Origin of the sequence: Kitasatospora sp. MBT66 (genome assembly GCF_000710405.2) — a bacterium.
Lineage (GTDB): Bacteria > Actinomycetota > Actinomycetes > Streptomycetales > Streptomycetaceae > Kitasatospora > Kitasatospora purpeofusca.
Genome location: NZ_JAIY01000006.1, coordinates 50,968 through 108,638 on the forward strand (window position 1 = coordinate 50,968; position 57,671 = coordinate 108,638).

Below are 57,671 nucleotides of genomic sequence, written 5' to 3' on the forward strand. Positions count from 1 at the left end.
GCCGTCAGCCTCTGGGCGGGCGCGGTCTGGCGGATCTCCGTCGACGCCGGGGTGGGCGGGGCGGTGTCCCCCGACGGCGCGTTCGGCGGCCCGCTGCGGACGGCGGGGGAGGCCGCGGCGCGCGCGACGGCCGGTCAGCTCGGCGCCGCCCTGGTCGCCGCTGCGGCGGTGGCCGCGTTCCCGGCCCGGATCGGGCGCCGGATCCTGTTCCTCGCCGCGGCCGCCTCCTTCGCCGTCGGCTATCTGCACCTCGGGCCGCCGATGACCGTGCTCAGGCCGCCGCAGGCGGTGATCGACCGGGTGGTCGTGTTCGAGGGCGGGACGGCGAGTTGGGCCGGCTTCGTCGCGACGGCGACGCCCGTGCTGGTGCTGCTCGTCAACGGCCGCTCGGTGCGCTGGCTGCTCACCCCGGCGCACGAGGCCGCGCAGCGGGCGGCCGGCGACCGCCGCAACCTCGCCACCCGCCGCCGCGCCCGGGTCAACGGCACCGGCGCGGCCCGGGGTTGGCGCCCCGGCCGCGACGGCTACCGGGACCGGTTGCTGTTCTGGCTCGGTGGGACGCTGGTGCTGACCCTGGTCCTCTGGGCGGCGGTCGAGGTCCGGCTGGCGGTGGTCCACCGCGACCACCACCCGACCCCGGAGTCCTGGGGCACCGGCCAGGTCGGCGCGGCCTACCAGGCCGACTACCTGCTGCTGCTGGCCTTCCTGACCCTGGTCGCCTCGGCCACCGTCCCGCGCGCGGCCCGCCGCCTGCTGGCCGCCGCCGCGCTCGGCACGGCGGTGCTCGGCGCCTGGCCCCCGCCGCTGGGCCCGCTGGAGGCGCTGCGGATCCCCGTCCTGGGCCCGTGGTTCCGCGCGCTCGCCGAGATCTGGGGCCATGCCGCCTTCTGGGCGGCGGTCCTGGTGATGCTGCCGCTCGCGTGCTACCTGGCCGTCTGGACCTCCCGGCGGATCGGCGAGTAGGAAGTCGGCCGGTCCGGCTTCCCGCGCCGACAACCACGTGCCCGCCCGGACCCGCTGTCCGGGCGGGCACGCACAGTAACGGGTTACGGGCAGACACGGCCGGGGCGGCACTCGGGGTCGGCGTCGGCGGGACGGTAGTTGGACCACCACAGCGCCCGCTGGCCGTAGTAGACGACCAGGTTTCCGCCGTTCTGGACGGCGAGGTAGGCGCCGGGGTGGCCGGCCGTGCGGCTCTCCCACAGGGGGCGCCAGGCGGCGTCGTAGGCGGTGAGGTTGCCGTCGGCCTGGACGTAGAAGGACGAGCCGAGTCCGTAGGTGCCGACGGCCGTCCAGATGGCGACGCCGTTCTTGTACAGGACCACATGGCCGTCGTACTGCTGGAACAGTACGGTGCTGCCGTCCGGTGAGGACCAGCTCTCGCCGCGGTTCAGGGCGGCGGTGGCCCGGACGACGGTCTGGTCGGCGTTGGACACCGTCGACACTGCCGACACCGCGGCTGCGCCTCCGGCGGGGCCGCTCGCGGCCGGGGCGCCGCCGGCGGCCTGGGCGGTCCCGCCCAGCAGGCCGGCCGCCATCAGCACGGCACCGGCCGCGACACCGGCGCGGGGGACGAGGGATCTCGCGATTCTCATGACGGACACACTCCCGAAGTCGTTTCTGCCTGGGTGCGGCCAGTCTCACGGCGCCCGCCGCGCCCGGGCAAAGCCCTTCGACGCCCCTCGAATCCGGGCGCACGGCGGCGGGGCGGGTGAGCGCTCCGAGGCGGCGCCCGGCGCGGCTCAGTGCGGGCGCAGTCCGGTGAACACCACGTCCAGGACACGCCCGTGGGCCTCCGGATCGGGGCCGAGCTGCTCCAGGGTGGCTCCGGTGCCGACGATCAGCGCGACCAGTTCGGGCAGGGTCAGGTCGGCGCGGACGGCCCCGGCCCGCTGGGCGCGGTCCAGCAGTTCCGCCAGCCGGGTGCGGATGACGTCGGAGGACGCGCGCAGCGCGGAGTGCACGTCGATGCCGGCCGCGGCGAGGGCCCGGGCGAACTCGTTCTTGCCGGCGGACAGTTCGACGATCAGCCGGAAGCAGCCGAAGAAGGCCTCGGCGGGTTCGGCCCCGGCGGCCAGTTCGGCCGTCCGGGCCGCGATCGTCTCCAGCCGGCGCACCACCACCGCCTCCAGCAGGGCTTCCTTGGTGGGGAAGTGCCGGAACAGCGTGCCGACGCCGACACCGGCGGCGCGGGCGATCTCCTCCGTCGGCACACCGACGCCGCAGGTGGTGAACACCTCGGTGGCGGCGTCCAGCAACTTGGCCCGGTTGCGGGCCGCGTCCGCCCGGAGCGGTCGCTCCTGCGTGTCGCTCATCCTCTCAACTCCCTTTCGTCCGAAGGCCGGAACGCCGGGCGGCCGACCCTGGACAACCGGACTGTCCAGTCCGTATCGTCGTACCGGAGTCGCTGGTCCGGTTACGGCGGCCACATTCCTGTCCTTGTCGCTCCGTCCCTAGTCGTTCCGGGGGTTGATCATGTCCGAAACGCGGTCACCGCGCGAGACCTTCCACGCACTGCTCGACGGCATCACGGCCGGCCGCTTCACCGAGCTCGCCGCGCTCTACGCCGAGGACATCGTGGTGGAGACGCCCCTCGAACCCGGCGGGCCGGGCCGGTTCGAGGGGCGGAAGGTGCTCGCCGAACGGTTCGCCCAGCTCGGCGAGCAGTCCCCGCTGGAGCTGAGCTCCCGGAACGTGGTGGTCCGCGAGACCGACGACCCCGAGGTGATCGTCGCCGAGTGGGACTACGAGGTGCACCACCGCACCACCGGGCGGAGGCTCACCGCCGCCAACATCCAGGTCCTGCGGGTGCGGGACGGACTCATCGTGCACAGCCGCGACTTCCACGACCACCTGGCGCTCGCCGCGCTCACCGGCACCCTGCCGCGACTGGTCGCGGCCCTGGAATCCGAGTAGCCGCCCGTCGGACCGGCCACCCCCGGATCAGCTCCGGAGGACGCGCCGCAGCCAACGCAGCCGGGCGTCCCGGGCGTCGCGGCTGACGGCGGCCTCCGGGGCGTAGGTGTCGAAACCGTGGCACGCGCCCGGCCAGACGTGCAGCTCGGCGGCGCCGCCGGCCCGCCAGATCGCGTCCGCGTACGCCACCGCCTCGTCCCGGAAGGTCTCGGCGGAGCCGACCTCCAGATAGGCCGGCGGCAGCCCCGTCAGGTCCGTGGCCCGGGCGGGCGCCGCGTAGGGCGGCAGGTCGGCGGCGCCGTAGCGCTCGCCCAGCACGGCCCGCCAGGCGGTCGCGTTCGAGGTCCGGTCCCAGGTGTCGTGGCCGGCCAGCTGACGGGTGGAGAAGGTGCGGTCCCGGTCGTCCAGCATCGGACTCAGCAACAGCTGGCCGACCGGGACCGGACCGCCCCGGTCCCGCGCCAGCAGGGCGAGCGCCGCCGCCAGACCGCCGCCCGCGCTCTTGCCGCCGACGACGATCCGCCCGGGGTCCGCGCCCAGCTCCGCCGCGCGCCCCGCCACCGCGAGCAGCCCGGCATAGCAGTCCTCCACCGCCGCCGGGTACGGCGCCGCCGGAGCCAGCCGGTACTCCGCCGACACCACGGCCAGGCCCAGCGGCTCGGCCAGTTCGCGCAGCAGACGCGGCAGCACCGACCACGCGTTGCCCATCACCATGCCGCCGCCGTGCAGGTAGTAGAGGAGCGGCAGCGGCCCGCCCGCCCCGGCGGGCCGCGCGCTCACCAACCGCACCTCCGGCCCGCCGCCGGGCCCCGGCGCCACCAGCTCGGCGACCTCGAACCGGCCGCCGTCCCGCAGCTCCGCCACCCCGGGCCTCGGCCGCGCCGCCGCGTCCCGGGCCTGCCGGTCGGCGAGGTTCTCCGGCGTGAGCGGGTCCCCGGCCGCCACCCCGGCGGCCCGCACCTCCGCGTCCACCGCCGGTGGGACCGCCCGCCCGCCGCCGTCATCGTTCACGCCCGCCCGCCCGCCGCCGTCACCGTTCACGACCCGCCCCTCCGTCCGGCCGGGGTGGGGGACCGGCCCGGCCACCCACCCCTCGTCGCCTCCCCGAGGCTACTTGCCGGGCGGGATGTCGTAGACGTGATCGGGCGTCACGATGCTGGTGACCGCCTTGCCGACCAGCGTGCTGGGCTCCGAATTCTGGGCGGTGATGTCGGAGTTGAGCAGCAGCACCAGGGTCGCGCACTCCTCCGGCAGATAGATCGTCAGGCTCTCGTAGCCGGGCAGCGAGCCGTTGTGGCCGATCCAGCCGCCGATGTTGAAGATCCCGAGCCCGTAGTCCGCTCCGGGGATCCCGGTCGGCAGCATCTTCAGCCGCTCCGCCTGGGTGGCGGGGGACAGCAGGGTGCCGGTGGCGAGGTCCTTCGCCCAGTGCTTCAGGTCGCGCAGATCGGAGACCATCGCGCCCGCCGACCATGCCCAGGAGGGGTTCCAGTGGGTGGAGTCGGCGATCTCCCCGGACAGCGTCTGGTCGGTGTAGCCGTGCGCGTACGGCACCGGGAGTTCGGTGCCCTCCGGGTAGAGGGTGTGCCCCAGGCCGCTCGGCGCGGTGATCCGGTCATGGACGAACTGCTCGATGCTCTGCCCGCTCAGCTTCTCCACCAGCAGGCCGAGCAGGATGTAGTTGCTGTTCGAGTACTGGTAGCGGGTGCCCGGCGGGAACACGTTGTCGTGCTTGTACCCGTACGCGAGCAGCTCCTGCGGGGTGAAGACGCGCTGCGGGTCGCCCAGGAAGTCGTTCCCGAAGTCCGCGTCCGCGCTGTACGGGAACAGCCCGCTGCGCATCTCCAGCAGCTCGCGCACGGTGATGACCTCCCCGCACGGGACGCCGTCGAGGTAGGTGGCGATCGGCTCGTCCAGGCCGACCAGGCCCTGGTCCACCAACTGCAGCACGGCGGTGGCGGTGAAGGTCTTGGTCTCGCTGCCGATCCGCTGGTTCAGCCGGTCCGTCATCGGCGCGCCGGTCTCCTTGTCGGCGACACCGAACGAGCGCACGTACCGCCCCCGCCCCGGCAGCCACAGCCCGACCTGCACCCCGGGGATGCCCGCCTCCCGCATCACCCGCTGCACGGCCTCGTCGAGCTTCGCCCGCAACTCCGGGTCGAGCTCCCGCGCCTCCTCGTCCTCCACGCCGCTGTACACGGCCGGAACGGCGGAGGGCACGGCAGCGGTCGCGAGCGTGGGCGCACCGGCTGCCGTCAGCGGCAGCAGTCCGGCGACGGCGAGTGCCGCCACGACGAGCGTACGGACCGGCGAACGTCTTCTCATGATCCAGGGCCTCCCTGCGATTCGGGGCATCCGCTCCGCCGATCGTCGGCGAGGAGCCCCCGCGAACTACCCCGTTCATCTGTACGAACCATCACGAACCGCCCCGATCCACCCGATCGGCGGACCCGAAAGGTAAGACCGGTCCCGGTCCCTCGCGTCTCGGACCTGTGATGAGCGACCCGAGCATCATGTCGGCTCAACTGCCTTGCAGTATGTTCAAGTTACCTCTTGACTCGGCGTCTCTGCGAGGCTGGCCGACGCTGTGGCCGGGGGCCGGTGGGACCTTTTCCGGCGCTTTTTCCCGGGGGCATGGGTCACCGCCGCTGATCTCTTCGAGTCCTGGAGGTGTCCGGGCTCGCTCAATTTCCCGCTCGCCGGCAGAAATTCTCGCAGCAGGTCGCGAACAGCTCGAATATGGATCGTAACAACATGCTGCGATCCATTGGCCGGCGCTTGAGTCGAGACTTCGGGGTCGGCGAAGTCCTGGATGGTCACGTGTTGGTCTCGGAGTTTCGGTCGACAGGTTCTCTGGGGGCGCCTATGCGGAACTTTTGATTCCGATTTGACGGAATGCTGCGAGCGCCTGAAGATGGCTGACGCGTGTGCATGAGGTTCACCATCGAAGTGGATACCCGCCTTTGATTCCCGGGCGGCTGGAGAGCCCCTGATCTGTGCCGGTGCCCAGATCAATGGTCGGCGTACTCTGGTTACTCCACATGAGAAGTGATGGTCCTCCTCATGTGCGGGCGCTGCACAGCTTCAACGTGCTGGCAGCAGGGCTGCGGAAGATCGCGCCCAGTTCGAGATTTCTGCACCGGCAGTGTCTCGATTCGACATATCGCTGTGTGCGGTGGGTCGGGTCGAGTCTGCCGCCGTCAGAATTCACCCGGCCTCCGCTCCGAGAGGAGCTGTGAGAGTGCCTGACTGGGTGGTAGCCGTTTCCGTGGGTGTTGGTGGCGTCTTCTGGTTGCTGCATTTCGTGCTGCGGAAGATACCCTCACTCAGCAAGGATGCGATCGCGAGTATCAAGGCCCTCCGCGCCGTACAGGCGGAGTTCCGGAGGAGCCGTCTGCCCGGCACCTCGAACGAGGAACCATCTGCCGTTTTCCTGGCCGAGGGCATCAACGAGCAGAAGCAGGCGAATTGAGCCCCCAGCAGCAGACCCGCAGACAGGGCGTGGCCCGCGCTGCCTGCCGAGCCGGGGAGGGTCGGGCAAGCGCGGGCCGCCTGCACGCTGCCGGAGATCCTCCGGCAGCGTGCTCCTCGGGATGGGAGGCGCCCCCCGGGTTCATGGGCCGGACGGTTCGGCGGCCCAGTCGGCCAGGGTGGTGAAGTCGGCCGCCGTCAGGCCCACCCGGGGGTCGATGCGGTGGAGCAGGGCCGGGCCCGGGTGGTGGGTGGCGACCCAGGTGCGGTCGGCGTCCGTGATCTCGTCGTCCACCCAGGCGAACGGGCGGCCCCGGGCCTGGGCGACGACGGCGGGGGTCTTCCAGAACACGCCGCCCCCGGGCTCCGGCCGGGGGTCGGGCCAGGTGATGACGGGGAGTTCGGGCAGGCCCAGCAGCGGGGCGACGAACTCGTTGGCCTCGGCCTTCCAGGTGGTTGCCCAGGCCAGGTCGAAGGGCAGCGCGGCGAGGGCCGGGTCGTGGTCGGGGCTGAGCCACACCCGGAAGGGCTTGACCGGCTTGTTCGGCAGGCCGTGGGCACGGAGGCGGGCCCGTTCGGCGGCGTGCCAGCGGGGTGTCAGCAGGCGATGGGTCCGGTAGCCCTCGGGGCGCCGGTGCGGCTTGGCCGCGTACGGGTTCAGGGGGCCGTCGACGTCCAGCAGGAGCAGGGGTTGCACCGGTTCACCTCCGGGGAGCGTGCCCCGCACCGTAGCGTGTGGGCGGTGTGCGGGGCACCGGGATTGTTGCGGCGGAGGGGAGCTCCGGGTGGTGGGGGACGACGAGGTCGGCGGGCTGGTCGGGCGGGGGCGGCGGCTGCTGGACGAGCACGACGCGGCGACGGATCCGCGGCAGGCCGCGATGGCGCTGTCCGGCGCGCTGACCGCGTTCACGGCGGCGCGCACGCTGCTGGAGGACGCGGGGCCGGCCGCGCCGCGCGGGGCGCTCGCGGAGGTGCGGCGCCTGCTCGGGCTGACGCTCGCGGTCCGGTACTGGAACGCCGTCGAGCGGCCGGAGTTCGCCGAGGACGAGGACATCCGGGCCGCGGTGTGGGCCGAACGGGACGATGCCGTCGGGCTGTTGACGCTCGGCGCGGCGGTGCTCGACCCGGCCGCGCCGGAGCGGGCGGTGGTCGCGGCGAAACTCGGGCTGCTGCTGTACGCGCGCTTCGAGGACGGGGAGGAGGACGGGCGGGCGCGCCCGGAGGACCTCGACCGGGCGGTGGAGGCGCTGCGGCTGGCCTGCCCCGTGCCGGTGCCGCTCGGCCCCTGGCAGGTGCTCGGCCCCGGCGGACCGGACCGCGGCAGGGACGGGCAGGACCGGCGCGACAACTATGACTCCTACGACTCCTACGACGCCTACGACGACCAGGACCCCGGCCACCTGATGGCCCTCGGCTGCGCGCTCGCCGACCGCCACGACCGCGACGGCGCCCCCGCCGACCGTGCCGCCGCCGACGCCGTCCTGACAGGCCTGCTCGACCGGCTGCGCCCGCAGCCGTGGCACGAACCGGGCACCGCCCCGCCGCGCCCCGACCCGGCCGCCGATCCGGGACCGGCCGACCTCGCCGACCAGGTCGAGCTGCTCGCCCGCCAACGCCTGGCCCGGCTGCTGCTCGACCAGGAGGAGGACGGCGGCGGGGACCTCGGCACGGCCGACCGGGCCGTCGCCCACCTTGAGCTGGTAGCGGCCACCACCGAGCCCGACGCGCCGGCCCGACTGTGGGCCGGCCTGGTCCTGGTGGGCCAGTACGAGGTTCGCGGCGGTGGCACCGTCCGCCCCGAGGACGCCGACCACCGGCTCGCCCGGCTGCGCGACCTGCGCCGGCTGGTCCCGCCCGCGAGCCCGGAGGGCGGCACCGTCCGCTGGCTGCTGGGAACCGCGCTCGGCGCCCTCTCCCGGCTCGACCACTACCTCCTGACCGCCGAGGCGGGGGAGGCCGTCGAGGTGCTGCGCGAGGGCCTCGCCGGGATGGCCGAGGACGACCCGGTCCGGCCTCCCTCGCACGCGGTACTCGGCACGATGGTCAACGCGCTGCGCGAGCACGAGCCGGACTCCTACCGCCTGGAGGAGGCGCTCCACCACCTCGAACGGGCTGCCGGCACCATGGCGGAGGAGGACCACGGCATCCGCCGCAGCGACATCCTCCAGCAGCTCGCCCACGCCTCCATCGCGCGGGACGAGTTCTCCACCGACCGGGCCGCGCTGGACCGGGTGATCGGCCTGCTCGACGACGCCCGGGCCCGGCCCTCCGGCAGCCTGGGCGCGGAGGAGCACCTGGACGGCTCGCTGGCGGCCGTGATGAGCAAGCGGTTCGCGTTCACCAACGCCGCCGCCGACCTGGACGCGGCGATCCGGCACGAACGCGCCGCGTTCCGCCGGACCGCGCCCGACGACGTCAACCGCGTCGTCCACCTGGAGAACCTCTCCGTCAGCCTCTACCGGCGCTACCTCCTCGGCGGCGACCACCAGGACCTCGAAGCCTCCCGCCGCTACACCGACGAGGCGGTGGCCTTCCTCGCCACCAGCGACCACCCGGGCGTCGGGCGGCTGCTCGGTGGGCAGCGGCCGATGCTCGAACGGACCCGGCTGATGCTGGAGTTCCAGGCCGCCTTGGTGGTCCTGGACGTCGAGGCGATGGGGCGGGTGGTGGCCGAGCTGGAACCGCTGGTCGCGGCGGTGCCCGAGGACGACCCGCTCCGGCCGATGGCACGCGGCGACCTCGGCGTGGCGATGTTCTTCCACGCGGCGCACGTGGGCCCGGTGGCCCGCCTGATGGACGCGGTCGGTCTGATGGTGGAGGCGGCGGAGGAGACGCCGCCCGGGCACCTGCACAAGGCCGTACTGAGCCTGCGGGCCGCCGGCGCGCTCGTCATGCTCGCCATGAGGCGGCCGTTCAACGAGACCCTCGCGGGGGACGCGCTCCGCTGTGTCGACGCCTTCCTCGCGGAGACCGACCCGACCGGCCTGGAGGGCTCCCGGGGCCTGCTGCTGCGGGCCGTCCTGCTGCTGGAGCGCTACCGCCACGCCCGCCGGCCCGCCGACGCCGCCGAGGCGCTGGCCGCCGCCGGGGCGGTGCGCGAGCGGATGCGGCAGGGGACGCCGACCCGGCTGCTGGCGAAGGTCAGCGGGATCCTGGCCGCCGTCCACCGGGCCCGGCTCGGGCCGGAGGACCGCCGGCCCGGCCGGGAGTTCGGGCTGGCCGGGCTGCGCGAACTCGCCGCCGCGACCCTGCTCCAGGCCTCGGCCGAACCTGCCCTGATGCTGGCCAGGGACGCCGCGTCCGAGGCGTTGACGATCGCCGGGTGGTACATCGCCGACCGGGAGCACGAGGCGGTCCCGGACGGCGACGCACCGCCCGGCGAAGAGCCCCACCTGCGGGCCGCCGTCGAGACACTGGAACTCGGCCGCGGCCTGGTGCTGCACGCCTCCACCGCCACCACCGACGTCCCCGACCTGCTGCGGATCGCCGGGCACCATGACCTCGCCGACGCCTGGCTCGGCGGCGGCTCCGACTCCGGATCCGGCTCCGGGCCCGAAGGCGGATCCGACGGCGGGCCCGCCGACCCCTTCGACTTCGACGCGCTGCTCGGCCTGCCCGGCACCCTGCTCGAATCCCTCCCCGGCGGCGCCGACATCCCCATGCCCGACGACCTCCGCCGCCGCGCGCTCACCGCCCTCGCCGCCTCCCCGGGGACGGCACTCATGTCCGCACCCCCGGTCGAGGAGATCGCCCGGAGCCTGCGTACGGCCGACGCGGACGCCCTGGTCTACCTGCTGCCGCCCGCCGACGGACGCAGCGGCCAGGCCCTGCTGATCACCGCCGGCGACGAAGGCGGCGCCGTCGACCTGCTGCCGCTCACCCTGGTCAGCAGCTCCGCACTCGGGATGCTGCACACCTACCGGCGGGCGCACCGCGAACGCCAGGCCACCCTGGACGAGCTGCCGCCCCGTCACCCGGAGCGGGTCGCCGCCCGGCGCCGCTGGCAGGGCACCCTCGGCGAACTCTGCGACTGGGCCGGCACCGCCGTGATGCGCCCACTGCTGCGCCACCCGGCCCTGCGCTCGGCCGCCGCCCGCCGGGCGCCCGGTGCGCCGCCCCGGCTGGTGCTGGTGCCGTTCGGCGCGCTCGGAGGCGTGCCCTGGCACGCGGGGCTGCTCAGCAGCGGGCTGCGCGACGGCGGCCGGCCGGTGCGCGCCGTGGAACGCGCGGTGGTCTCCTACGCCGCCTCCGCCCGGCAGTTCTGCGAGGTGGTCCGGCGTCCCCGGCTGCCGCTCGCCGAACGGCCGGTGGTCGTCGGCGACCCCACCAGGGACCTGATGTTCGCCGAGGTCGAGGCCGAGTACCTGCACGCCGACCACTACCCGCACGGCACCCTGCTCGGCTATGTCGAGGACGCCGTGGGCGCGGGCACCCCGGCCGAGGTGCTGGCCGCGCTGCCCGCGCCCGGACGGGCCGGGGCCTCCGTGCTCCACCTGGCCTGCCACGCCCTGCCGTCCGGGCGCTCGCCGCTCGACGCCCACCTCGCCCTCGCCCCCGACCCGGACACCGGGGACCGGTACGGCCGCCTTCCCGTCGGCGACATCCTCCGCCAGGCCCTGGGCCGCCCGCCGGGCTCCCCGGGCGGGCTGGTCGTGCTCGACGCCTGCGTCAGCGACCACACCGGTGAGGACCTCGACGAGGCACTCACCCTCTCCAGCGCCTTCCTCGCCGCCGGCGCGACGGGCGCGATCGGCTCGCGCTGGGAGGTGTCCGACGAGATGGTCTGCGTCCTGATGTACGTCCTCCACGCCCGCCTCACCGCCGGCGACCCACCCGCCGACGCCCTGCGCCACGCCCAACTGTGGGCCCTCGACCCCGACCGCCGCCTCCCACCGGACGCCCCACCCGAACTCCACTCCCTGGCCCGCCGCGCCCCGGACGCCCTGGAGGTCTGGGCGGCCTTCTCCCACCAGGGCTACTGACCGGCGCGGGGCACGCGACCCGGCCCCGTCCTACGGGAGCGCGAGTTCCTTGCGGGCCTCGGTGATCTGGTTCAGCACGCCGTGCGCCTCGGCGGTCCCGGCCAGTTCGGTGGCCTCGGCGAGCAGGGCGGCGGCGTCCTCGCGGCGGTCCTGCTGGGCGGCGAGGTGGGCCAGGCCGACCAGGTTGGCCGCGACGCCGGGCAGGAAGCCGAGTTCCCACCGCAGCCGGGTGGACTCCTCCAGCCGTTCGCGGGCTGTCGGCAGGTCCCCGGCGATGTGGGCGGCGATGCCGAGGTGGCGCAGCGCGTAGCTCGCGGTGAGGAGGTCACCGGTGCGGGTGGCGAGGGCGAGCGCGCGCTCCAGGGCGGGGAGGGCGGCGGCCGCGTCGCCCCGGACGACCTGGTGGAACGTGCCGGTCCAGAACAGCGCCTCGCCCTCGCCCCGGGCGTCGCCGAGTTCCCGGTAGCGGGCGGCGGCCCGCTCGAACAGCGCCAGCTCGCGCGGGTCCTCGACCCGGTCCGCCAGGAACCGGGCGTGCAGCACCCGCCCCCGGGCCAGCGCGAGGTCCGCCTCGACCCCGTCCAACCCCCGCTCCGCCGCCGCGAGTCCACTCGCGTCGCCGCCGAACACGGCTGTCTCGTAGTGGAGTCCGGCCTGTTCGATCCGTATGTCCCTGGTCATGCGCCGATCCTAGGCGGTCCGTTCGCGGCTCCGACGCCTCGTCACCCCCGAAGGGAACCGCCGGTCGGGGTCCGTGCGTGATCGGGGGTGTCCCGGTACTTCCCGTCCTCGCACACGCTTGGAGTCCCATGACCGACTACCGGACCGTCGGCCTCGTCCATCTGTTCATCGCCGCCGTCTCGGTCCTCGTCCCGTTGATCGGCGCCGTGGTGGCGGGCACGTACATCCGCCGCCGGGGGCGCAACGCCCGGCTGGCGATGATCGGTTGCCTGGTCGCGGCCCTGGGGCCGATCGTCCTCGTCCTGGGGACGGGTTTCGGCCTCGACACCCTGTTCGGGAGTGTGGGGCCGCTCGTGGCACTGAGCGTCGTCTCGGCGGTCTCGGCCCTGTTCCACCTGGCCGGTCTCCTCCTGATCCTGGCCGGGGCCCTCACCGTTCCGGCCCGGCCCGCCGCTCACCAGGCTCCCCATCCCTACGCTGCGCCGTTCTACGTCTACCCGACCGACGCGCCCCCGGGGCACTGACGCGGGGGAGACGTGCCGGTGCCCGCCCCGCGAACGTTGCGGGGCGGGCACCGGATCGGTCGAGGAAGCGTCAGAAGAGCGGGAGGCGGCGGCTGAAGGCGTCGGTGACGGTGTTGGTGTCACCGGGGACGAGGGTGCCGTCCTCCGAGGTGAAGACGAGGGTGGTGCCGAAGGCGTCGATGAGGGGCTCGGAGGAGAAACCGGCGGTCTGGGCACCGTCGGAGGAAACGCTGACACGCTCGGTACGGCCGGTCCACAGGTCGTGCCGGAAGATGTCGTCGGTCAGGTTGGTGTCGCCGGGGACGAGGTTCTCGGCGTCGGACATGAAGTAGACCCAGCGGTTCCCGGCGGCCATGACGGCACCGTAGGAGGACCCGGTGGTCACGGTGCCGGGCAGGCCGGCCGGGAGGCGGCGGACGGTGCCCTGCCGCAGGTCGCGCACGAAGACCTCGTAGTGGCGCTGCGAGCCGGAGCTGTCGGGGGTGTTCGGCACGAGGACGGCGAACAGCGCGTAGCGCCCGTCGGGGCTGAAGGCGCCGTCGGAGGAGCCGACCAACTGGCCGGTCTCGTCGACGCTGCCGCCCTTGAGCTGCCCGGTGGCGACGTCGTGGACGTAGAACGGGTACTGGCGCGGCCTGGTGACCTCCGCGCGGGCGCCGGTGGCGGCCCCGGTGGCGGGGGCGTAACCGTGGCGGGCGGGGCGGCCGGGCACGTGCTCGTCGGCGGTGGCCGAGGCGTCGGACGCGGCGAGGGAGGAGACCTGGCCGCCGCCCTCCTCGGGCGGGAGCAGGTTGGTGGCCTTGGAGATGAAACCGACCCGGCTGCCGTCGCCGCTGATCACCGGCGCGGCGGACGGGCGGTCGGCGGGCGTGCCGTCGGCGGCCCGGGTGACCAGCCGGGTGGTGCCGATCCACCGGTCGAGCAGGTAGACGTTGGCGACGCGGTTGACCGGGTCCGGGACGAGGTCGGTCCGGCTGGAGGCGAAGGCGACGTAGCGACCGTCCCAACTGATCGACGCCAGATAGGAGTTGAGGTCCGGTACCTCGCGGTGCGGGTCGCCGGTGGTGAGCCGCTCGGTGCGGTCGGTCCAGCGGTCGCGGAGGTAGATGTCCTCGGCGCCGTTGGTGTCGCCGGGCACGAGCGCGGCGGTGGAGGTGAAGACGACGTAGCGGCCGTTGCCGCTGATCGAGCCGTCGTAGGAGCGGCCGTCGGCCTGGGCGCCGGTGGAGGTGAGGCTGACCCGCTCGGTGCGGCGTGTGAGGAGGTCGCGGACGAACACGTCCGTCGCGCCGTTGGTGTCGCCGGGCACCAGGTTGGTGGCATCGCCGCCGAGGACGGCGTACCGGCCGTCGGCGCTCACGCTGTCGGCCCAGGTCGCGCCGTCGGGCTGGGCGCCGCCGATGCCGACGGTGAGCCGGGTCGTGCCGCCGGCCGTGGACGTCGCCGGGGCGGCGGTCGCGGTCGCGGCGGTGCCGGCGAGGAGGCCGACCGTCAACAGGGCCGCGGTCGCGGCGAGGCGCCGACGGCCGGGCCGTCCGACGGCGATGGTGGGTGTGGTGCTGCTGCTCATCGGGAGTCTCCCTGGATCGCGCCCTCGCCCGCGCGCCCGGTGGTCCACCGAGGACACACGGCCCGCCCCCCGGCGGTCGGCTCGGGGCCGAGCCAACCGGCTCGGACGGGATGCCGTCAACTGCCTGGGCGGGCCTTCGACGACATTCCGCCATTGCGGCGCTTGCCGCGGCAACAAGTGCTGAGCGGAAGGGACTTGGCGGAGCCCGACGGTCGAAGGGCGGTCGGGCGACGGCCGGACGGCGCCGGGCCCGGACCGAACCGGGGAGGCCGGGATGTGCCGCAGCCGTGATGTGCCGCAGCCGTCCCGGGTCCGACGGGGGAGGCGGACCCGGGACGGGCTGAAGTCGCGCTGCTGACACGCGCGTTCGCCGGGCCCGAGGGGTCGGGGTCCGGCTCTCCGACTACGGTGGCCCAGCTCGGCCGGGGTGTCAACGCGGACCGCCCGCCCGGCCCCTGCCTGGGCGTCAGTGGCTGCCCCAAGGGGCAGCTCCGGTGCGGTGCACCGGTGCGGTGGACCGGTGCGGCGGACCGGCCTCTCACTCCGCCGGGATGTGCGCGAGCATCCGCTCCATCCCGCCGACCCAGTTGGCCCGCAGGGCGGTGATGGCGCCGGGCAGGTCGTCCTCCAGCAGTCGGCGGGCGATCTCGCAGTGCTCCTCCGACTCGCGCGCCACCGGCTCGTCCTCCGCGACGACCAGGTTCTCGTAGCGCCGCATCCCGGCCTTGACCCGGCCGAGCAGGTCGATCAGGCGCTCGTTGGAGCAGCCGCTGAGCAGCAGGCCGTGCCACTCGTCGTCGCGCCGGTCGACGGTCGCGTGGGTGGCGACCTGGTCCGGGAAGCCCTGGGCGAGGTCCAGCAGGCGCGGGGCGATGGCCCGCAGGTGGGCCGGGTCGGAGGACTCCAGCGCCAGCGACTCCAGGGCGGCGACGATCGCGACCAGTTCGCGGAACTCGGTGCGGCTGACCGGCGCGAAGCGGAAGCCCCGGCCCTGGTTGCTCTCCAGTACGCCCTCGCCCGCCAGGGCGATCAGGGCCTCCCGCAACGGGGTGCGGCTGACCCCGAGTTCGGCGGCCAGGACTGCCTCGTTCACGTCGGTGCCGGCCGCGAACTCGCCGCGGGTGAGGCGGTCCATCAGCTCGTCGCGGATCTGCTCGCGCAGTGGGCGGCGCTCGATCGCCATCGGGATCCCCCTTTTTTCGGATTCGCAGCATAGCTCTTGACCGCATTCAGTGTACTGCACTATGTATTTTGAATACAAAATTCTGAACGGGGTCCTCGACCCCTCGAGGAGGCGGAGCATGGGCCTGACCCGGGTGCCGGGACTGCTGTTCGGAGGCGACTACAACCCCGAGCAATGGCCCGAGGAGGTCTGGCAGGAGGACGTCCGGCTGATGGCGGAGGCGGGCGTCAACCTCGTCACCGTCGGCGTCTTCTCCTGGTCCCGACTGGAACCCGCCCCCGGCGTCCACGAGTTCGGCTGGCTGGACCGCGTCCTCGACCTGCTCCACGAGCACGGCATCGCGGTCGACCTCGCCACCGCGACCGCGACCCCGCCGCCCTGGCTGGTCCGCGACCACCCGGAGGTGATGCCGGTCGACGCCGCCGGGACCAGGCTGGAGTTCGGCTCCCGGCAGGGCTACTGCCCCTCCTCGCCGGTGTTCCGCGCCGCCACCGTCCGGCTCGCCCGCGCCGTGGCCGAGCGCTACCGCGACCACCCCGCCCTCGCCCTGTGGCATGTGAGCAACGAGTACGCCGACCACACCGCCGAGTGCTTCTGCCCGGAGTCGGCCCGCGACTTCCGCCGCTGGCTGAAGGAGCGCCACCGCTCCCTGGACGGCCTCAACGCGGCCTGGGGCACGTCCTGCTGGGGTCAGCACTACACCGACTGGACCCAGATCGAACCGCCCCGAAAGGCGCCGGGACCGGTCAACCCGGCGCAGCTGCTGGACTGGCGCCGCTTCTCCAGCGACGCCCTGCTCGCCTGCTTCGAGGCCGAGCGCGCGGTGCTCAAGGAGGTCACCCCGGACGTGCCGGTGACCACCAACTTCATGAGCGTGCTGCGCGACCTCGACTACTGGGCCTGGGCCGCCGCCGAGGACGTCGTCACCGACGACGCCTACCCGGACCCGGCCGACCCCCGGGCCGCGGTGAAGGCCGCGCTCAGCTACGACCTGATGCGCTCGCTGAAGCGGCAGCCCTGGCTGCTGCTGGAGTCCGCGCCGAGCGCGGTCAGCTGGCGGCCGGTCAACGTCCCCAAGGACCCCGGGGTGATGCGGCTGCACAGCCTCCAGGCGCTCGCCCACGGCTCCGACGGCGTGATGTTCTTCCAGTGGCGCCAGGCCCGCTACGGCCCGGAGAAGTTCCACTCGGCGATGCTGCCGCACGGCGGCACCGCGACCCGGCAGTGGCGCGAGACGCTCGCCCTCGGCGCGGACGTCCGCCGGCTCGCCGAGGTCGCCGGCAGCACCACCCGGGCCGAGGTCGCGCTGCTGCTGGACTGGGACAGCTGGTGGGGGCTGGAGGCGCCCGAGTCGATGCCCTCCGACCGGCTCCGGCTGCACGAGCTGCTGCTCTCCTGGTACGCGCCGCTGCACGCCCGGGGCATCGCCGTCGACCTGGCCCCGCCCGGGCGCGACCTCTCCGGCTACCGGCTGGTGATCGCCCCCAACCTCTACCTGTGCACGGCCGAGCAGGCCGCCGCGCTGGCCGCCTTCCCCAGCCACCTGGTGGTCGGGCCGTTCAGCGGCGTGGTCGACGCCGCCGACCAGGTCCACGACGGCGGGGCGCCCGGGCCGCTGCGCGAACTGCTCGGGGTGCGGGTCGAGGAGTGGCGGCCGCTGCCGGACGGCGCCACCCAGGAGGTGGAGACGGCGGACGGCACCCGGCTGCGCGCCCGCACCTGGACCGAGTGGGTGGAGGCCGACGGGGCCGAGGTGGTGGCGCGCTACCGGGGCGGCCCGCTGGACGGCCGCCCGGCCGTCACCCGGCGGGTTGCCAGGACCGGAATCGCCACCGCCGGCGCCACCTATCTGAGCTGCCTGCCCGAGGACCCGTCCCCGCTGCTGGACGAGGTGCTGACCGCCGCCGGGGTCACCGGCGTCGCCGGACCCGACCTCCCCGAGGGCGTCGAGGCCTGCCGCCGCGGCCCCTACCTCTTCCTGCTCAACCACGGCAGCCGGACGGCCACCGTCCCGCTGCCGGCCCCGACCACTACCGACACCGACGCCGACGCCGTGTTCACCGACCTGCTGACCGGCCGTCCGCTGCCGAGCGGCCCCCTGTCGCTCGCGCCCGGCGACGCCGTCGTCCTCAAGCAGTCCTGACGCAGTCCCCAAGCAGTCCCGAAGCCCTGACCCGAGGAGTGCCAGTGGCCCATCCCTACATCCCCAACGCGGGGCCCGAGACCAGGGCGGCGATGCTCGCCGAGATCGGCGCCCCCGACGTCGCCGAGTTCTACCGCGACATCCCCGCCGAACTGCGGCTCGACCGCCCGCTCGACCTGCCCGCGCCGTACACCGACGAACCCGGCCTGGTCCGGCACCTGCACGGCCTGCTGGCACGCAACACCCACCCGGCCGAACTGCTGAGCTTCCTCGGCCACGGCTGCTACCACCACCACGTCCCGGCGGTGTGCGACGAGGTCAACGGCCGGGGCGAGTTCCTCACCGCCTACGCGGGCGAGCCCTACGAGGACCACGGCCGCTTCCAGGCCCTCTTCGAGTACGTCTCGATGATGGCCGAGCTGCTGGAGATGGACGTCGTCAACGTCCCCGTCTACGACGGCTACCAGGCGACCGGGACGGCCCTGCGGATGGCCGCGCGCCGTACCGGACGCTCCAAGGTGCTGGTGAGCGGGGCGATCGCGGCCGACAAGCTGGCCAAGATCCGCGACTACCTCACCCCGGACGTCGAGGTGCACCTCGCCCCGGTGGCCGACTCCGGGGAGATGGGCGAAGTCCGGCTGGACGACACCTTCGCCGCGCTCTACCTGGAGACGCCGACCGTGCACGGCGTGGTCGAGACCCGGGGCCGGGAGCTGGCCGAACTGGCGCACGGCGTCGGCGCGCTGCTGGTCGTCGGCACCGACCCGATCTCGCTGGGCGTGCTCGCCCCGCCCGCCTCCTACGGCGCCGACCTGGTCTGCGGGGACATCCAGTCGCTCGGCATGCACCCGCAGTACGGCGGCGGCCAGGCCGGGTTCATCGCCAGCCACGACGACGAGCGGCTGGTCGCCGAGTTCCCGTCCCGGCTGTTCGGCATCGCCCCGACGGCGGTGCCCGGCGAGTACGGCTTCGGCGACGTCTTCTACGACCGGACCTCGTTCGCGCTGCGCGAGGAGGGCAAGGAGTGGGTCGGCACCGCGGCCGCCCTGTGGGGCATCACCGCCGGCGTCTACCTGGCGCTGATGGGCCCGCAGGGGATGCGGGAGATCGGCGAGACCGTGCTCGCCCGGACCCGCTACGCGATGCGCGCGCTGGCCGCGGCCGGCGCCGCGGTCCGCCACCAGGAGGCCGTGCACTTCCGGGAGTTCGCCGTGGAGGTGCCGGACGCCGACGCGCTGCTCGCCGACCTGCACGGCCGGGGCATCCTCGGCGGTGTGCGGCTCGGGGACCGCGAGGTCCTGGTCTGCGTCACCGAACGGCACTCGATCGCCGACATCGACACCCTCGCGGCGGCCGTCAAGGACGCCCTCTCCGCCCTGGGAGGCGCCGAATGAGCTCGCACACCGAACCCTTCGCCAGCCTGCCGGTCACGCCCAAGCCGGGCCTGCGCCGCTTCCACCAGGCCCGCTGGGACGAGGAGATCGTCTTCGAGCTGTCCCGGCCCGGCCGCCGCGGCGTGGGCGTGCCCGCGCCCGACGCGCCGCTCGTCGACCTGCCGGAGTCGGTCGCCCGCCGTACCCCGCCCGCGCTGCCCGAGCTCTCCCAGAACCAGGTGGTCCGGCACTACCTGCGGCTCTCCCAGGAGACCCTGGGCGCGGACTTCAACATCGACGTCGGCCAGGGCACCTGCACCATGAAGTACAGCCCCAAGGTCAACGACTCCTTCGTCCGGGACCCGAGGGTCGCCGCGCTGCACCCGCTGCAGCCCGAGTCCACCGTGCAGGGCGTGCTGGAGATCTACTGGCGGCTGGAGCAGATCCTCAAGGAGATCTCCGGCATGGCCAGGGTGTCGCTGCAGCCGGGGGCGGGCTCCGCGGCGATCTACGCCAACATCGCGATGATCCGCGCCTACCACGCCTCGCGGGGCGAGGGCGGGCAGCGCGACCAGGTGATCACCACGATGTTCTCGCACCCCTCGAACGCGGCCTGCGCCAAGGTGGCCGGCTACGAGGTGATCACCCTCATGCCGGACGCCGACGGCAACCCGGACATCGAGGCGCTGCGGGCGGCGGTCGGGCCGCGCACCGCCGCGCTGATGATCACCAACCCGGAGGACACCGGGATCTTCAACCCCCGGATCAAGGAGTTCGTCGACCTGGTCCACGAGGCCGGCGGCCTGGCCTGCTACGACCAGGCCAACGCCAACGGCATCCTCGGCATCACCCGGGCCCGGGACGCGGGCTTCGACCTGTGCCACTTCAACCTGCACAAGACCTTCTCCACCCCGCACGCCTGCGGCGGACCGGCGGCCGGCGCCTGCGGTGTCTCGGCGGCGCTGGTGCCGTTCCTGCCCGGGCCGGTCGTCGACCGGGTCGAGAACGCGGGGACCGCAGCAGGGGAGCCGGAGGTCTACACCCTGACCGTCCCCGAGCGCTCGGTCGGCAAGATCCGCCCCTTCCTCGGCGTCACCCCCAATGTGGTGCGCGCCTACGCCTGGGTGATGGCGCTCGGCGCCGAGGGCCTGCGCGAGGTCGCCGAGACGGCCGTGCTCAACAACAACTACCTGCTGGCGAAGGTCGCCCGGATCCCCGGCGCCTCCGTGCCGTGGGCCGACCGCCGCCGGGTCGAGCAGGTCCGCTACTCCTGGCAGCAGCTGACCGAGGAGACCGGCGTCCACTCCGAGGAGATCGGCATCCGCGCCGCGGACTTCGGCGTGCACTACTGGACCAGCCACCACCCGTACGTGGTGCCCGAGCCGTTCACCCTGGAGCCCACCGAGTCCTACTCCAGGGAGGACCTCGACGAGTACGCGGCGATCCTCGCCCATGTCGCCGACGAGGCCCGCAAGGACCCGGAGTTCGTCCGCAACGCGCCCTACCGCCAGACGGTGCACCGGATCGACCCGGCCTCGCTGGACGACCCGGCGCAGTGGTCGCCCAGCTGGCGCGCCTACCGCCGCAAGCACGGCGGGCAGCCCCCGGCATGATCGTCGGCCTGATCGTGAACCCCGTCGCCGGCCTCGGTGGCGCCGTCGCCCTCAAGGGCAGCGACGGGCCGGACATCCAGGCCAGGGCGCTCGCGCTGGGCGCCGTTCCCCGGGCGGCCGAGCGCGCCGCCGCCGCGCTGCGAGCCCTGCGGGCCCGGCGGCCGGACGTCCTGGTGCGCACCGTGGCCGGACCGATGGGGGAGGACAGCGCCCGGGCGGCGGGCGTCCCGTACCGGCTCGCGCACCGTCCGGCGGCGACGTCCGGCGGAACGGCCGGCTCCGGGGCGACGTCCACCGGCGCCGCCGACACCCGGACTGCGCCCACCGGCCCGGCCGACACCCGGGCGGCGGTCGCGGCGCTCGGCGAGGTGGACCTGCTGCTGTTCGCGGGCGGCGACGGGACGGCGCGCGACGTCCTGGACGCGGCGCCGCGCCCGCCGGTGCTCGGCATCCCGGCCGGGGTGAAGGTCTACTCCGGCTGCTTCGCCCTCAGCCCGGTCGCGGCGGGCGCGACCGTCGCCGGGTTCGACGGCCGGACCGTCGACGCGGAGGTGGTCGACCTGGACGAGGAGGGCCACCGCGCGGGCCTGGTCGGCGCCCGGCTGTACGGCACGCTGCGGGTGCCGGCGGCCCGGGAGCGGCTGAGCGGGCGCAAGACCGGCTCCTCGGCGGCGCCGCCCGGCTCGGCCGAGTCCATCGCCCGCGCGGTGGTGGCGGACATGCGCCCCGGCACCGCCTACGCGCTCGGCCCCGGCGCCACCACGCTCGCCGTGGGGCGGGCGCTCGGGCTGGCGCTGACACCGCTCGGCGTGGACGTGGTCCGGGACGGCGCCCTGCTCGCCCCGGACGTGACCGAGCAGCGGCTGCATGCCATTGCCATGTCACAGGTGACGCATGGTGTGTTGTCGGTGATCGGTGGGCAGGGTTTCGTGATCGGACGCGGGAACCAGCAGTTCAGCCCCCGGGTCCTGGCCGCGCTCGCCGGGGTCGTCGTGCTCGCCACGCAGCAGAAGCTCGCCGCCCTCGGCGGGCGGCCGCTGCTGGTCGACAGCGGCGACCCCCGGGCCGACGCCGCGTTCGAGGGCCACGTCCGGGTGGTCACCGGACACCGTGAATCAGTGCTGTACCGCATCAGTTCGGCGAGTGAGGAGCTTTCATGAACACCCTGCGCAACAAGGTCGCCATCGTCACCGGCGGCGCCTCCGGCATCGGCCGGGCCACCGCCGAACTGTTCGCCGCCGAGGGTGCCGCCGTGGTCGTCGCCGACCTCGCGGACGCGAGCGAGGTCGTCCGCGGCATCGAGGCGGCCGGCGGCCGGGCGCTGGCGGTGCGCGCCGACGTCTCCTCCGAGACCGACTGCGAGCGGATCGTCACCATCGCCGTGCAGACCTTCGGCGGGCTGCACGTCCTGTTCAACAACGCCGGCATCATCCGCCGCCAGACCGCGCTGGAGATATCCGCCGACGACTGGGACCGGGTGATGGCCGTCAATGTGCGGTCCGTCTACCTGATGTGCCGCTTCGCCGTGCCGGCCATGACCGAGGGCGGGTCGATCGTCAACACCGGCTCCGGCTGGGGGCTGAAGGGCGGCGGCAACGCGCTGTCCTACTGCGCCTCCAAGGCGGCGGTCGTCAACATGACGCGTGCGCTGGCGATCGACCACGCGGCCGCCGGCATCCGGGTCAACTCCGTCAACCCGGGCGACACCATGACGCCGATGCTCCGCGACGAGGCGCGCCAGCTCCAGGAGCAGTGGGCGGCGTTCGAGAAGGACGCCGCCGACCGGCCGATGGGCCGGGCCGGCACGCCGCAGGAGATCGCCGCCGCGGTGCTCTTCCTGGCGGGCGACGCCAGCAGCTACATGACCGGCTCCGCCCTCGTCGTCGACGGCGGCGGCCTCGCCTGACACCCCCGCACGACCCCCTCCGTGTACGGAGACGCCACCCCCTCCGTCACGGACCGCAACACCCCCCCTTCGCGACACGCGACACCCCACGCTCACGAAAGCCCAGGAGGCATCCGATGTCCGCTTTCACGAGGAGAACAGCCCTGGTCGCCGCCGCGGCGGCCCTGGCCGTCACCGTCACCGGCTGCAGCGGGACCAACGGCGCGGGCGGCGCCGGCGACACCAAGGCCGACGGCGGCAAGATCACGCTCCGCTGGTCGACCTGGGGCTCGGCCGAGGACACCGCTGTCTTCAAGGCCTTCACGGACGACTTCGCCAAGAGGCACCCCGACATCACCCTCAAGCTGGAGCAGGTCGCCTCCTACGAGGACTACCACCCCAAGCTGCTCACCCAGCTCACCTCCAAGACCGCGCCCGACGTCTTCTACGTCGGTGACGACTACATCGGCAAGCTGGTCGCCGACGGCGTGCTCTCGCCGCTCGACCAGCAGCTCGCCGGACCGGACAGCCGCAGCAAGCCCGCCGACTTCTTCGAGGGCATCTACGGCGGCGCCAAGAAGGACGGCGTCACCTACGGCGTCCCCAACGACACCAACCCCGAGGTGCTCTGGTTCGACAAGAAGGCCCTCGCCGCGGCCGGCATCACCGAGGACCCGGCCGCGCTGAACGAGGCCGGCCAGTGGACCACGGCGAAGTTCCTGGAGATGAACGCCAAGCTCAAGGCGGCGGACCGGACCGGCACCATTTTCTGGAACTGGTACGGCGCCAACTACAGCGTCGTCAACGGCTTCGGCGGCAAGGTCTGGGACGGCGGCAAGTTCGTCGCCACCACCGACCCGAAGACCCGCCAGGCGCTGAAGACCCTCGCCGACGGCTACCGGGACAAGACCTTCGCCTCCGCCGACCTGCTGCCCGAGGGCAACGGCCCGTCCACCCAGTTCATCAAGCACAAGGCCGGCTTCTACGCCGGCGGCCGCTGGGTCATCGAGGGCATCGACAAGGGCGGCGACCGCGAGAGCTACGACATCGTGCCGTTCCCGTCCGAGAACGGGCAGCCGATACCCGGCGCCGTCGCCGCCTCCTACCTGACCGTCAACAAGGACAGCAAGCACCCGAAGGAGGCCTTCACCTTCCTGACCGAGTTCGTCAGCAAGGAGGGCCAGCAGCTGCGTCTCAAGGGCGGCAGCGCCGTCCCCTCCGTCCGGGGCGCCGAGAGCCTGGTCACCGAGGGCAACTACCCGCCGCACGCCAAGACCTTCCTGGATGTCCGCGACCGGGGCTTCGCCAACTACCCCGACGAGGTGGCCGTCCCCGGCCTGACCAAGGCCATCAACGACCAGCTGATGAAGATCTGGGAGGGCAAGACCGGCTTCGACGAGGGCATGACCCAGCTCCAGACCCTGGTCGACGGCATGAAGGGCCAGAAGGGGTGAGCGCCCTCACCCAGGCCGCGGCCCGGCGGCGGGAGCGTCCCGCCGCCCGGCCGGCGGGCAGCGCCCCCACCGCGCGCGGCGGCCGCGAGCCGCTCTGGCGCCGCCGCGACCGGCGGTGGGCCCTGGTCTTCCTCGGCCCCCAACTGCTGGGCCTGCTGGTCTTCCTGGTCGGCCCGCTCGGCTTCGCCGTGGTCCTCTCCTTCATGCGTTGGGACGGCCTCGGCGACGCCACCTGGGTCGGACTGGACAACTTCCGCACCCAGCTGACCGATCCGGAGTTCGGCCGGGCGGTGTGGAACACCGTCAAGATCGGTCTGATCACCGTGCCCGGCGGCCTCGCCCTGGCCCTGCTGATCGCCCTCGCCCTGCACGGGGTGCGCGGGAAGACCGCCTACCGGGTGGTCTACTTCCTGCCGGTGGTGACGAGTTCGGTCGCGGTGTCGGTGATCTGGCAGATGATCCTCGGCGGCGGCGCCGACGGCATCCTCAACGGCACCGTCCACGACATCCTCGGCATCACCCTGCCCGACTGGCTGGCCGACCCCGACTGGGTGGTGGTCGCGGTCTCGGTGGTGACCGTCTGGTCCTCGCTCGGCCTCAATGTGGTGATCTTCCTGGCCGGGCTCGCCACCGTCCCGACCAATCTGCTGGAGGCCGCCCGGATCGACGGCGCCGGCCCCTGGCAGACCCTGCGCTCGGTCACCCTGCCGCTGCTGTCGCCCACCGTCTTCTTCACCGTGGTGGTGTCGGTGATCAGCTCGTTCCAGGCCTTCGACCTCGTCTACGTCCTGGTCAACCCGGACCACAACGAGGGCGCCCAGACCATCGTCTACAAGGTCTACCAACAGGGCTTCCGGGAGTTCCACTTCGGACTGTCGAGTGCCGCCGCCCTGCTCCTGCTGCTGCTGACCCTGATCGTCACGGCGATCCAGTTCCAGGCGCAGAAGCGCTTCGTCCACTACGAGTCCTGAGGCGCCGCCATGACCACCGTCCGCCACTCCACCGCCCCCCGGCAGCTCCTCCTGCACACCGGGCTCGTCCTCGGCGGCCTGCTGATGCTGTTCCCCTTCGTCTGGATGGTCCTGACCTCCTTCAAGGGCGTCAGCCAGATGATCAACGAGCCGCTGTCCTGGCTGCCCACGCCCTGGCGCGCGCAGAACTACCCCGACGTGCTGAACGAGGTGCCGATCGGGCGGGCGTACTGGAACAGCATGTACATCGCGGCGATCACCGTCGCCGCCACCCTGTTCACCGGTGCGATGGCCGCCTACGCCTTCGCCCGGATCCCGTTCCGGGGCTCCGGACCGCTGTTCGGCCTGTTCCTGGCCACCCAGATGGTGCCCGCCCAGGTCACCATCGTGCCGCTGTACATCATGCTGGCCAAGCTCCAACTGATCGACTCGCACCTGGCGTTGATCCTCCCGGCGATCGCCAACCCGTTCGCCGTCTTCCTGCTCCGGCAGTTCATCCGGGCCGTCCCGGTCGAACTCGAGGAGGCGGCCAGGATCGACGGCGCCGGCCGCTGGACCATCTTCTGGCGGATCGTCCTGCCCAACATCCGGCCCGGCCTGTGGACGCTCGGCATCATCGTCTTCCTGGCCAGCTGGAACAGCTACTTCTTCCCGCTGGTGTTCCTCAACAGCTCGGAGCTGTTCACCGTCCCGCTGCTGCTCGACTCCTTCAACTCCCAGCGCGGCGGCATCGACTACGGGCTCACCGCGGCGCTCTCCGCGATGACCGTGGTGCCGATGCTGATCGCCTTCCTGATCGGGCAGCGCAAGATCCTCAACAGCATGGCCTCCTCCGGCCTGGGAGGCCGCTGATGTCCCTCTCCTTCGTCCACGACCTCGAACTCGACCTGGACGAGCGGCCGTTCACCGAACGCGGCTCCCGGCTGCTGGTCACCGCAGGCCCGGACGGGCTGCGGGTGGCCCGGGCCGAGTACGAGACCCGGCTCGCCGACACCGTCGAACTCACCGGGCTGGTGCTGCGCGACGCGGACGGGCACCCGCTGCCGGTCCGCTCCGCGACCCCCGCGGCGGTCGAATTCGCGGGCGGGGCAACGCTGTTGTTCGCCGACCCGGCCACCCTGGTGCTTGCCGGGCACGGCGTCCACGCCTCCTGGCAGCTGCCCGACGGCACCGGGCGGGCACTCGCGCTCGACGGCTGCCACGTCCTGCACGGCTCGCCGGGCCCGTGGTCGGCCGCCGCCGTGCGCGTCGCCGCCGAGGCCCGCTGGGCGGCCTGGTTCGCCCGGATGCCCGCCGTCCGCCCCGACCTCGCCGCGGCCGCCGCGACGGCCTGGTGGACGCTGGCCGTCAACCTGCTGCCGATCGCCGGCCGCGAGGGCCTCGTCCCCTCCAAGTACGGCTACGTGGGCGTGTGGAACTGGGACGCGCTCTTCCACGCCGTCGCCCTGCGGCACGCCGATCCGGCGCTCGCCCGGGACCAGATCCTGCTCTTCCTCGACCACCAACTGCCCGACGGCCGGCTCCCCGACGTGGTGCACGAGCACGGCGTGCTCGCCGACACCACCGACCTCCCGCGCGCCGACCACGCCCGGCTCGCCGAGCACGTCGGCACCGCCAACGGCGCCCGGCCCACCCCCGGACCGGTCCCGGTCACCAAACCGCCGCTCGCCGCCTGGGCCGTCTGGAAGGTCCACGAGACCGACCCCGACCTGCCCTTCCTCGCCGCCGCCTACCCCCGGCTGGTCCGCGCCCACCGGTGGTGGTTCGCCGCCTCCGACCCCGACGGCGACGGCCTGCCCGAATACCTGCACCCCTACTCCTCCGGCCTCGACGACAGCCCGATCTGGGACCACGGCCCGCGTGCCGAACCGCCCGACCTCAACTCCTACCTGGTCCTGGAGGCCGACCGGCTGGCCGACATCGCCGACGCCCTCGGCCGCCCCGCCGAGGCCGCCGACTGGCGCTCGCGCGCCGCCGCCCACACCGACCTCCTGGTCGCCCGCCGCTGGGACGGCACCCGCTTCACCACCCTGGCGGCCGGCACCCCCGTACCCGTCCGCACCGCGCTCGACCTGATGCCCCTGTTCACCGGCCGGCTGCCTACCGGCATCGCCGCCACCCTGGAACGCACCCTCCGCTCACCCGCCTACTGGGGCGAACGGCCCGTCCCCACCGTGGCCTTCGACGACCCGGCCTTCGACCCGGAGGCGATGTGGCGCGGCCCGGTCTGGCTCAACGTCAACTACCTGCTGATCGAGGGCCTGCACCGCTCCGGCTTCCCCGACACCGCCGAGGAGCTGCGCGAACGGACCCTCGCCATGGTCCGCGACGGCGGAGGCCTCTACGAGTACTGGAACCCCCTCACCGGCACCCGCGCACCGAGGGCCACCTCCGGCTTCGGCTGGTCCGCCGCGCTCTTCCTCGACCTCGCCCGCGAGTAGCGACCGCCCCGGCGGGAATCCCGTTCCGGGCGGGGTGCTCCGCGCCCCGCCCTCAGCCCTCTCCGGTGCCGAGGACCGCTGTGGCCCCGGGCGTGGTGATCGGGCGCGGTGTCCGGGCGCGGTGGTCGGGCGAGGTGATCGGCCAACTCCCCGACGTTTCCCCGCCGTCGCGGCACTCGGCAACCTCCCTCGACGCGCTCGCCCGCTACGGTGTGCCCCAGGCCCGGACACTGCTGCGGCTGCTCTCCTGCCTGGGCGCGGCGACCCCGGTCCCGGACGATCTGCGTCGCGGCGTCGTGCCCGCGGCGGCGGTCCCGGTCGGTCTCACATGTGGGCGCTGATCCGGCCGCCCGCCGTGAGCACGATGTACACGCCGTTGGCGACGGCGCCGGTGTCGTGCTGGTCGGCGTCGAGGGTGTCGTTCACGGCGTTGTCGAGGCCGAGGATCTGCGCCCGGTAGTGGAGTTCGCCGACCTTGGTGACCTTGGCCGTCCAGCCGCCGGCGAGCTTGAAGGTGCCCGGGCCCTGGTGGGCGCCGCCCATCCAGGAGTGGACCGTGCCGTCGACGGAGAGCACCACGAACATGTCGTTGGCGTCCAGACCGGCGTCGGCGTCCTTGGTCTCCAGGGTGGCCAGGACGGAGCCGCGGCTGACGATCCTGGCGGTGTAGTTCTGGTTGCCGACCGGCTGGACCTCGGCCGTGCTTCCGTCCACCAGGGGGTAGCTGCGAGCCGGGGACTTCGGCTTGGCGGTCGGGGTGGTGGAGGGGGTCGGGGTGGTCGGCCTGGTGGTGGGGACGGCGGTGGTGGGCACGGGGACGGCGGTCGGCGGCGCGGTGGTGGTGGGCACGGTCGCGCTAGGTACGGCGGTGGTGGGCACGGTCGCGACGGGGGTGGCGGAGGCGGTGCCGCTCGCCGTCGCGGACGCGTCGGAGTCGGGGCCGCAGGCCGTCGCCACGGGCACGATCAGGGCGACCGTCAGGATCGCTCCCGCCAGCGTGCGGACGGTGGTCGGGCGGCGGGTCGCCTTGCGGGACATGGAGCTTCTCCTGAGCGGTGTGCTGGACGGCCGTGCGGCGCCGTGCACGATCGAACGTAGTGCGAACACTCGACGGAATCGCGCCTTCTGTGTCACCGGACTGCAACGCCTGGGGCAGACTGGGCCTCCGACCGTCCGACGAGCCAGGGGAGCAAAGAACCATGACGTTTCCTCACCCTGCCGTCGATCCGGTCGATCCGGTCGACCCAACCGCCGCCGCCCGCCGTGAACGCGTGCTGCGGGAGGCCGTGCGGCACCGGCTGCTCGACCCCGAGGAGGCGCTGCTCGCCGCCTTCGTCGACCTCGACGGCGTGGCCGCGAGCGTCGCGGACCTCCGGGCGGCCTTCCCGGCCGCGCCCGAGGTGCTGCACACCTTCGCCGCCAAGGCGAACTGTCTGGTCCCGCTGCTGGCCCGGCTGCGCGAGCTGGGCATGGGCTGCGAGGTGGCCAGCCCCGGCGAGTTCGCCCAGGCGCTGGCGGCCGGCTTCGAGCCGGACCGGATCGTCCTCGACTCGCCCGCCAAGACCCGGCGGGAGCTGGCCGCGGCGCTGGAGCTGGGTGTCGCCGTCAACATCGACAACTGGCAGGAACTGGAACGCGTCGACGCCCTGGTGGGGGCCGGGACGCCCCGCTCCCGGATCGGGGTCCGGGTCAATCCGCAGATCGGCGGCGGCACCATCGGGGCGATGAGCACCGCCACCGCGACCTCCAAGTTCGGGATCGGCCTGGCCGACGAGGGCAACACGAAGCGGCTGGTCGAGGCGTTCCGCGAACGCCCCTGGCTGACCTGGGTCCATGTGCACGTCGGCTCCCAGGGCTGCCCGCTCGACCTCATGGCGGACGGCGTCGCCCGGGCCGTCGCCTTCGCGGAGCAGGTGAACGCCGAGCCGGGGCGCCGCCAGGTGGCGGGCATCGACCTCGGCGGCGGGCTGCCCGTCAACTTCGCCGACGACACCACCGCGCCCACCTTCGCCGGTTACGCCGAACTGCTGCGGGCCCGGGTGCCGGAACTGTTCGACGGCCGCTACCGGCTGGCGACCGAGTTCGGCCGCTCGCTGCTGGCCAAGAACGGGTTCACCGCCGCATACGTCGAGTACACCAAGACCTCCGGCGGCCGGCGGATCGCCGTGACCCACGCCGGGGCCCAGGTCGCGACCCGCACGGTGTTCGTGCCGGACGCCTGGCCGCTGCGGATCACCGCGCACCACCCCTCCGGCGCGCAGAAGGACGGCGCGCCGGTGCCGCAGGACGTCGCCGGGCCGTGCTGCTTCGCCGGGGACCTGGTCGCGGCGGGCCGCCCGCTGCCGCTGCTGGAGCCCGGCGACCTGGTCGCGCTGCTCGACACCGGCGCCTACTACGCGACGACCCACTTCCAGTACAACAGCCTGCCCGAGCCGGCGGTGCACGGCTTCACGGTGGACGCGGCGGGCGCGGTGCGGTTCGTGCCGCTGCGCCGGGCGCAGAGCGTCGACGAACTCCTCCGGCCGGTCGACTGACACCGCGGTCCAGTCACGATGGCGACGATCGTGACGGTGCGTCAGAACAGCAGGCCGGAAGGGGGTTCCCGGACGGTGGCGGGCGGGTATCACCAACCCGCGGCCGCCGTCCCGGCCGCGGTGCAGACAGCCTCAGCATGTCGAAGGAGGCCTCGCCATGTCCGCCCACCCCCCTGCCGAAGCCCGGACCCCCGAAGGTCGCACCCCCGTGGATCCCGACCCCCGGGCCCAGGACGTCCGGACCGTGCGGCGCCTGCGCCTCGGCGTCGGTGTCCTCGGGTTCCTGCTGCCGATCGCCCTGCCGCTCGGCAACAGCCTCACCTCCGCCCGGATCGCGCTGCTCGACTCGATGAGCGCGTCCTACTACACCCATATGCGCAACGTCTTCGTCGGCGGACTGTGCGCCGTCGGCGTCTTCCTCATCTGCTACCGCCACGACCGCCGGGAGGACCGGCTGAGCTCGGTCGCCGGGGTGCTGGCGATCGGGGTGGCCCTGTTCCCCACCGAGCCGCCGTCCGTCCTGGTGCCGCACCCCAGCGGTGTCCAGACCACCGTGGGAATGCTCCATCTGGCCTTCGCGGCGGGCCTGTTCGGGGTGCTCGGGTACTTCTGCCTGCGGCTGTTCGCGGACTCCCCGGCGGCCGGCCGCCGCCGCCCGGCGCGCGACTGGGTGTACCTGGTCTGCGGCTGGGTGATCGTGGCCGGGGTGCTCACGGTCGCCGTGGCCGGGGTGCTGCACCTGGCCCGGGACTGGCCGCTGACCCTGCCCTACCTCGGCGAGGCGGTGTCGGTGTTCGCCTTCGGCGTGGCCTGGCTGGTGAAGAGCGAGGCCGTTCCGGCCCTGCTGCCCCGCACCGCCCGTCCGGCCCCCGCCACGCCCTGAGCGGACCGGACCGGACCGGGGCGCCACACCCTGACCGGACCGGCGCCGCGAACGCAACGCCCGGGCTGATGGCAGGATGCTTGCGGTCGGTGCCGTACCGGCCGGGGCGCGCCGCGGAGCCCGGGTCGACCGCGGGGGAGTGGAGGCGGCCCGATGGGTCGAGGCAAGCACCGGGTCGCCGTGCTGGTACTGGAGGGGGCGAAGCCGCTGGACGTGGGCATCCCCGCGCAGGTGTTCTCCAGCCGGCCGAGCATGCCCTACACGGTCCGGGTCTGCGGTCCGGCGCCGGGCCTGGTGGCCGGCGGTGACGGCCTGTCGTACCACGTGGCCGAGGGGCTGGAGGCGGTGGAGCACGCGGACACCGTGTTCGTCCCCGGCTACCGCGACCCGGCGACCACCGCGCCGCCGGCCGCCGTCGTCGAGGCACTGGTGGCAGCCCACGCCCGGGGCGCCCGGCTGGCGGCCATCTCGACCGGGGCCTTCGCCCTGGCCGCCACCGGGCTGCTCGACGGCCGACGGGCCACCACCCACTGGCACTACGCCAAGGCCCTGGCGGAACGCCATCCGCAGATCCGGGTCGACGAGAACGTGCTGTTCGTCGACGAGGGCGCGGTGCTCACCTCGGCCGGCGCGGCCTCCGGCATCGACCTGTGCCTGCACCTGGTGCGGCGCGACCACGGGGTGGGCCTGTCGAACCATGTCGCCCGGCGGTTGGTGGCCGCGCCCTACCGCAGCGGCGGCCAGGCCCAGTACGTGCCGCGCAGCGTGCCCGAGCCGCTGGGCGACCTCTTCGCGGGCACCCGGGAGTGGGCGCTGGCGCACCTGGCCGAGCCGCTGACGCTGGAGGGCCTGGCCCGGCACGCGCGGGTCTCGGCGCGGACCTTCTCGCGGCGGTTCGTGGAGGACACCGGCTACACACCCATGCAGTGGGTGCTGCGGGCCCGGGTGGACCTCGCGCGGGAGCTGCTGGAGCGTACGGACCTGGGGGTGGAGCAGATCGCCGACCGGGTCGGGCTCGGCACCGGGGCGAACCTGCGGCTGCACTTCCACCGGGTGCTCGGCACCTCGCCCACCGAGTACCGGCACACCTTCGCGGCCCGCGCCGAGGGCTGAGCGGAAGGCCGTGCCGAGGACCGGGCGGAGGGCCGGGCGGAGGGCTGAGCGAACACCGGAACGGCCGTGGCGGGATCCTTGCGACCGTTGGCCGGGAGTCTGGCGTGATCCTTGCGGACCATGTCGATCCAGCCCCTGTCCGACCCGCGCCGGAGTCCCGATCATGGATGTGTCAGCACACGACGGAACGCCCCGGGACCACCACCCCGGAGCACCCCGGCACCGCCCGGAACCGCAGAGGGAGCCCTCCATGACCCGCATCGCCATCAACGGGTTCGGCCGCATCGGCCGCAACAGCCTGCGCGCCCTGGTGGAGCGCGGCAGCGAGCTGGAGGTGGTCGCGGTCAACGACCTCGCCCCCATCGACTCGCTCGCCCACCTGCTCCGCTTCGACAGCGCGCTCGGCCGCTTCCGCCACCCGGTCGCCGTCGAGGGGGACGAGCTGGTCGTCGCCGGCAACCGGATCAAGGTGCTCGCCGAGCGCGACCCCGAGGCCCTGCCGTGGGCCGAGCTCGGCGTCGACCTCGTCCTGGAGGCCACCGGCCGCTTCACCTCCGCGGACGCCGCCCGCGCCCACCTGAAGGCCGGCGCCGCCAAGGTCCTGGTGAGCGCCCCGTCCGACGGCGCCGACGTCACCCTGGCCTACGGCGTGAACACCGCGGACTACGACCCGGCCTCGCACGTGATCGTCTCCAACGCCTCCTGCACCACCAACGCGCTCGCCCCGCTGGCCGCCGTGCTGGACGAGCTGGCCGGCATCGAGCACGGCTTCATGACCACCGTTCACGCCTACACCCAGGAGCAGAACCTCCAGGACGGGCCGCACCGCGACCTGCGCCGGGCCCGCGCCGCCGGCGTCAACATCGTGCCGACCACCACCGGCGCCGCCAAGGCGATCGGCCTGGTCCTGCCGCAGCTCGACGGCAAGCTGTCCGGCGACTCGATCCGGGTCCCGGTCCCGGTCGGCTCGATCGTCGAGCTGAACACCACGGTCGAGCGCGAGGTCACCCTCGACGAGGTGCTCGCCGCCTACCGCGCCGCCGCCGACGGCCCGCTCAAGGGCATCCTCGACTACGCGGACGAGCCGCTGGTCTCCGGCGACATCACCGGCGAGGCCGCGTCCTCGATCTTCGACGCCGCGCTCACCCGGGTCGACGGCCGCCACGTCAAGGTGGTCGCCTGGTACGACAACGAGTGGGGCTTCTCCAACCGCGTCATCGACACCCTGGAACTGCTCGCCCGCGGCTGACCGCTCTCCGCCGGCAGGGGCCGCTCCGGGACCACCCCGGGGCGGCCCCTGCCGTTCGAGAACGGCGGAGTGACAGGGATGTTGCGCCCGATGACGAATCCCCGGCAGCCCTTGAGCACCCCCGGCCGGTGTGTGACGGTGGACGGCACGCCGCCCGGCCGGTCACCGTCGGCGCCCGGGGGCGCCGAGGAAAGAGGACACCGGTGCCGTCGCACGCGAAGCCCCTGCGCAGGCTGGGATTCCTGACCATCGGACTGTTCGACCCCGCCGACCCGGCCCAGGGGCACGAGCAGACCCTGCGGCTCGTCGAACTCGGCGAGCAACTGGGCTTCGACAGCGCCTGGGTGCGCCACCGCCACCTCCAGTACGGCATATCCTCGCCGGTCGCGGTGCTCGCGGCCGCCACCCAGCGCACCAGCCGGATCGAGCTGGGCACGGCCGTGATCCCGGTCGGCTGGGAGAACCCGCTGCGCCTCGCGGAGGACCTCGCCACCACCGACCTGCTGTCCGGCGGCCGGCTCAACCCGGGCGTCAGCGTCGGCCGCCCCGGCCACTGGGAGCAGGTGTCCGGCGCGCTGTACCCGGACACCGCCGAGGCCGAGGACTTCGGCTACGAGCGGGTCCGCCGGCTGCTGGGCTTCCTGCGTGGCGAGCCGGCCACCGACTTCAGCGGCGTCGAGGGCATCGAGGTCTACTCGGACCGGGTCCAGCCGGTCTCGCCCGGCCTGGCCGACCGCCTCTGGTACGGCGGGGGCAGCCTGCGCTCCGCCCGCTGGGCCGGCGAGCAGGGGCTCTCGCTGCTCACCAGCAACGTGGTGCGCGCCGAGGAGGCGGAGGACTTCGCGGAGATCCAGCGCTCGCAGATCGCGGCCTTCCGCGCGCACCATCCGCTGGGCGCCGCGGCCCGGGTCTCCCAGGGGCTGGTGGTGATCCCCACCGACAGCGCCACCCCCGAGCAGCGGGCGCGCTACGAGGAGTACGTCCGGGCCCGGACGCCGCGGACCGCCACCCCGCAGGGGCCGGCGCGCGTCATGTTCGCCCGGGACCTGGTCGGCCCGTCCGCCGCGATCGCCGAGCAGCTGTCCGCCCACGCGGGCTTCCGCGAGGTGGACGAGGTGGTCTTCGCGCTCCCGTTCACCTTCGGCCACGAGGACTACGTTCAGATCCTCACCGACATCGCCACCCACCTGGCCCCGGCGCTCGGCTGGAAGCCGACCCTCTGACCGGCCGACCCGTGACCGGCCGACCCGCTGGCCGGCCGACACTCGGTACAGGGCAGAACGGGGCGGGGGCTCTCGCAGCCCCCGCCCCGTTCCGGTGCGGTTCTGTTCCGTTCGCTCCCGGGTGCGGTCAGAGCCGCTCGGGCACCGGGTTGCCGACCGCCTCGATCGCGCGCCGGACGGGGACCTTCAGCAGCACGGCGAAGCCGATCACGAAGAACACCAGCAGCGAGATGATCGCCGAGCGGTAGCTGCCGGTGATCTGGTAGGCCAGGCCGAAGACCAGCGGGCCCATCCAGCTGGTGCCGCGGTCGCTGACCTTGTAGACGCTGAAGTACTCGGCCTCCCGGCCGGCCGGGATCATGTGCGAGAACAGCGAGCGGGACAGCGCCTGGCTGCCGCCGAGCACCAGGCCGATCATGCAGGCCAGCGCGTAGAACCAGGCGGGCTGGTGGGCCGGCATGAAGTAGCCGAGCGCGAGGGTCACCACCCAGCCGACCAGCGAGCCGAGGATGGTGCTCTTGGCGCCGAAGCGGTGCGCGATCCGGCCGAGCAGCAGCGCGCCGCCGATCGCCACTATCTGCACCAGCAGCACGGCGACGACCAGCGAGGTCTGGTCCATGCCCAGCTCCTCGCTGCCGTACAGCGAGGCCTGCGAGACGACGGTCTGGATGCCGTCGTTGTAGCAGAGGAAGGCGCCCAGGTAGAGCAGGGTCAGCGGGTAGCGGCGCATGCCGCGCAGGGTGCGGCCGAGTTCGCGCAGGCTCCCGGCGGCCGGCTCGGCGTCCTTGCCGTCCGCGGCGCCGCCGTCGCGCGCCGCGGGCACCCCGGGCTGTCCCGGGAGCACACCGGCCCGCGAGGGCAGGCGGAGCAGCGGCACCAGGGTGAAGATCGCCCACCACAGCCCCGCCGAGGCCAGGCAGATCCGCACGGCGGTGCCGGAGGACAGCCCGAACGCGTCGTGGCCCTGGAACAGCGCCAGGTTCGCGATCAGCAGCAGGCCGCCGCCCGCGTAGCCGTAGGCCCAGCCCTTGGAGGACACCTTGTCCCGCTCGTCGGGCGAGGCCAGACCGGGGAGGTAGGCGTAGGAGAGCGCGACCGACACCGCGTAGGCGATGTTCGCGACCACCAGCAGGCCGCCGCCGAGCAGGTAGCGGTCGCCGCCGAGGAAGAACATGCCCATCGTCGCGGCCGAGCCGACGTACGCGGCGCCGCACATCAGCTCCTTGTGCCGCCCGGTGCGGTCCGCGACCGTGCCGAGCAGCAGCATCGCGCCGACCGACAGCAGCACCGAGAACGACACCGTGTACGGGAAGAACGAGCCCGCCCGGATCGACAGGCCGAGCGGGTGCACATTGCCCTGGGCGTCGGCCGCCTCCTTGGCGATGGAGGTCAGGTACGGCCCGAGGAACACGGTGAGGACGGTGGCGGAGAAGGCCGCGTTGGCCCAGTCGTTGATGTACCAGCCGAACTGCATGCGGCGCAGCGCGCGGCCGTCGTCGGTGGCGGTCGCCGGATGCTCCGGCAGGTCGGTCGCGGTGCTCATGGGGTGGTTCCTATCACCGTGCTGGAGCCGTTGCCGCCGTGGGGCCAGCATCCGCGCTCGCGGAGGACATCGCGCAGGACGTCGATGCGATCGGCCATGATGCCATCCACACCCAGGTCGAGGAGAGCCCGGATCCGTGTGGCGTCGTCCACAGTCCAGACGTGAACCTGCAGGCCCAGGCGGTGCGCGGCCCGGACGAAGGCCCGGTCGACCACCCGGACCCCCTTGTGCCGCTCGGGCACCTGGGCGCAGGTCCCGGCCCACGGCGCCCCGCCGCCGCGCCCGAGCGGCCCGGCCAGCGAGCGCAGCCGCAGCCGGGCGACCTCGCGCGGGCCGAGCGAGGTGGCCAGCCGGGGTCCGGCGGCGGCCCGTACGGCGGCGAGCCGGGCGTCGGAGAAGCCGCCGACGCAGACCCGGTCCCAGGCCCCGGTCCGGCGCACCGCCTCGACCAGCGGGCCGACGGCGGGCGCCGCCTTGACGTCGATGTTGAAGCGGGCCTCGGGGAACGCGTCGAGCAGGTCCTCCAGCAGCGGTACCGGTTCGGTGCCGCCGATCCTGGCCTCCCGGACGGTGCGCCACGGCAGTTCGGCGAGTACCCCGGTGCGGTCGGTGACCCGGTCGAGCCGGCTGTCGTGGAACGCCACCAGGACGCCGTCGGCGGTGGCGTGGACGTCCGTCTCCAGGTACCGGTACCCGAGCGCGACGGCGGCCTCGAACGCGGCCAGCGAGTTCTCCGGCCGCCCGAGGTCACCACCCCGGTGCGCGAAGGCGAGCGGCCCCGGGTGGTCGAGGAAGGGGTGCATGACGTGCTCCGAGCTGCTGGAATCGGTCACCGCCGGGCCTGCCGGCCCCGCGCGCGTTACATTGTGACACTTGTCGTCAAGATGTAACGGGGCGGGGGCTCGGCGTCGTCGGGGCGGCCGGCTCCCGCACTTTGCAAAGTGCGGGTACGGCGCCGCCCGCTGCCCCCGGTCGCAACGACGGGGCAGCGGGCGGACTGCACGCAGTTCGGGCCGGTACCGGAGAGGATCCGTGTCCCGCGGACAAGGAATTCTCCGTCGGCCCCGCTCACCAGGTGACGGGCAGTGACCGCATCCCGTAGATGAACGACTCGGTACGGAACGCGCGCTCGCCGGCGGGCCGCAGCCCCGGCAGCCGGCGGAACAGCGTCTCCAGGGCGATCTGGAGTTCGGCGCGGGCCAGCGGCTGGCCCAGGCACTGGTGCACGCCGAAGCCGAACGCCAGTTGCCGCCGGGCGTCCCGGTACAGGTCCAGCTCGTCCGTCGTCCGACGGCCGGCGCCGCCGAACACCGCCTCGTCCCGGTTGGCGGTGGAGAGCATCGCCATCACGCCCTCCCCGGCCCGGACGGTGACGCCGCCCAGCTCCACGTCCTCCAGCGCGACCCGGGGCAGGCCGGTGTGCACGATGGTCAGCAGACGCAACAGCTCCTCCACCGCGCCCGGCAGGGTGGCCGGGTCGGCCAGGCCGGGGATCTGCTCGGGGTGGTCCAGCAGCAGCGCGGTCGACAGCGCGATCATGTTCGCGGTCGTCTCGTGCCCGGCGACCAGCAGCAGCACGCCCATGGCGGCCGCGTCCTCCGCGCTCAGGTCGTCCCGCGCCGCGAGTCGGCTGAGGACGTCGTCCTCCGGCTGTGCGCGCTTGCGGGTGGTGAGGTCGCGCAGGTACTCCAGGACCCCCTCCTGGGCCTCCCGGAGCTGTTCCACGGTGCTCTCCCGGCTGAGCATCGTGCGGCTCAGGCTCTGGAAGCGGTCGTGGTCCTCGTACGGCACGCCGAGCAGCAGGCAGATCACCAGCGAGGGCACCGGCAGCGCGAAGTCGGTGACCAGGTCGGCCGTGGTCCGGCCCGCGGTCATCCGGTCCAGCGCCTCGTCCACGATCCGCTGGATCTCCGGGCGCAGCTCCTCCACCCGCTTGACCAGGAATTCCCCGGTGAGCATGCGGCGCTGGCGGGCGTGCTCGGGGTCGTCGAGCCGCAGGAAGTCCGGATTGTCGGTGATCAGCTCGCGAGCGCCGGCGACCAGCAGCGGGAAGGACGGGTGGCGAATGTCGGCACTGAACCGGCGGTCGGACAGCACGGTGCGGACCTCGGCGAAGCCGGTGACCAGCCAGCAGAGGTCGCCGTCGGGCAGCTTCGCCCTGGTCATCGGCCCGGTGGCGGCGGCCTCGGGGTACGCGGGCGGCGGGCCGAACGGGCAGCCGCCGGAGTGCGGGGCCGGCAGTGCGAGGGCGGGGGTGGTGGGTGCGGTGGTCAAGGCGGGCGTCTCCTCGCGTCGCGGGTGTTCTCGTGGGGTTCGGTGCCAGGGAGGGCTCCAGGAGGCCTGTGCGGCCTGCGGGGTCGGCGGCGGGGGTCCGTCAGGCCCCGGTCCGCGCGGGTCCGTCCCCGGTGACGGTGATCGCCCGGCCCGGGCAGAGCTCGGCGGCGAGCCTGACGTCGTCGAACTGCTCCGGCAGCACGACGGTCTGACGGAGCATCACCAGACTGTCCCGGTCGTCCTGGTCGAAGACCTCGGGGGCGTTCGTCACACACATGCCGGAGCTGCAGCAGCGGTCCCGGTCGACACTCACCTGCATGTCGGGCACCTTTCGCCAGGGCGGCGCCGACTGCCCGGCGGCCGCCTCTCGTTGTCACGGTCAACCTAGCCATCACTGGTCCGTTCACGGAGGGGCACGGTGGCCGGATCGAGAATGGCCGATTCGGCCCCTGTGCGTGAACCCCCGTCGCGGCGCAGTGCGTCTCTCCCCGCGGTACTTCGCCGGACGGGTCGGCGGACCCGGCCGCGCGGACGGCCTCACAGGCCATCGGTGCTGGCCAACTCCCTTGCGGAGGTCACCGTGTCGGCCTCGGCGGCACTCCGGTCCGGCCGGCAGCGCACCACCCGGGCAAGCCGCAGGGCAGGCCCGGCAGGCCCGGCGGGGCAGCGGGGCTGCCCTGGAGGCCGTCGAGGGCAACCTCGACGACCAGTTCCGGCCGGACCGCCGCCGTTCGGGCGTCCCGCCCGGTCTCCCGGGCGGGCGACTCGGCGTTCTGCCGCCCGAGCGTCCGGTCGGTCGTCCCCGAAGGTCCTGCCGAGTACCACCCACGGCCGAGTGCGGGACGGCTCGTCCGGCAGGTGACCAGGATTCGAACTCGCGAGTGGCTGCCCCGAACGCGCTTTCCGTGCGTGCGGCTCTGCGAAGGGCGGGATCCGGCCGCCCGCGGGTCGGGCCGGGGCAGGTCGGGCGAGGTGCGGGTGGTTGCGGAGCGGGCGGTGCGGCGCGCCTCGGGGGTGGGGAGCGGTGACGGGGGAGGATCGGCGGGGTGGCCGGCCGGGAGGGCCGGTCCGCCGGTCCCGTGAGCGAAAGGCCCTGCCGTGGAACTCTTCGACGAACCGCTGCCACCAGCCTCCGCACGGGGGGAGGACTCATGACGGGGGACCGGCCGGGCGAAGGGCGCTACGGCGAGGCGGTGTTCCGGCCGGAGCAGGCGGGCGAGGGCGAGCGGATCGACTTCGGCGCCCTCGCCTACGACGAGGTCACCATGGCCCGGCTGCACGCCCTCGGGGTCGGCCCCGGGTGGCGCTGCCTCGACATCGGGGCCGGCACCGGCACGGTCTCCCGCCGGCTGCTGGACGAGGCCGGGGTGGCGGACGTGCTGGCCGTGGACCGCGATGTGCGCTTCCTCGCCGAGCGGGCCGTGCCCGGGCTGGAGGTGCGGGAGGCCGACATCACCGACCCGGACTTCGCCCCCGGCCGGTTCCGGCTGGTCCACGCGCGCTTCGTGCTGATGCACCTGCCCGACCGCGAGCGGCTGGTCCGGGCGCTGGCCCGACTCGTCGAGCCGGGCGGGGTGCTGGTGCTCAGCGACGCGGTCGACCTGACCGGCGACCGGGTGCCCCGCACCCCGTACAGCACGGCGATGCGGGCGATGTGGCAGGGGCTGCGCACCACCATCGGCACCGATGTCTCCCGGGTGCCGTCGTACCCGCAACTGCTGCGCGCGGCGGGGCTCGAACGGGTCGGCGCCGAGATCCACGTACCGCCGCTGCTGCCGGGCAGCCCGATCAGCCGGTTCTGGGCGGACACCTGGGAGCGGAGCCGGGCCGCGATGATCGCCACCGGCCTGGTCGACGACGCGGCGGTGGACGAGGCGATCCGCTACCTGGACTCCGAGGACTGCGCCGCGCTGGCGGCCGGCATGCTGACCGCCTGGGGGTACCGGCCCGCGGCCCGCCCGGCCTGACCGGGGCGCGCGTTCCCCGGCTGTGCGAGGTCAGCCGGTCCGGTCGCCGTGCCAGGAGCGCCACAGCCGGGCGTACGGACCGCCCTGCCGCACCAGTTGCTCGTGGCTTCCGGTCTCGGTGATCCGGCCGTCCTCCATCACCACGACGCGGTCGGCGTCGTGCGCGGTGTGCAGCCGGTGGGCGACGGCGACGACCGCGCGCCCCTCCAGCACGGCGGCCAGCGCCCGTTCCAACTGCCGTGCGGCGCGCGGGTCGAGGAGGGAGGTGGCCTCGTCCAGGACCACGGCGACCGGATCGCTCAGCACCAGCCGGGCGAGGGCCAGTTGCTGCGCCTGGATCAGCGAGAGCGGCGCTGCGCCCGAGCCCACCTCGGTGTCCGGGCCCAGTTCGCGGGCCCAGTCCCAGGCGTCGACCGCCTTCAGCGCGTGTTCGAGTTCGTGGTCCCCGGCGTCCGGCCGGGCGATCAGCAGGTTGTCCCGCAGGGTGCCGCGGAAGACATGGTGCTCCTGGGTCACCAGGGCGACCTGGCGCCGGAGTTCGGCCACCGGGAACGACGCCGTCGCGGTGCCGCCGATGGTGATGGAGCCGGCGGTGGGGGTGTGGAGTCCGGCCAGCAGTCCGGCGAGCGTGCTCTTCCCGGCGCCGGACGGGCCGACGACCGCGATCCGCTCCCCGGCCCGGACCGTCAGATCGACGGAGTGCAGCACGTTCCGGCCCTCCCGGTAGGCGTGCGACACGCCCTTCAGGACGATGTCCTTCCCGGCGCCCGGATCGCCCGGACCGCCCGGGCGGCCCGAGCTGCTCGCGCCCGACGCGGTCACGCCGCCCGCCTCGGAAGCGGGCCCGTGCACGCCCAGGATCCGGGCCAGCGAGGCCCCGCCGAGCTGCAGTTCGTCCATCCAGTACAGCAGCCGGTCCACCGGGCCGATGATCTGCTGCACGTACAGGGTGGCCGCCGTCACGGCCGCCAGGGAGACCCGGCCGTCGAGGTACAGCAGGCCGCCGATCAGCAGGGTGGCGACCACCGGCAGCACATAACCGGTGTCGGCGATCGGCAGGTAGACGCTGCGCAGGTACAGCGTGCGGCGCTCGGCCGCGTAGGACTCGGCGATGTCCTCGTTGACCCGGGCGAAGCGGTGGTCGGCCAGCCGCAGCGCGTCCACGGTGCGCGCCCCGTCGACGGTCTCGCCGAGGCCCCCGGTGAGCCGGGCGTACGAGGCGTTCGCCCGCAGGTAGCCGGCCCGGGCCCGGCGCAGGTACCAGCTGGTCGACAGCCACAGGACGGGCACGGCGACCAGGCACGGCAGGACCAGCACCGGCGCGGTGAGGGCCACCGCGCCCAGCGTCAGCGCGACCGTGGCGAGCGCCACCAGGGTGTCGGGGACGGCGAGTTGCACGGTGCCGGTCAGGACGTCGATGTCCCGGGTGGTCCTGGTGATCAGCTCACCGGGGCCGGCCCGCTCCACCATGGCCAGGGGCAGGGCGAGCACCCGGTCGACGAACTCCTCGCGCAGCCGGGCGAGGACCTTCTCGCTCAGCCGCAGCGAGGCGAGCAGCGCGAAGCGGGTGAGGACGGCCTGGGCCACGACGGCGGCGCCGATCGTCAGCGCGGTGCCGGTGGCGCCGTCCACGCCGCCGCCCCGGCCCGTGTCCTCGACCAGTCCGCCGAGCAGTTTCGGCGCGACCAGCCCCGCCGCGGTGGCGAGGGCGTGCAGCAGCAGCGAGAACGAGAGCTGTCCCGGGTGCCGGAGGGCGAGGCGCCTGGCGTACGCGCGCACCTCGCGGGGTGTCGCGACGGGCAGGGCGCTCATGCCGTCGTCACCTCCCTGGTGACGACGGCGCGGTAGCGGGCGTCGGTGAGCAGTTCGCCGTGGCGGCCCTCGGCCACGACCGTGCCCTCCGCGACGAGGACCACGTGGTCGGCGCGGTCGAGCAGGATCGGGCTGGTCGTGAACACCACGGTCGAGCGGCCGCGCCGATGGGCGCCCAGCCGTTCGGCGATGCGGGCCTCGGTGTGGGCGTCGAGCGCGCCGGTCGGCTCGACCAGGACGAGTGTGTCCGGGTCCGCCGTCAGGGCCCGGACCAGGTTCAGCCGTTGCCGCTGGCCGCCGGAGAACTCCCGGCCGCCGGATATCTCCTGGCCGAGGCCCTCGGGCAGCGCCTCGACGACATCGTGGGCCGAGGCGGTGTCGAGCGCGCGCCGCAGCCGGTCGTCCGCACCGCCGTCGGCACCCAAGCCTGCTCCGCCGAACGCGCCTTCGCCCGCCCGCCCGTGCGGATCGAGCTGGCTGCCGAGACCGCCGGAGAACAGCCGGGCGTCGTGGTCCACGACCAGGATCCGGCGGCGCACCTCGGCGAGCGGGAACTCGGCCAGTGGGGTCCCGCCGAGGGTGACCGGGGAGTCCACGTACCGGCCGAGCCGGTCGGCCAGCAGCAGCATGTCGTCCGGGCGGTCGCAGGCCACGGCGACGAACCGGCCCGGTGGGATCTCCAGGCCCGAACCGGGGTCCCGCAGCGGCCCCCGCGCGGCCTCGGCGTCGAGGTCCCGGTCGCCCGAAGCGAGCCCCGGTTCCATCGCCAGGAGGTCGGTCACCATCCGGGCCGCGACGAACGCCCTGGTCAGCTGGTCGACCATGGAGGTCGCGCGGCGCAACTGCTCGGCGAGGAAGACGGCGTAGCCGTAGAAGGCGACCAGGGCCCCCGGGCTCATCCGGCCGGTGCCGACGAAGTGGGCCCCGAGCCACACGATCACGGTGACGAGGAGTCCGGGCAGCAGCAGCCGTCCGGCGGCCACGCCCGACTCCACGCCCGCGACCCGGACGCCCTCGTGGCGCACCCGCTGCGAGCGCTCGCGGTACCGGTCGGCGAAGACCCGCTCGCCGCCGATGCCGCGCAGGACCCGCAGGCCGTCGACGATGTCCACGGCGAGGTCCGCCAGCGCGCCCTGTTCCTTCCGCAGTTCGTGCTGCCTGGCGTGCAGCAGCCGCATCAGCGCGGCGACGGCCGCCGCCGACAGCGGTACGCCGACCAGGGCGACCAGGCCGAGCTGCCAGGAGACGGTCAGCATGACGCCGGCGACGACCGCGACGGACACCACGGCGCCGCCGCCGCGGGCGGTGCTCTCCAGGGCGGCGCCGATCCGGGTGATGTCCGTCGCGCCGACACTCACGACGGTGCCGGCGGAGACCCGTCGGGGCAGTTCCGCGCCCAGCTGGGCCGTTCTGCGGGTGACGAGCTGCATGGTGCGGTAGGCGGCGCCGAACCGGTTGGTCACCGAGCAGCGGTCGCGCAGGGTGCCGGTGACGGCCTGGACGACGCCGAGGCCGAGCACCACGGCACACCAGGCCACCAGCGCGCCCCGGTCCCCGGCGACGAGCCCCCGGTCGATCCCGCGGCCGATCGCGGCGGGCACGAAGGCCTGGGCCAGGGTGCAGAGCACGCCGTAGCCGACGGCGAGCACCGCGGAGGCGCGGTGGGCGGCCGCGAGCCACAGCAGGTAGCGGCCGGGGGAGCCGAGCGCGGGCTCGCCCGGGTCGGGTTCGGGGAAGGGGCGCATAGCGGGAATCGGGCTTTCGTGCCGAGGGTGAGGCCCCGGACCGGCCAGGCGCGGGCGCCCCGGTGACCAGCAGATGCTACGTCACATACCAACTGTGGGCGACCCTTTAAGACCCGCCCGGTCCCCGCTCGGCGGGGGAACGGCCCGGTGGCCCCGCGCACGACAAGCGGTGCGCGGGGCCGCCCGGACCGCCGTGCCTCAGCGGTCGTGCAGTGCCCACCGGCCGCTCTCGACCCGGACCGTGTCGGTGCCCGGCAGGGCGATGAGCTCCGGCTTGAACAGCGGCGGCGCGTCCATCGCGGGCTCCCAGGTCGCCAGCCGCTCGTCCTGGGGCACCTCGATCCGCCGGTTCGCGGCCAGGTCGGCGACCACCTTCAGCAGCAGCCGCACCCCGAGCGGCGCCAGATGGTCCCGCCACAGGGTCTGCGGGGTCGAGCCCGGCGGCACCAGCAGGTGCTCCTGGGCCGCGAGCGGCCCGCCGTCCGTGCGCTCGGTGAGGTGGTAGACGCTGCCGCCGGTCACCTTGTCGCCGTCCCGCACCGTCCACCGGATCGCGTCCCGGCCCCGGTGCAGCGGCAGCAGGCTCGGGTGGTAGCCGATGGTCGCGACCGCCGCCCTGGCCCGGGTCCGGCGGCCGAGGAAGGCGTGCGAGTGCGCGGCGAGGATGATGTCCACCCCGTCCGGGATGTGCATCGCCCGCAGTTCTGCCGAATCCGTCCACGGGACGTCCCGGTGGTACGCCCAGGAGCGCAGCCGGTCCCAGGACATCGCGTCGCCCTCGTCGGACTTCCCCTTGCGGAGCCGGGGGGCGGCCGCGCCGACGATCTTGTGCCCCTCGTCCAGCAGGGCCTCCGCGACCTGGACCGCGAACGCCCCCTGACCTGACATGTAGATGTTCATCCGCACTCCTGCGCTCACTGATCGGATGGTGGCCGGCGTCAGCTGTCGGCGGCCTTCAGTCCGGAGGGGTCGGGGGTGAACCGCACCGGCATCGTGGAGAACCCGGTCAGGAAGTTCGACCGGATCCGCTGCGCCTCCTCGGTCTGCTCGAAGCCGGTGGTGAAGTCCCTCAGGGCGTTGAGCAGTTCGGCGATCTCCACCTTGGCCAGGTACGAGCCGACACAGAAGTGCGGACCGTAGCCGAAGGCCATGTGCTTGTTCGGCGCGCGGCCGAGGTCGAACTCCCCGGGCCGGTCGAAGACCCGCTCGTCCCGGTTCCCGGAGGCGTGCCAGAGGGTGACGATCTCGCCCGGCCGCAGCCGGACGCCGTGCAGTTCGGTCTCCCGCTCGACGCTGCGCCCGAAGTGCATGGTGGGCGAGGCCCAGCGCAGCACCTCGTCCACCGCCGTCCCGACCTCGACCTCGCCGTGCTTGAACCGCCGCCACTCGTCGGGCCGGGCCGCCAGGGTGTGGAGGCAGTCGATCATCGTCAGCCGGCTGGTCTCGTCGCCGCCGATGATCAGGCTGTAGCAGTTGAGCACCACGTCCTCGTCGGACAGCGGCACCCCGTCGATGGAACTGGCGATCAGCATGCTGATCACGTCCTCGCCCGGCGACTCGCGGCGCTCCTCGACGACGTCCATGAAGTACATCAGGATCTCGTTGCGGGCCATCTCGGAGTCGACCTCGTCGACGTCCTCGCCGTCCGCCGAGAGCGCCGCCTTGGTCAGGCTCAGCAGGTAGTCCCGGTCCTCCTCGGGTACTCCGAGCAGGCTGGAGATGGTGGTCATCGGGATCCGGCTCGCGATCTCCTCGGCGAACTCGCAGGTGCCGGCCTCGACCGCCTCCCGGATCCACAGCCGGGTGTTGGTCCGGACCGTGCGCGCGACCTCGTCGAGCACCCGCGGCGAGAGCACCCGCTGCAGGATCTTGCGCAGTTCGTGGTGCCGGTGCCCGTCGGTGACGGCCAGCATCCGCCCGGCCGCCGCGTCGCCGCCCTCCAGCAGGGTGACGAGCACATTGCCACGCTCCGAGGTGAAGTTCACGTTGTCGCGGTAGGTGGCGATGATGTCCTCGTGGCGGGTCAGCACCCAGAACCCGCGCCGGCCGTCGACCGGCGGGTTCCAGTGCAGTGGCGCGCGGTCGCGCAGGGCGCGCCAGTACCCGTCGAGGTCGAGAGCGCGGTCGGCGAAGGTCGCCGGGTCGCCCAGGTCCACGGAGGCCGGGTCCATGTTGGCCAGGTCCACGCCGGCCGGATCCGCGGTGGCCGGTGCGGGTGCGGGGGTCGGTGTGCTCATGCTCACCAGTCCGTGCGCCAGAACCGGCGGGGCCGGAACGGGTAGGTGGGCAGCGGCACCCGGCGCCCGGACTCCCCCCGGTGCAGGGCACCGAAGTCCACCTGGCTGCCGCCCACCCAGGCGTCCGCCAGCGCGGCCAGTGCCCCCGCGTCGCCGCCGGCCGGCACCAGACCGTGGTCGGTGCGGCCGAAGGCGCCCGGGTCGGACGGCGGGGCGGCGGCCGTCGAGGCGACCGTCGTGCCGGCGGCGTCCCCGGACAGGGCCGCGATCAGCTCCTCGCGGCTGCGTACCACCGCCGCCCAGCGCCGGGCCATCACCTTGCGGCCGAGGTTGAGGCTGAAGCAGACGTCGTCCAGCCGGAGTTCCGGGTCGGCCTCCAGCCGGGCCAGCAGCCGTTCGCGCTGCCGGGCGAGCGCCTCGTCGTCCAGGGCGGACAGGGTGGCCAGTCGCGGGCGGCCGGCCGACTCGGGCTCGCGCCGGGCGGCCTCGGGAGCCTCCTCCAGCAGCAGGTGGGCGTTGTAGCCGCCACCGCCGATCGAGGTGATGCCGGCGCGGCGGATGCCGGCCTCCGGGTCCCAGGCGGCCGTCTCCAGCTGCGGTACGAACGGGGTGCTGGGGAAGTCGAGGTCCGGGTTGACCTCGGTCAGGTTGATGGTGGCCGGGAGCGTCCGGTGGTAGAGCGCCAGCGCGGCCTTCATCGCGCCGAAGCCGCCCGACACCACGCCGCCGTGGCCCACGTTGCCCTTGACGCCGCCGATCGAGGTGGTCCCGGTCTGCTTGCCGAAGGCCATGCCCGCCGCGTGCACCTCCAGCTCGTCGGTCATCGGCAGGCCCAGGCCGTTGGCCTCGTACATGGACACCGTCTCCGGGTCGACGCCGCCGACCTGCATCGCGTTGGCGATGCAGGCGCTCAGCCGCTCGGGCTGGGCCAGGCCGTACGCCATCGCGCTGACACCGTTGTTGTTGACCGAGGAGCCCTTCACCACCGCGTAGACGTGGTCGCGGTCGGCGACGGCCCGGCCCAGCGGCTTCAGCAGCAGGGTGACGACACCGCTGGACAGCGCGGTGCCGGTGCCGTTGGCGTCGAAGGGCCGGCAGTGGCCGTCCCTCGACAGGACGCGGTTCTCCTCCCACAGGTGGCCGCGGGGGTGCGGCAGCCGGACCATCGAGCCGCCGGCGATCGCCAGGTCCGTCTGGCCGAGCAGCAGCGACTGGCAGGCCAGGTGCACCGCGTAGTGGAAGCCGGCGCAGACCGCGGCGACCGTGACGGCCTCGCCGGTGAGGCCCATGTAGTACAGCGCGTTGGAGGTCATGGTGTCCGGCGACCAGGCGAGGCTGGCCTCGATCGCCTCCGGCCCGACCGACACCCGGTCCGGCGGGGAGCTGTAGAGCGCGGCGGTCTGCGGGTTGTTGGCGCCGTACATGCCGACCTCGGCGGTGAGCCGGTCCGGGTCGTAGCCGCCGTCCTCCAGCGCCTCCCAGGCGCTCTCCAGGTAGAGCCGGTTCTCCGGGGTCATCGCGGCGGCCATCCGGTCGCTGATGCCGAACACCGAGGGGTCGAACTGGTCGTAGGTGTCGAGCACGCCGCAGGCCCGTACGTAGAACGGGCTGTGGATCAGGGTCTCGTCGACATGGATGTCGTCCTTGGCCAGGAAGGAGACGGACTCCCGGCCGTGGACGAGGTTGTCCCAGAACTCCTCCTTGGTGCGGGCTCCGGGGGCCCGCAGCGACATGCCGATGATGGCCACGTCACCCGGGTCGTAGTCCTGCTCCGGGCTGTCGGTCATGGGGAACGCTCCTGCTTCGGTCGAGGGTGGTGACTCGGCGGGCGGTGCGGTTCGGTGCGGTGCGCGGTGCTTGTCGCTGTCCGGTGCGGTTCGCTGTCCGGTGCGGTTCAGCGGCCGGTGTTGCCCCGGCCGCGCAGTGCGGCCCGGCGGGCGTCGGCGCGCTGGCGGGCCGACTGCACGATCTCGGGGGTGGCGCCGCTGTCGTCGTCGAGCCAGCGCCCGAGGGAGGCGATGTCGCGGAAGCTGAACAGGTCGGGCACCCGGACCCGGCGGTCGAAGCGCCGGGTCATCAGCCGGGCCAGGCGGACCAGCAGCAGCGAGTCCCCGCCCAGGTCGTAGAAGGCGGCCTGCACGTCGATGCCCGCCGGGTCGAGGTCCAGCAGTTCGCCCCAGATCTCCGCGAGGGCGGTCTCGGTCGGCGTGCTCGGCGCCGTCCGCGGCCCGTCGGCGCCGGCGGCCGGCGCGGGCGGCTCGGGGAGCGCGCCGCGGTCGAGCTTCCCGCCGGGGCCCAGCGGCAGGGCGGGCAGGACCACGACCGTCGCGGGCACCATGTAGTCGGGCAGTCCGGCGGCGAGGCGGGCGGTGACGGCGCTCTGCAGCGCGGCGTCCAGCCGGGGGCCGGCCGGCGTCGCGGCGTCCTGCTCCGGAGCGTTGCCGGTCGGCACGACGTAGCCGACCAGCCGGTTGCCCCGGACGACGACGGCGGCCTCGCGGACCTCGGGGCAGCCGGTCAGCCGGGCCTCGACCTCCTCCAGCTCGATCCGGTAGCCGCGCAGCTTGACCTGGTGGTCGGTGCGGCCGAGGAAGCGCAGCTCGCCGTCCTCGGTGAACCTGACCAGGTCCCCGGTGCGGTACATCCGCTCGCCGGGCAGGAACGGGTCCGGCAGGAAGCGCTCCGCCGTGGTGCGCGGCCGGTTGACGTAGCCGTGCGCGAGGCCGACGCCGCCGAGGAACAGCTCGCCGGCCTCCCCGGTCGGGAGCCGCCGCAGGTCCTGGTCCAGCACGTACACCCGGGCCGTGCTCGTCGGCGGGCCGATGGTCGGCTCGTCCGTCCCCTCGGCGGGCACCGGCCCGAACGAGCAGAACACCGTCCCCTCGGTGGGGCCGTACGCATTGAACACCCGTTGGACGCCGGTCTCCTGGTACGTCCGGTCCACCAGCTTGCGGCGCAGCGCCTCGCCGCCGAACACGACGGAGCGCACGTTCGGGGGCAGCGCCCCCGCGTCGAGCAGTCCGTTCATGACCGAGGGGACCATGTTCAGATGGGTGATCCGGTCGGCGTGGCGGCTCTCCGCCAGGTGCACGGCGCTCTCGACCAGGACGAGGGAGCCGCCCCGGCAGAGCGCGTTGAAGATCTCCATCACCGACATGTCGAAGCAGACCGAGCTGGCCGCCGCGATGCCGCTGAGGTCGCAGCCCTCCAGGACCCGGTCCATCTCGGCGAGCATCGCCACACAGCCCGCGTGCCGGACCGCCACGCCCTTGGGGGTGCCGGTGGAGCCGGAGGTGTAGATGATGTAGGCGGTGTCCCCGGGCACGACGGCCGAGGGTGCCTCACCGGGCTCGGTGGTGACGCTTTCCCCGAGCACCACCACGGTCGGCCCGGCCGGGCAGCCGGCCCGGGACGCGGGGGTGGTCAGCAGCAGTCGGGTGCCGCTGTCCCGGACCATGAACGCCAGCCGCTCGGCCGGGTAGTTCGGGTCCAGCGGCAGATAGCAGGAGCCGGACCGCAGGACCGCCAGGATCGCCACCAGCAGATCCGGGGTGCGCTCGACGCAGATGCCGACCGGGACGCCGGGACCGGCGCCGTCGGCCACCAGTCGCTCGGCCAACTCCAGCGAACGCTGGTTGAGTTCGCCGTACGTCAGGACTCCGGTGTCGGAGTGGACGGCGGTCGCGTCGGGGTTCTTGACCGCTTGCGCGACAAACTCGGAGTGCAGGGTTTCGGTCACCGGTCCGTCTCCTCCGGGAGGCCGCCCGGGGCGAGGTCGCCGAGGGCCAGGTCGGGTCGATCGATCGAGTCGAAGAGCACAGTGCGGTAGAGCGCGAGCAGGTCCGTCACGGTCCGCCTTTCCAGGTAGCTCGGTTTGAACTGGACGTGGCCCGCCACCTCGCCGTCGATGTCGGCCATCGAGATCTCCAGGTCGAACTTGGCGAGGTGCCTGCGCACCTGGAGCGGTTCGAGCGGGAGCGCGCCGTCCGGGGCGATCGTGTCGCCGACGCCGTGGAAGAGCTTCACCGAACGCGGGAACGCGTCCGAGGAGAGCCAGTTGACCACCACGTCGAACCACGGGGAGCGGCCCTCGGCGCGCGGCGGCTTGAGCTGGGCCGCCAGCAGGTCCAGGGGGTAGTTCATGTGCTCCAGCAGGCCGAGCGAGAACGCGTGCACCTCGCGCAGCAGTTCGCGGAAGCTGCGGCCGGCGGAGGGGTTCGCCCGGACCAGTACCGTGTTGAGGTAGTAGCCGACGGCGGACTCCCAACCGGGCTCGGAGCGTTGGGCGATCGCGGTGGCCAGCACCGAATCCTCCGTCCCGACCGCCCGGTTGAGCGTGGCGAAGAACCCGGCCAGGACGACCGTGCTGACCGAGACGCCCTCGCGCAGCGCGAACTCCCGCAGCAGACGGGTCTCCTCGGCGCTCCAGCGGAAGGCGAGGTCGCGGCCCTCGTAGGTGACGCCCGGCGGCCGTTCCTTGTCGGAGAAGTCCAGCCGGGCCGGCGGGTCGGCCAGTTTCGCCGACCACCAGTCCAGGGCCGCGTCCGCGCCCGGACCGGCCAGCCACTGCCGCTCCCGGGTGACGAACTCCGTGTACGGGGCGGCGGGCGTCCGGCCGGCCGGGTCGGCGCCCTGGTAGAACTCCTGGATCTCGCGGATCATGACGTCCGCCGAGGCCGCGTCCGAGGCGATGTGGTGGACCAGCACCAGCAGGTAGTGGTCCGCTGGGCCGCGCCGCAGCAGGACGACCCGCACCAGCGGTCCGTAGTCCAGGTCCAGCGGCCGGTGCCCGTGCCGGGCCAGCTCCTCGCGGGCCTGCTCGTCGTCCAGTCCGGAGGTGTCCGCCACCACGAACTCGTACACCGGTTCGTCCAGGACGACCTGGTACGGGCTGCCGCCCGCCTCCACGAAGAGGGTGCGCAGGGCGGGGTGGCGGTCCAGCACGGCCCGGACGGCGCGCTCCAGCGCCTCCTCGTCGACCGAGGTCCGGATCCGGGCGGTCACCATGAAGTTGTAGGGCACGGCGTCCGGCGCGACCATCTGCATGAACCACAGCGAGGCCTGGCCGTGCGAGGCCGGCGCGAGGGTGAGGCCGAGGCCGTCGGCGCGCAACTGCTCCAGGGCCGGCGCGTCGGTGGCCTCCAGCAGGCCGCGGGCGTCGAGTTCCTCGACCAGCTCCTCGGCGTCGAGTTCGGACAGGTCGTCGAGGAAGGACGGCTCGGGTGCCGGTGCCGGTGCCGGTGCCGGTGCCGGTACCGGTACCGGTACCGGGACCTGTGCGGGGGCGGCTGCTGCCGGGGCGGGGGTGGCAGGGGAGGCTGCTGCCGGTGCGGGTGCGCCGCCGACGATCCCGACGAAGTGGGCGACCACCTCGGCGATCGAGCGGCCGTCGAGGAAGACCACCGGCGACACCCGGTGCCCGAACAGCGACTGCATCCGGTTGACCAGGCGGATCGCCAGCATCGAGTCCAGGCCGAAGTCCCGCAGCCCGGCGTCCGCATCGAACCGGCTCACCGGCACACCCAGCGCGTCGGCCAGCTCGGCCAGCACCACCTCGTCCACCGGCCGGGTCGCGGCGGCGGGTTCCGGTGCGGGTACCGGGGCCGCCTCGCGTACCGGTGCTGTTTCGACCGCGCCCGTGCTCGCGATGACGGCCGCGGGCCCGCCGGCGCCCGGGAGCGACGCGGGCGCGCGGTGGGACTCGGTGTCGATCCAGTACCGGTCCTTCTGCCACTGGACGAGCGGCGTCTCCACCACCTCGACGTCGTCGGCGAACAGCGGGTCGAAGGTCAGCGGGACGCCCCGGACGTACAGCGAGGCGGCGGCGCCCAGCAGGCAGCGGACGTCGCTCTCCTCCCGCCGCAGGGAGTTGACCGCGTGCACCTGGGCGCCCCGGGTGAGCGCGATCTCCTCGACCGCGCCGCGCAGCGTCTCGTGCGGGCCGATCTCGACGAAGGTGCCGACCCCCTGGTCGACCAGCGCGCCGATCGTCTCGGCGAACCGGACCTGGTTGCGCAGGTTGTGCACCCAGTAGTCGACGTCGGCGACCGGGTTCACCGCGCCCGCCAGGGCCGTCGAGTGGAAGTCGAGTTCGGGGGCCAGCGGGGTGATGCCGTCGATGCGCTTCCGCAGCGGTGCGATCAGCGGGTCCATGCCGGGGCTGTGCACCGGCCGCTCGACCCGGATCCGGCGCACCGAGACCCCGTCCCGCCTCAGCTCCGCCTCCAGCGCGTCCACGGCCTCGGGCGAGCCCGAGACCGCCGCGCTGGTGGGGCTGTTGACCACCGCGACCGCCGCGTGCGCGGCGTACGGGGCGAGCCGGGGCAGCAGCTCCTCCTCCGGCAGGTCGACCGAGATCATCGCGCCCGCGGCGGCCTCGCGCTCCAGCAGGTGCGAGCGGGCGACCACCACCCGGGCGGCGTCCTCCAGCGACAGCGCTCCGGCGACGCAGGCGGCCGCGACCTCGCCCAGGCTGTGCCCGACCACGGCCGCCGGCCGGATGCCGAGCCCGATCCAGACCTGCGCCAGCGAGACCTGGAGGGCGAACAGCACCGGCTGCTGGAAGTCCATCTCCTCGTACCTGGCCGACTCGGCCGGGGCGGCCAGCAGGTCGAGCACCGAGGCGCCGCCGGCCGCGCGCACGGCGTCGTCGCAGGCCCGCATCCAGGTACGGAACCCGGCGTGGGAGCGCAGCAGTTCGCGGCCCATGCCGACCCACTGGGTGCCCCCGCCGGAGAACACCAGCGCCACCCGGCGGTCGGCGCCGCCGGAGACGGTGCCGGTGAGGAGGTCGGGGTGCGGCTGCCCGGCGGCGACCCGGGCGAGTCCGTCCAGGACGTCCTGGCGGGAGCGGGCGAGCAGCGCGATCCGGTGGTTGTGGTGGCTGCGCCGGGCGGCGAGGGTGTAGGCGAGGTCGGAGACCCGCAGGGCGGTGTTCCGCTCGACGTGGCTGGAGAGTTCGCGGCAGGTGTCGGTCAGCGCGCCCGCCGTCCGGGCCGAGACGGTGACGAGGTGGACGTCCCCATCGGTCGTGCTCGTGCCCGTGGCCGCGGCCCCGCCCCGGCCCGGTGCGACGTGCCGCCCCCGGTCGCCGGCGAGGAACGGATGGGCCGCGACCGGGAGTCCGGCGGTGTACAGGGCGCCGAGCGAGCCGAGCAGGGTCGCCGCCTCGTCGGCGCCCCGGCGCATCGAGGGCAGCGTGGTCGCGGGCAGGATCTCGGACGCCGACTTGAGAAGCAGCGGGTGCGGGCCGAGTTCGAGCACCGCGTCGACGCGGTGCTCGCGCAGCTTCAGCAGCGCGTCCACCACCAGGATCTCCTGGCGCAGGTTGGCCGCCCAGTAGTCCGGCCCGAGCTCCGCCCCGTCGACGTGTTCGCCGGTGACCGTCGAGATCATCGGGACGCGGGCGGTGCGGGGCCGGATGCCGGCGAGTTCCGCCTTCAGCGGGGCGAGCACCTGGTCGACCAGCGGCGAGTGCGGGGCGTGGCCCATCCGCACCCGGTGGTTGGTGACGTCGGCCTCGGTCAGCCGTCGGACGAGTTCGTCGATCTCCTGCGGAGTGCCGGTCACCAGTGTGGAGTTGAGGCCGTTATAGCCGGAGAGGGTGAGCCCGCCGGTCAGGTACGGCCGTACCTCGTCGGCCGGCGTCATCACCACGATGCCCTCGCCCCGGCCCACGGCCAACTGCTGTAGCAGTCGGCCGTGGTGGGCGGCGAGCAGGGAGGCGTCGTCGTAGTCCAGGGCGCCGGCGACGTAGGAGGCGGCGAACTCGCCGACGCTCTGGCCGAGGACGACGTCCGGCTCCACGCCCAGCGAGCGCCAGGCCTCGGCCAGCGCGACCTGGAGCGAGAACAGCAGGGGCTGGAAGACGTCCATGTCGTCCAGCCGGCCGTCGGCGGAGAGCAGGTGCTCGACCGGGGAGAAGCCCAGCAGCTCCCGCATCCGCCGGTCGGACCTCATCATCGAGCGGCGGAACACCGGCATTCCGGCGAGGAGTTGGCGGCCCATGCCGACCCACTGCGAGCCGTTGCCGGAGAACAGGAACGCCACCCGGGGCCGCTGCCCGACACCCTCCCCGGTCTCCCTCCCGGCCGGTTCCCCCGTGCTCAGCCCGGCGGCGGGCGCACCGTTCGCGAAGGCGTCCAGCTGGGAGCGGAGTTCGGACATGTCGCGGGCGGTCGCCGCGAGCCGGAACGGGCCCTCGCCCGGCGCGCGGCGACAGAGCTCGCGCAGGTCGGTCCCGTCCCGCAGGGCGAGCGCCCGCTCGGCCAGCTCCTCCCGGGAGTCCGCCGCCAGGAGAAGCAACGAGGCGTCCGGGCGCGGCAGTTCCTCCACCGCGACATGGCAGATCGCGCCACCGAAGCCGAACGAGCTGACCCCGCCCCGGCGGGCGTCGGAGCGCCGCGGCCACGGCGTCAGCCGGTCCTGGACGGTGAGGTTGTACTCGTCGAACATGATCTGCGGGTTCGGCGCGCTGTAGTGCAGGCTCGGCGGCAGCACGCCGTTGCGCATCGACATCGCGAGCTTGACCAGGCCGACGATGCCGGCCGCCGCCTCCAGGTGCCCGACGTTGGACTTCACCGAGCCGAGCCGCAGCGGCTCCGCGCGGTCGGCGCCGCCCAGCACGGCGCCGATCGCGTTGGCCTCGATCGGGTCGCCGAGCGGCGTCGCCGAGCCGTGGGCCTCGATGTAGTCCACGAGGTGCGGGTCGATGCCGGCCCGCCGGTACGCGGTGCGGAGCATCTTCTCCTGCGCCTGCGGGTTCGGCGCCGTCATGCCGTTGCTCAGACCGTCGTTGTTCGAGGAACTGCCCTTGATCAGGCAGTACACCGGCAGGTCGCGCTCCAGCGCCACGCTCAGCGGGGCCAGCACCACGACCCCGGCGCCCTCGCCGCGGACGTAGCCGTTGGCGCGGGCGTCGAAGGACTTGCAGCGGCCGTCCGGGGCGAGTGCCCCCATCGCGTCCATCGCGGTGTAGTAGTCGGAGACGAAGCTCAGGTTCACGCCGCCGGCCAGCACCAGGTCGCTCTCGCCCAGTTGGATCGACTGGCAGCCGACGTGCACCGAGACCAGCGAACCGGCGCAGGCGGCGTCGATGGCCATGCTCGGGCCCTGGAGGCCGAGGATGTAGGAGACGCGGTTGGCGATGATGCCGTCGTGCATGCCGGTCGCGGTGTGCGGGGTGATCTGGGCATCGGGGCCCCGGTAGTGCGCCAGTGCGGCGTAGTCGCCCCAGCAGGAGGCCATGAACACACCGGTGTCGCTGCCGACCAGGCTGTGCGGGGCGATGCCCGCGTCCTCCAGCGCCTCCCAGCACAGCTCCAGGACGAGCCGCTGCTGCGGGTCCATCTGGACGGCCTCGCGGGGCGAGATGCCGAAGAACAGCGGATCGAACTGGTCGATGCCGTCGATGAACCCGCCCCAGCGCACCCGGTCGTTCAGCAGTGCCCGGCGCGCGGCCGGCACCGGTCCGACGGCGTCGCCGCCCTCGACCAGCAACTGCCAGAACCCGGCCGGGTCGGCGCCCCCGGGGAAGCGGCAGCCGATGCCCACGACGGCGACCGGCTCGTTCGGCGCGGCCCGGCGCCCGGCGGCGGGCGCGGCGGAGGGCCCGGCCTCCTGCGGGCCCTCGACCAGCGCCCGGGCCAGTCCGTCGACGGTCGGGTACTGCCACATCATGGTGGCCGGGACGCGCCGGCCGAGGAACTCGGAGAGCGCGGTGGCGAGGGCCACCGACTGCACCGACTCCAGGCCGTACCGGTGCATCGGGGCGCGGCGGTCGACGGTGTGCGCGGGGATGTTCAGCAGCTCGGCGAATCGGGACAGCAGGAAATCGGTGACGCTGGAGATGTCTCGCGCTGCGCGCTCTTGAGGCATGGGGACTCCCTCGGCAGGGCGGGTGGCGGGGTGGTGGGGGCGGCCGGTGCGCTGAGGCCGGGCGGAGCGTCAGCGCCGGCGGGGCAGGGAGCGGTCGGCCGGGCCTAAGATCATCATGGGCATGACATGGATAAGTCCGTGACCGGGCACCGCTGCTCCTCCCGTGGCAAGAAGAAAGGCTCGAAAGCGCCGGACGGCACGGCTCGGCCGCGAAGTCCGGACAGCAAGGCGTTTGCGGGATTGCTCGATGGATCGCACATCAGCGGCCTACGACGGGCCGACGGTCCCCCGGTTCGCCCGAAGGCGCGAGGGGTGCACCGGATACAGGATTGCGTACAACGCGTGCCGGTCGTCGAGCTGGCGAGATTTGATCGACAAAGTGTCCGATTCGATCTCCTGGAACCGGGCGTCACGCTCAGGTACCATCCGTGTACAAGTGGACTGGACAGCCGTCGATCGGGCAATGCAAGCTGGCCCCATGGCAGTTGAGACATTCGAGGTACCGTTGGACCGCGCTCCGAGCGTTCTGCCAGGGGCTTTCCCGCGGCCTTTCGTGCGGCCCTTTTTGCAGTCGGCCCTCCCGCAGCCCGGCCCCGCCCGGGCGGCCGCCCGCCACAACGCCGGCGGGAGGCCCGCATGACCGACATCGCCGTCAAGTCGGTGGTCCGGCCCGGCCTCGCGCTCGGGGTGCTGGCCGGCGCGCTCGCGCTGGACGTCAGCGGCCTCGGAGTGCTCAACGCCGCGCTCCCGTCAGTGGGGGAGCGGTTCGATCTTGCCGACACCACCCTCCAGTGGGTGATGACCGCCTACGCCGTCACCTTCGCCGGCTTCCTGCTGGTGGGCGGCCGGCTGGCCGATGTGCTGGGCCGGCGCAGGGTGTTCGAGGCGGGCGTCGCCCTGTTCACGGTCTCCGCGCTGGTCGGGGCGGCCGCCCCGAGCACCGGCGTCCTGCTGGGCGCGCGCGCCGCCCAGGGCATCGGTGCCGCCCTGTCCGGACCGGCCGCGCTGGCCCTGCTCACCCAGACCTTCCCGGCCGGTCCGGCCCGCAACCGGGCCTTCAGCGTCTACGCCGCCGTCGGCGCCGCGAGCTTCAGCGGCGGGGTGATGCTGGGCGGCGTGCTGACCCAGTTCTGGGGCTGGCGTTCGGTGCTGTGGTTCTCCGTCCTGCTCGGCCTCGCCGTGCTGGCCGCGACCCGGGCCGGACTGCCCGACAGCCCCGGCCACAGCGGCCGGCTCGACCTGCCCGGCGCGATCACCGGCACCCTCGGCCTCACCCTGCTGGTCGTCGGCGTCAGCAGCGACGGCGCCGCGGTCTGGGTCCTGCTCGCCGCCGCCGCGCTCGCCCTGGCGCTGTTCGTCCTCCGCGAGAGCCGCACCACCGACCCGGCCCTCCCGCTCGGCCTGTTCCGGCTCGCCCCGGTCCGGGCCGCCAGCCTCGCCGCGTTCCTCCAGTACATGGGCTCGGTCGGGATGCTGTTCTTCGCGCCCCTCTACCTCCAGGGCATGCTGGACTACTCGCCCTTCGAGTCCGGACTCGCCCTGGTGCCCATGTCGGCGGCCGTCTTCCTCACCGCCAACTTCGCCACCGGCCGCCTGCTCGCCCGCTGGAGCCCGCGCACCCTGATGGCGGTCGGCCTCGTCCTGATCGGCGTCGGCACCGGCCTGTGGGTGACCACCCCGCTCGACGGCGGCTACGTCCAGTACGTCCTGCCGGGCCTGGTGCTCAGCGGCATCGGCCAGGGCCTCAACTTCCCCTCGATGACCTCCGCCGCGCTCTCCGGCGTCCCCGGCGAACAGCACGCCGTCGCCGGCGCGGTCAACGTCGTCACCCAGCAGATCGGCGCGAGCGCCGGCGTGGCCGTCCTGGTCCTGGTCGCCGGCACCCGCGACGACCACCTCGCCGGCTACCACCTCGCCTACGTCACGGCCGCCGTCGCCTGCCTGGCCGGCGCCGCCCTGATCGGCCTCCGCCGCCGAGCCTGACGGACCGACCGGCGGCGATCGGGGG

41 protein-coding genes are annotated in these 57,671 nt (G+C 73.8%); 21 read left to right on the forward strand and 20 right to left on the reverse strand.

Annotated features, from left to right (window positions below; translation table 11 throughout):
* Positions 1-963, forward strand: a 963-nt coding sequence (locus BI06_RS12840; protein WP_043468116.1) for a hypothetical protein, incomplete at its 5' end; no start/stop codon positions are given.
* Between the two features lie 83 nt (positions 964-1,046).
* Here BI06_RS12840 and BI06_RS12845 read toward each other — a convergent pair.
* The gene (locus tag BI06_RS12845; RefSeq protein ID WP_051740937.1) at positions 1,047-1,595 is read right to left on the reverse strand and encodes a hypothetical protein; all 549 of its coding nucleotides are present in this window, start codon (positions 1,593-1,595) and stop codon (positions 1,047-1,049) included.
* Positions 1,596-1,742: 147 nt separating this feature from the next.
* Positions 1,743-2,315, reverse strand: a complete 573-nt coding sequence (locus BI06_RS12850) for a TetR/AcrR family transcriptional regulator (protein WP_043468118.1) — start codon at positions 2,313-2,315, stop codon at positions 1,743-1,745.
* Positions 2,316-2,475: 160 nt separating this feature from the next.
* Here BI06_RS12850 and BI06_RS12855 point away from each other — a divergent pair, with 160 nt between their 5' ends.
* The gene (locus BI06_RS12855) at positions 2,476-2,916 is read left to right on the forward strand and encodes a nuclear transport factor 2 family protein (protein WP_043468120.1); all 441 of its coding nucleotides are present in this window, start codon (positions 2,476-2,478) and stop codon (positions 2,914-2,916) included.
* Between the two features lie 27 nt (positions 2,917-2,943).
* Here BI06_RS12855 and BI06_RS12860 read toward each other — a convergent pair whose 3' ends face one another.
* Together BI06_RS12860 and BI06_RS12865 are read right to left on the reverse strand one after the other, a co-directional pair.
* Positions 2,944-3,957 carry an alpha/beta hydrolase gene (locus tag BI06_RS12860; RefSeq protein ID WP_369826113.1) on the reverse strand — a complete coding sequence of 338 codons (1,014 nt, stop codon included), beginning with the start codon at positions 3,955-3,957 and terminating at the stop codon, positions 2,944-2,946.
* 69 nt (positions 3,958-4,026) lie between these two features.
* Positions 4,027-5,241 (reverse strand): serine hydrolase, encoded by a 1,215-nt coding sequence (locus BI06_RS12865; protein WP_043468122.1) that lies wholly within the window; start codon positions 5,239-5,241, stop codon positions 4,027-4,029.
* A gap of 916 nt (positions 5,242-6,157) precedes the next feature.
* Between BI06_RS12865 and BI06_RS12870 the strand changes: the two genes are divergently transcribed.
* Positions 6,158-6,388, forward strand: a complete 231-nt coding sequence (locus tag BI06_RS12870) for a hypothetical protein (protein WP_043468125.1) — start codon at positions 6,158-6,160, stop codon at positions 6,386-6,388.
* A gap of 141 nt (positions 6,389-6,529) precedes the next feature.
* Here BI06_RS12870 and BI06_RS12875 read toward each other — a convergent pair whose 3' ends face one another.
* Positions 6,530-7,075 (reverse strand): hypothetical protein, encoded by a 546-nt coding sequence (locus BI06_RS12875; protein WP_043469401.1) that lies wholly within the window; start codon positions 7,073-7,075, stop codon positions 6,530-6,532.
* A 97-nt stretch (positions 7,076-7,172) separates the two neighbouring features.
* Here BI06_RS12875 and BI06_RS12880 point away from each other — a divergent pair, with 97 nt between their 5' ends.
* On the forward strand, positions 7,173-11,369 hold the full coding sequence (locus BI06_RS12880; RefSeq protein WP_043468128.1) for a CHAT domain-containing protein: 4,197 nt from the start codon (positions 7,173-7,175) through the stop codon (positions 11,367-11,369).
* A gap of 30 nt (positions 11,370-11,399) precedes the next feature.
* Here the strand turns inward: BI06_RS12880 and BI06_RS12885 are convergent, their stop codons facing one another.
* Entirely contained in the window at positions 11,400-12,050 is a 651-nt protein-coding gene (locus BI06_RS12885; RefSeq protein ID WP_043468130.1) for a hypothetical protein, read from the reverse strand.
* 128 nt (positions 12,051-12,178) lie between these two features.
* On the opposite strand from BI06_RS12885, the gene BI06_RS12890 reads away from it, so the two are divergent.
* Entirely contained in the window at positions 12,179-12,574 is a 396-nt protein-coding gene (locus BI06_RS12890; RefSeq protein WP_043468133.1) for a hypothetical protein, read from the forward strand.
* Between the two features lie 70 nt (positions 12,575-12,644).
* Here the strand turns inward: BI06_RS12890 and BI06_RS12895 are convergent, their stop codons facing one another.
* Positions 12,645-14,144: a hypothetical protein gene (locus BI06_RS12895; protein WP_043468135.1), complete on the reverse strand. Its 1,500-nt coding sequence runs from the start codon at positions 14,142-14,144 to the stop codon at positions 12,645-12,647.
* Between the two features lie 538 nt (positions 14,145-14,682).
* Positions 14,683-15,327 carry a GntR family transcriptional regulator gene (locus tag BI06_RS12900; RefSeq protein WP_030395600.1) on the reverse strand — a complete coding sequence of 215 codons (645 nt, stop codon included), beginning with the start codon at positions 15,325-15,327 and terminating at the stop codon, positions 14,683-14,685.
* Between the two features lie 118 nt (positions 15,328-15,445).
* Between BI06_RS12900 and BI06_RS12905 the strand changes: the two genes are divergently transcribed.
* From BI06_RS12905 to BI06_RS12945, 9 genes are all read left to right on the forward strand, one after another.
* Complete coding sequence (locus BI06_RS12905; RefSeq protein WP_043468137.1) at positions 15,446-17,470, forward strand: beta-galactosidase; 2,025 nt, start codon at positions 15,446-15,448, stop codon at positions 17,468-17,470.
* Between the two features lie 44 nt (positions 17,471-17,514).
* Positions 17,515-18,864: an aminomethyl-transferring glycine dehydrogenase subunit GcvPA gene (gcvPA, locus tag BI06_RS12910; RefSeq protein ID WP_030395602.1), complete on the forward strand. Its 1,350-nt coding sequence runs from the start codon at positions 17,515-17,517 to the stop codon at positions 18,862-18,864.
* A complete protein-coding gene (gcvPB, locus tag BI06_RS12915; RefSeq protein WP_051740940.1) occupies positions 18,861-20,456 on the forward strand; it encodes an aminomethyl-transferring glycine dehydrogenase subunit GcvPB in 1,596 nt (531 codons plus the stop codon). Before gcvPA ends, gcvPB begins: the two co-directional genes overlap by 4 nt.
* Positions 20,453-21,616, forward strand: a complete 1,164-nt coding sequence (locus BI06_RS12920; RefSeq protein WP_030395604.1) for an ATP-NAD kinase family protein — start codon at positions 20,453-20,455, stop codon at positions 21,614-21,616. The genes gcvPB and BI06_RS12920 overlap by 4 nt, the downstream gene beginning before the upstream one ends.
* The gene (locus BI06_RS12925; protein ID WP_043468140.1) at positions 21,613-22,362 is read left to right on the forward strand and encodes an SDR family NAD(P)-dependent oxidoreductase; all 750 of its coding nucleotides are present in this window, start codon (positions 21,613-21,615) and stop codon (positions 22,360-22,362) included. Before BI06_RS12920 ends, BI06_RS12925 begins: the two co-directional genes overlap by 4 nt.
* A gap of 116 nt (positions 22,363-22,478) precedes the next feature.
* On the forward strand, positions 22,479-23,795 hold the full coding sequence (locus BI06_RS12930) for a sugar ABC transporter substrate-binding protein (RefSeq protein ID WP_051740943.1): 1,317 nt from the start codon (positions 22,479-22,481) through the stop codon (positions 23,793-23,795).
* The gene (locus tag BI06_RS12935; protein WP_199523285.1) at positions 23,792-24,766 is read left to right on the forward strand and encodes a carbohydrate ABC transporter permease; all 975 of its coding nucleotides are present in this window, start codon (positions 23,792-23,794) and stop codon (positions 24,764-24,766) included. Before BI06_RS12930 ends, BI06_RS12935 begins: the two co-directional genes overlap by 4 nt.
* A gap of 9 nt (positions 24,767-24,775) precedes the next feature.
* Positions 24,776-25,618 carry a carbohydrate ABC transporter permease gene (locus tag BI06_RS12940; protein ID WP_030395608.1) on the forward strand — a complete coding sequence of 281 codons (843 nt, stop codon included), beginning with the start codon at positions 24,776-24,778 and terminating at the stop codon, positions 25,616-25,618.
* Positions 25,618-27,207 carry an amylo-alpha-1,6-glucosidase gene (locus BI06_RS12945; RefSeq protein WP_043468143.1) on the forward strand — a complete coding sequence of 530 codons (1,590 nt, stop codon included), beginning with the start codon at positions 25,618-25,620 and terminating at the stop codon, positions 27,205-27,207. The genes BI06_RS12940 and BI06_RS12945 overlap by 1 nt, the downstream gene beginning before the upstream one ends.
* Positions 27,208-27,531: 324 nt before the next feature.
* Here BI06_RS12945 and BI06_RS12955 read toward each other — a convergent pair whose 3' ends face one another.
* Positions 27,532-28,245, reverse strand: coding sequence for a hypothetical protein (locus BI06_RS12955; protein ID WP_043468148.1), 714 nt, complete (start codon positions 28,243-28,245; stop codon positions 27,532-27,534).
* Positions 28,246-28,406: 161 nt separating this feature from the next.
* Here BI06_RS12955 and BI06_RS12960 point away from each other — a divergent pair, with 161 nt between their 5' ends.
* The 5 genes from BI06_RS12960 to BI06_RS12980 all read left to right on the forward strand — a co-directional run bounded on the left by BI06_RS12960 (position 28,407) and on the right by BI06_RS12980 (position 34,209).
* Entirely contained in the window at positions 28,407-29,741 is a 1,335-nt protein-coding gene (locus tag BI06_RS12960; protein WP_051740945.1) for a diaminopimelate decarboxylase, read from the forward strand.
* Between the two features lie 157 nt (positions 29,742-29,898).
* A complete protein-coding gene (locus BI06_RS12965) occupies positions 29,899-30,624 on the forward strand; it encodes a hypothetical protein (protein ID WP_051740947.1) in 726 nt (241 codons plus the stop codon).
* Positions 30,625-30,777: 153 nt separating this feature from the next.
* Positions 30,778-31,737 (forward strand): GlxA family transcriptional regulator, encoded by a 960-nt coding sequence (locus BI06_RS12970; RefSeq protein ID WP_030395614.1) that lies wholly within the window; start codon positions 30,778-30,780, stop codon positions 31,735-31,737.
* Positions 31,738-31,987: 250 nt separating this feature from the next.
* Positions 31,988-32,986 carry a type I glyceraldehyde-3-phosphate dehydrogenase gene (gene gap / locus BI06_RS12975; protein WP_030395615.1) on the forward strand — a complete coding sequence of 333 codons (999 nt, stop codon included), beginning with the start codon at positions 31,988-31,990 and terminating at the stop codon, positions 32,984-32,986.
* A 203-nt stretch (positions 32,987-33,189) separates the two neighbouring features.
* Positions 33,190-34,209: an LLM class flavin-dependent oxidoreductase gene (locus BI06_RS12980; RefSeq protein WP_030395616.1), complete on the forward strand. Its 1,020-nt coding sequence runs from the start codon at positions 33,190-33,192 to the stop codon at positions 34,207-34,209.
* Positions 34,210-34,336: 127 nt separating this feature from the next.
* Here BI06_RS12980 and BI06_RS12985 read toward each other — a convergent pair whose 3' ends face one another.
* From BI06_RS12985 to BI06_RS13000, 4 genes are all read right to left on the reverse strand, one after another.
* A complete protein-coding gene (locus tag BI06_RS12985; RefSeq protein WP_030395617.1) occupies positions 34,337-35,752 on the reverse strand; it encodes an MFS transporter in 1,416 nt (471 codons plus the stop codon).
* The gene (locus BI06_RS12990) at positions 35,749-36,555 is read right to left on the reverse strand and encodes a glycerophosphodiester phosphodiesterase (RefSeq protein ID WP_051740949.1); all 807 of its coding nucleotides are present in this window, start codon (positions 36,553-36,555) and stop codon (positions 35,749-35,751) included. Before BI06_RS12990 ends, BI06_RS12985 begins: the two co-directional genes overlap by 4 nt.
* Positions 36,556-36,820: 265 nt before the next feature.
* Complete coding sequence (locus tag BI06_RS12995; protein WP_043468151.1) at positions 36,821-38,026, reverse strand: cytochrome P450; 1,206 nt, start codon at positions 38,024-38,026, stop codon at positions 36,821-36,823.
* A gap of 100 nt (positions 38,027-38,126) precedes the next feature.
* The gene (locus tag BI06_RS13000; RefSeq protein ID WP_043468154.1) at positions 38,127-38,345 is read right to left on the reverse strand and encodes a ferredoxin; all 219 of its coding nucleotides are present in this window, start codon (positions 38,343-38,345) and stop codon (positions 38,127-38,129) included.
* 832 nt (positions 38,346-39,177) lie between these two features.
* Between BI06_RS13000 and BI06_RS13005 the strand changes: the two genes are divergently transcribed.
* Positions 39,178-39,993 carry a class I SAM-dependent methyltransferase gene (locus BI06_RS13005; RefSeq protein ID WP_043468156.1) on the forward strand — a complete coding sequence of 272 codons (816 nt, stop codon included), beginning with the start codon at positions 39,178-39,180 and terminating at the stop codon, positions 39,991-39,993.
* Between the two features lie 30 nt (positions 39,994-40,023).
* Here BI06_RS13005 and BI06_RS13010 read toward each other — a convergent pair whose 3' ends face one another.
* The 7 genes from BI06_RS13010 to BI06_RS13040 form a co-directional block, all read right to left on the reverse strand.
* Positions 40,024-41,805 carry an ABC transporter ATP-binding protein gene (locus BI06_RS13010; protein WP_043468159.1) on the reverse strand — a complete coding sequence of 594 codons (1,782 nt, stop codon included), beginning with the start codon at positions 41,803-41,805 and terminating at the stop codon, positions 40,024-40,026.
* A complete protein-coding gene (locus tag BI06_RS13015) occupies positions 41,802-43,550 on the reverse strand; it encodes an ABC transporter ATP-binding protein (protein ID WP_030395623.1) in 1,749 nt (582 codons plus the stop codon). The genes BI06_RS13010 and BI06_RS13015 overlap by 4 nt, the downstream gene beginning before the upstream one ends.
* A gap of 198 nt (positions 43,551-43,748) precedes the next feature.
* On the reverse strand, positions 43,749-44,468 hold the full coding sequence (locus BI06_RS13020; RefSeq protein ID WP_233290134.1) for a formyltransferase family protein: 720 nt from the start codon (positions 44,466-44,468) through the stop codon (positions 43,749-43,751).
* Between the two features lie 20 nt (positions 44,469-44,488).
* Positions 44,489-45,721: a cytochrome P450 gene (locus tag BI06_RS13025; protein ID WP_043469417.1), complete on the reverse strand. Its 1,233-nt coding sequence runs from the start codon at positions 45,719-45,721 to the stop codon at positions 44,489-44,491.
* Positions 45,722-45,789: 68 nt separating this feature from the next.
* Positions 45,790-47,574 (reverse strand): type I polyketide synthase, encoded by a 1,785-nt coding sequence (locus BI06_RS13030; RefSeq protein ID WP_043468162.1) that lies wholly within the window; start codon positions 47,572-47,574, stop codon positions 45,790-45,792.
* Positions 47,575-47,681: 107 nt separating this feature from the next.
* A complete protein-coding gene (locus tag BI06_RS13035) occupies positions 47,682-49,526 on the reverse strand; it encodes an amino acid adenylation domain-containing protein (protein WP_043468164.1) in 1,845 nt (614 codons plus the stop codon).
* Positions 49,523-55,663 (reverse strand): type I polyketide synthase, encoded by a 6,141-nt coding sequence (locus BI06_RS13040; RefSeq protein ID WP_043468167.1) that lies wholly within the window; start codon positions 55,661-55,663, stop codon positions 49,523-49,525. The genes BI06_RS13035 and BI06_RS13040 overlap by 4 nt, the downstream gene beginning before the upstream one ends.
* A gap of 636 nt (positions 55,664-56,299) precedes the next feature.
* On the opposite strand from BI06_RS13040, the gene BI06_RS13045 reads away from it, so the two are divergent.
* A complete protein-coding gene (locus BI06_RS13045; protein WP_030395629.1) occupies positions 56,300-57,646 on the forward strand; it encodes an MFS transporter in 1,347 nt (448 codons plus the stop codon).
* Positions 57,647-57,671: the final 25 nt, after the last annotated feature.

Coding starts and splice junctions, on each gene's coding strand:
- BI06_RS12865 (WP_043468122.1), bottom strand. CDS start 5,241: ATGAGAAGACGTTCGCCGGTCCGTACGCTCGTCGTGGCGGCACTCGCC.
- BI06_RS13005 (WP_043468156.1), top strand. CDS start 39,178: ATGACGGGGGACCGGCCGGGCGAAGGGCGCTACGGCGAGGCGGTGTTC.
- BI06_RS13030 (WP_043468162.1), bottom strand. CDS start 47,574: ATGACCGACAGCCCGGAGCAGGACTACGACCCGGGTGACGTGGCCATC.
- gap (WP_030395615.1), top strand. CDS start 31,988: ATGACCCGCATCGCCATCAACGGGTTCGGCCGCATCGGCCGCAACAGC.
- BI06_RS13025 (WP_043469417.1), bottom strand. CDS start 45,721: ATGGACCCGGCCTCCGTGGACCTGGGCGACCCGGCGACCTTCGCCGAC.
- BI06_RS12985 (WP_030395617.1), bottom strand. CDS start 35,752: ATGAGCACCGCGACCGACCTGCCGGAGCATCCGGCGACCGCCACCGAC.
- BI06_RS12925 (WP_043468140.1), top strand. CDS start 21,613: ATGAACACCCTGCGCAACAAGGTCGCCATCGTCACCGGCGGCGCCTCC.
- BI06_RS12960 (WP_051740945.1), top strand. CDS start 28,407: ATGACGTTTCCTCACCCTGCCGTCGATCCGGTCGATCCGGTCGACCCA.
- BI06_RS12965 (WP_051740947.1), top strand. CDS start 29,899: ATGTCCGCCCACCCCCCTGCCGAAGCCCGGACCCCCGAAGGTCGCACC.
- BI06_RS12955 (WP_043468148.1), bottom strand. CDS start 28,245: ATGTCCCGCAAGGCGACCCGCCGCCCGACCACCGTCCGCACGCTGGCG.
- BI06_RS12930 (WP_051740943.1), top strand. CDS start 22,479: ATGTCCGCTTTCACGAGGAGAACAGCCCTGGTCGCCGCCGCGGCGGCC.
- BI06_RS13015 (WP_030395623.1), bottom strand. CDS start 43,550: ATGCGCCCCTTCCCCGAACCCGACCCGGGCGAGCCCGCGCTCGGCTCC.
- BI06_RS12895 (WP_043468135.1), bottom strand. CDS start 14,144: ATGAGCAGCAGCACCACACCCACCATCGCCGTCGGACGGCCCGGCCGT.
- BI06_RS12990 (WP_051740949.1), bottom strand. CDS start 36,555: ATGCACCCCTTCCTCGACCACCCGGGGCCGCTCGCCTTCGCGCACCGG.
- BI06_RS12885 (WP_043468130.1), bottom strand. CDS start 12,050: ATGACCAGGGACATACGGATCGAACAGGCCGGACTCCACTACGAGACA.
- BI06_RS13045 (WP_030395629.1), top strand. CDS start 56,300: ATGACCGACATCGCCGTCAAGTCGGTGGTCCGGCCCGGCCTCGCGCTC.
- BI06_RS12945 (WP_043468143.1), top strand. CDS start 25,618: ATGTCCCTCTCCTTCGTCCACGACCTCGAACTCGACCTGGACGAGCGG.
- BI06_RS12855 (WP_043468120.1), top strand. CDS start 2,476: ATGTCCGAAACGCGGTCACCGCGCGAGACCTTCCACGCACTGCTCGAC.
- BI06_RS13000 (WP_043468154.1), bottom strand. CDS start 38,345: ATGCAGGTGAGTGTCGACCGGGACCGCTGCTGCAGCTCCGGCATGTGT.
- BI06_RS12940 (WP_030395608.1), top strand. CDS start 24,776: ATGACCACCGTCCGCCACTCCACCGCCCCCCGGCAGCTCCTCCTGCAC.
- BI06_RS12905 (WP_043468137.1), top strand. CDS start 15,446: ATGGGCCTGACCCGGGTGCCGGGACTGCTGTTCGGAGGCGACTACAAC.
- BI06_RS12900 (WP_030395600.1), bottom strand. CDS start 15,327: ATGGCGATCGAGCGCCGCCCACTGCGCGAGCAGATCCGCGACGAGCTG.
- gcvPB (WP_051740940.1), top strand. CDS start 18,861: ATGAGCTCGCACACCGAACCCTTCGCCAGCCTGCCGGTCACGCCCAAG.
- BI06_RS13010 (WP_043468159.1), bottom strand. CDS start 41,805: ATGAGCGCCCTGCCCGTCGCGACACCCCGCGAGGTGCGCGCGTACGCC.
- BI06_RS12850 (WP_043468118.1), bottom strand. CDS start 2,315: ATGAGCGACACGCAGGAGCGACCGCTCCGGGCGGACGCGGCCCGCAAC.
- BI06_RS12890 (WP_043468133.1), top strand. CDS start 12,179: ATGACCGACTACCGGACCGTCGGCCTCGTCCATCTGTTCATCGCCGCC.
- BI06_RS12920 (WP_030395604.1), top strand. CDS start 20,453: ATGATCGTCGGCCTGATCGTGAACCCCGTCGCCGGCCTCGGTGGCGCC.
- BI06_RS12845 (WP_051740937.1), bottom strand. CDS start 1,595: ATGAGAATCGCGAGATCCCTCGTCCCCCGCGCCGGTGTCGCGGCCGGT.
- BI06_RS13040 (WP_043468167.1), bottom strand. CDS start 55,663: ATGCCTCAAGAGCGCGCAGCGCGAGACATCTCCAGCGTCACCGATTTC.
- BI06_RS12970 (WP_030395614.1), top strand. CDS start 30,778: ATGGGTCGAGGCAAGCACCGGGTCGCCGTGCTGGTACTGGAGGGGGCG.